46 protein-coding genes and 1 other annotated feature are annotated in these 50,730 nt (G+C 47.1%); of the genes, 11 read left to right on the top strand and 35 right to left on the bottom strand.

All coding sequences use genetic code 11. The features are described 5' to 3' along the window. Positions 1-465: 465 nt before the first annotated feature. The 11 genes from AB840_RS07595 to AB840_RS07545 form a co-directional block, all read right to left on the bottom strand. Positions 466-1,197, bottom strand: coding sequence for a LytR/AlgR family response regulator transcription factor (locus AB840_RS07595; protein WP_048514234.1), 732 nt, complete (start codon positions 1,195-1,197; stop codon positions 466-468). A 386-nt stretch (positions 1,198-1,583) separates the two neighbouring features. Next, positions 1,584-2,867, bottom strand: a complete 1,284-nt coding sequence (locus AB840_RS07590; RefSeq protein WP_048514233.1) for a DUF445 domain-containing protein — start codon at positions 2,865-2,867, stop codon at positions 1,584-1,586. Between the two features lie 2 nt (positions 2,868-2,869). Beyond that, the gene (locus tag AB840_RS07585; protein WP_048514232.1) at positions 2,870-4,144 is read right to left on the bottom strand and encodes a DUF445 family protein; all 1,275 of its coding nucleotides are present in this window, start codon (positions 4,142-4,144) and stop codon (positions 2,870-2,872) included. Between the two features lie 45 nt (positions 4,145-4,189). Next, positions 4,190-4,891, bottom strand: a complete 702-nt coding sequence (locus AB840_RS07580; RefSeq protein ID WP_048514231.1) for an MBL fold metallo-hydrolase — start codon at positions 4,889-4,891, stop codon at positions 4,190-4,192. Between the two features lie 172 nt (positions 4,892-5,063). After that, positions 5,064-5,348 (bottom strand): 4Fe-4S dicluster domain-containing protein, encoded by a 285-nt coding sequence (locus AB840_RS07575; protein WP_048514230.1) that lies wholly within the window; start codon positions 5,346-5,348, stop codon positions 5,064-5,066. A 1-nt stretch (position 5,349) separates the two neighbouring features. Then, complete coding sequence (locus AB840_RS07570; RefSeq protein WP_048514229.1) at positions 5,350-6,645, bottom strand: FAD-dependent oxidoreductase; 1,296 nt, start codon at positions 6,643-6,645, stop codon at positions 5,350-5,352. A gap of 77 nt (positions 6,646-6,722) precedes the next feature. Next, positions 6,723-7,460: a ubiquinone/menaquinone biosynthesis methyltransferase gene (locus AB840_RS07565; RefSeq protein ID WP_048514228.1), complete on the bottom strand. Its 738-nt coding sequence runs from the start codon at positions 7,458-7,460 to the stop codon at positions 6,723-6,725. Next, entirely contained in the window at positions 7,453-8,382 is a 930-nt protein-coding gene (locus AB840_RS07560) for a prenyltransferase (protein WP_048514227.1), read from the bottom strand. Before AB840_RS07560 ends, AB840_RS07565 begins: the two co-directional genes overlap by 8 nt. Position 8,383: 1 nt before the next feature. After that, positions 8,384-9,367 (bottom strand): polyprenyl synthetase family protein, encoded by a 984-nt coding sequence (locus AB840_RS07555; protein ID WP_072061794.1) that lies wholly within the window; start codon positions 9,365-9,367, stop codon positions 8,384-8,386. A gap of 82 nt (positions 9,368-9,449) precedes the next feature. Continuing rightward, on the bottom strand, positions 9,450-11,624 hold the full coding sequence (gene ldhH / locus AB840_RS07550; protein ID WP_048514225.1) for an L-lactate dehydrogenase (quinone) large subunit LdhH: 2,175 nt from the start codon (positions 11,622-11,624) through the stop codon (positions 9,450-9,452). A gap of 15 nt (positions 11,625-11,639) precedes the next feature. Further along, on the bottom strand, positions 11,640-12,185 hold the full coding sequence (locus AB840_RS07545) for a LutC/YkgG family protein (protein ID WP_048514224.1): 546 nt from the start codon (positions 12,183-12,185) through the stop codon (positions 11,640-11,642). A gap of 568 nt (positions 12,186-12,753) precedes the next feature. On the opposite strand from AB840_RS07545, the gene AB840_RS07540 reads away from it, so the two are divergent. From AB840_RS07540 to cysK, 3 genes are all read left to right on the top strand, one after another. Next, positions 12,754-14,007 carry an ISLre2 family transposase gene (locus tag AB840_RS07540; RefSeq protein ID WP_160300563.1) on the top strand — a complete coding sequence of 418 codons (1,254 nt, stop codon included), beginning with the start codon at positions 12,754-12,756 and terminating at the stop codon, positions 14,005-14,007. A gap of 205 nt (positions 14,008-14,212) precedes the next feature. Further along, positions 14,213-14,442: a binding site (T-box leader), on the top strand. A 64-nt stretch (positions 14,443-14,506) separates the two neighbouring features. Beyond that, a complete protein-coding gene (gene cysE / locus AB840_RS07535) occupies positions 14,507-15,208 on the top strand; it encodes a serine O-acetyltransferase (RefSeq protein WP_048514222.1) in 702 nt (233 codons plus the stop codon). A 204-nt stretch (positions 15,209-15,412) separates the two neighbouring features. Then, complete coding sequence (gene cysK, locus AB840_RS07530) at positions 15,413-16,354, top strand: cysteine synthase A (protein WP_048514221.1); 942 nt, start codon at positions 15,413-15,415, stop codon at positions 16,352-16,354. Between the two features lie 134 nt (positions 16,355-16,488). Here cysK and AB840_RS07525 read toward each other — a convergent pair whose 3' ends face one another. The 5 genes from AB840_RS07525 to glpK form a co-directional block, all read right to left on the bottom strand. Then, on the bottom strand, positions 16,489-16,863 hold the full coding sequence (locus AB840_RS07525) for a DUF1667 domain-containing protein (protein ID WP_048514220.1): 375 nt from the start codon (positions 16,861-16,863) through the stop codon (positions 16,489-16,491). 1 nt (position 16,864) lies between these two features. Beyond that, positions 16,865-18,136 carry an NAD(P)/FAD-dependent oxidoreductase gene (locus AB840_RS07520; protein WP_048514219.1) on the bottom strand — a complete coding sequence of 424 codons (1,272 nt, stop codon included), beginning with the start codon at positions 18,134-18,136 and terminating at the stop codon, positions 16,865-16,867. Then, entirely contained in the window at positions 18,136-19,602 is a 1,467-nt protein-coding gene (locus tag AB840_RS07515; protein WP_048514218.1) for an NAD(P)/FAD-dependent oxidoreductase, read from the bottom strand. The genes AB840_RS07520 and AB840_RS07515 overlap by 1 nt, the downstream gene beginning before the upstream one ends. A gap of 341 nt (positions 19,603-19,943) precedes the next feature. Continuing rightward, positions 19,944-20,669 carry an MIP/aquaporin family protein gene (locus AB840_RS07510; protein WP_048514217.1) on the bottom strand — a complete coding sequence of 242 codons (726 nt, stop codon included), beginning with the start codon at positions 20,667-20,669 and terminating at the stop codon, positions 19,944-19,946. 37 nt (positions 20,670-20,706) lie between these two features. After that, positions 20,707-22,209: a glycerol kinase GlpK gene (gene glpK / locus AB840_RS07505; protein WP_048514216.1), complete on the bottom strand. Its 1,503-nt coding sequence runs from the start codon at positions 22,207-22,209 to the stop codon at positions 20,707-20,709. 333 nt (positions 22,210-22,542) lie between these two features. Between glpK and AB840_RS07500 the strand changes: the two genes are divergently transcribed. After that, the gene (locus AB840_RS07500) at positions 22,543-23,481 is read left to right on the top strand and encodes a sugar-binding transcriptional regulator (RefSeq protein ID WP_048514215.1); all 939 of its coding nucleotides are present in this window, start codon (positions 22,543-22,545) and stop codon (positions 23,479-23,481) included. 37 nt (positions 23,482-23,518) lie between these two features. Here AB840_RS07500 and AB840_RS07495 read toward each other — a convergent pair whose 3' ends face one another. The 4 genes from AB840_RS07495 to AB840_RS07480 form a co-directional block, all read right to left on the bottom strand. Then, on the bottom strand, positions 23,519-24,937 hold the full coding sequence (locus AB840_RS07495; protein WP_234984893.1) for a GDSL-type esterase/lipase family protein: 1,419 nt from the start codon (positions 24,935-24,937) through the stop codon (positions 23,519-23,521). A gap of 193 nt (positions 24,938-25,130) precedes the next feature. After that, positions 25,131-26,411: a M48 family metallopeptidase gene (locus AB840_RS07490; protein WP_048514213.1), complete on the bottom strand. Its 1,281-nt coding sequence runs from the start codon at positions 26,409-26,411 to the stop codon at positions 25,131-25,133. Position 26,412: 1 nt separating this feature from the next. Further along, on the bottom strand, positions 26,413-26,703 hold the full coding sequence (locus tag AB840_RS07485) for a GIY-YIG nuclease family protein (protein ID WP_048514212.1): 291 nt from the start codon (positions 26,701-26,703) through the stop codon (positions 26,413-26,415). A 2-nt stretch (positions 26,704-26,705) separates the two neighbouring features. Beyond that, the gene (locus AB840_RS07480; protein ID WP_048514211.1) at positions 26,706-27,185 is read right to left on the bottom strand and encodes a peptidylprolyl isomerase; all 480 of its coding nucleotides are present in this window, start codon (positions 27,183-27,185) and stop codon (positions 26,706-26,708) included. 258 nt (positions 27,186-27,443) lie between these two features. Between AB840_RS07480 and AB840_RS07475 the strand changes: the two genes are divergently transcribed. Next, the gene (locus tag AB840_RS07475; protein ID WP_048514210.1) at positions 27,444-28,646 is read left to right on the top strand and encodes an MFS transporter; all 1,203 of its coding nucleotides are present in this window, start codon (positions 27,444-27,446) and stop codon (positions 28,644-28,646) included. 8 nt (positions 28,647-28,654) lie between these two features. Next, positions 28,655-29,104, top strand: coding sequence for a MarR family winged helix-turn-helix transcriptional regulator (locus tag AB840_RS07470; protein WP_048514209.1), 450 nt, complete (start codon positions 28,655-28,657; stop codon positions 29,102-29,104). Here AB840_RS07470 and AB840_RS07465 read toward each other — a convergent pair whose 3' ends face one another. Then, complete coding sequence (locus tag AB840_RS07465; protein ID WP_048514236.1) at positions 29,105-30,010, bottom strand: ROK family protein; 906 nt, start codon at positions 30,008-30,010, stop codon at positions 29,105-29,107. It abuts the gene before it with no gap. 252 nt (positions 30,011-30,262) lie between these two features. Here AB840_RS07465 and hcp point away from each other — a divergent pair, with 252 nt between their 5' ends. Next, positions 30,263-31,828 carry a hydroxylamine reductase gene (gene hcp, locus AB840_RS07460; RefSeq protein ID WP_048514208.1) on the top strand — a complete coding sequence of 522 codons (1,566 nt, stop codon included), beginning with the start codon at positions 30,263-30,265 and terminating at the stop codon, positions 31,826-31,828. A gap of 86 nt (positions 31,829-31,914) precedes the next feature. On the opposite strand, the gene AB840_RS18080 is transcribed toward hcp, so the two are convergent. The 7 genes from AB840_RS18080 to AB840_RS07430 all read right to left on the bottom strand — a co-directional run bounded on the left by AB840_RS18080 (position 31,915) and on the right by AB840_RS07430 (position 38,958). After that, a complete protein-coding gene (locus AB840_RS18080; protein ID WP_159445808.1) occupies positions 31,915-32,667 on the bottom strand; it encodes a M20 metallopeptidase family protein in 753 nt (250 codons plus the stop codon). Then, entirely contained in the window at positions 32,660-33,106 is a 447-nt protein-coding gene (locus tag AB840_RS18075; RefSeq protein ID WP_078791736.1) for a M20 metallopeptidase family protein, read from the bottom strand. Before AB840_RS18075 ends, AB840_RS18080 begins: the two co-directional genes overlap by 8 nt. A 115-nt stretch (positions 33,107-33,221) precedes the next feature. Continuing rightward, complete coding sequence (locus AB840_RS07450) at positions 33,222-34,181, bottom strand: ABC transporter ATP-binding protein (RefSeq protein WP_048514207.1); 960 nt, start codon at positions 34,179-34,181, stop codon at positions 33,222-33,224. A gap of 32 nt (positions 34,182-34,213) precedes the next feature. Further along, complete coding sequence (locus tag AB840_RS07445) at positions 34,214-35,266, bottom strand: ABC transporter ATP-binding protein (RefSeq protein WP_048514206.1); 1,053 nt, start codon at positions 35,264-35,266, stop codon at positions 34,214-34,216. An 81-nt stretch (positions 35,267-35,347) separates the two neighbouring features. Further along, positions 35,348-36,973, bottom strand: a complete 1,626-nt coding sequence (locus AB840_RS07440; protein ID WP_048514205.1) for an ABC transporter substrate-binding protein — start codon at positions 36,971-36,973, stop codon at positions 35,348-35,350. 68 nt (positions 36,974-37,041) lie between these two features. Continuing rightward, positions 37,042-37,986, bottom strand: a complete 945-nt coding sequence (locus AB840_RS07435; RefSeq protein ID WP_053078147.1) for an ABC transporter permease — start codon at positions 37,984-37,986, stop codon at positions 37,042-37,044. 18 nt (positions 37,987-38,004) lie between these two features. Further along, a complete protein-coding gene (locus tag AB840_RS07430; protein ID WP_048514204.1) occupies positions 38,005-38,958 on the bottom strand; it encodes an ABC transporter permease in 954 nt (317 codons plus the stop codon). A gap of 223 nt (positions 38,959-39,181) precedes the next feature. Between AB840_RS07430 and AB840_RS07425 the strand changes: the two genes are divergently transcribed. Then, positions 39,182-40,306, top strand: coding sequence for a M20/M25/M40 family metallo-hydrolase (locus tag AB840_RS07425; protein WP_048514203.1), 1,125 nt, complete (start codon positions 39,182-39,184; stop codon positions 40,304-40,306). A gap of 40 nt (positions 40,307-40,346) precedes the next feature. Beyond that, positions 40,347-41,465 (top strand): M20/M25/M40 family metallo-hydrolase, encoded by a 1,119-nt coding sequence (locus AB840_RS07420; RefSeq protein ID WP_048514202.1) that lies wholly within the window; start codon positions 40,347-40,349, stop codon positions 41,463-41,465. A 90-nt stretch (positions 41,466-41,555) separates the two neighbouring features. Here AB840_RS07420 and AB840_RS07415 read toward each other — a convergent pair whose 3' ends face one another. The 5 genes from AB840_RS07415 to queC form a co-directional block, all read right to left on the bottom strand. Then, positions 41,556-43,172 carry an ABC transporter substrate-binding protein gene (locus tag AB840_RS07415; RefSeq protein WP_048514201.1) on the bottom strand — a complete coding sequence of 539 codons (1,617 nt, stop codon included), beginning with the start codon at positions 43,170-43,172 and terminating at the stop codon, positions 41,556-41,558. Between the two features lie 246 nt (positions 43,173-43,418). After that, positions 43,419-45,167 carry a pyruvate kinase gene (gene pyk / locus AB840_RS07410; RefSeq protein WP_048514200.1) on the bottom strand — a complete coding sequence of 583 codons (1,749 nt, stop codon included), beginning with the start codon at positions 45,165-45,167 and terminating at the stop codon, positions 43,419-43,421. Between the two features lie 27 nt (positions 45,168-45,194). Next, positions 45,195-45,587 carry a methylglyoxal synthase gene (gene mgsA, locus AB840_RS07405; protein WP_048514199.1) on the bottom strand — a complete coding sequence of 131 codons (393 nt, stop codon included), beginning with the start codon at positions 45,585-45,587 and terminating at the stop codon, positions 45,195-45,197. Between the two features lie 209 nt (positions 45,588-45,796). After that, positions 45,797-47,794: a M13 family metallopeptidase gene (locus AB840_RS07400; RefSeq protein ID WP_048514198.1), complete on the bottom strand. Its 1,998-nt coding sequence runs from the start codon at positions 47,792-47,794 to the stop codon at positions 45,797-45,799. A 32-nt stretch (positions 47,795-47,826) separates the two neighbouring features. Beyond that, complete coding sequence (gene queC / locus AB840_RS07395) at positions 47,827-48,507, bottom strand: 7-cyano-7-deazaguanine synthase QueC (RefSeq protein WP_048514197.1); 681 nt, start codon at positions 48,505-48,507, stop codon at positions 47,827-47,829. 159 nt (positions 48,508-48,666) lie between these two features. On the opposite strand from queC, the gene AB840_RS07390 reads away from it, so the two are divergent. Then, positions 48,667-49,539 carry a DMT family transporter gene (locus tag AB840_RS07390; RefSeq protein ID WP_048514196.1) on the top strand — a complete coding sequence of 291 codons (873 nt, stop codon included), beginning with the start codon at positions 48,667-48,669 and terminating at the stop codon, positions 49,537-49,539. 102 nt (positions 49,540-49,641) lie between these two features. Here the strand turns inward: AB840_RS07390 and AB840_RS07385 are convergent, their stop codons facing one another. Both AB840_RS07385 and AB840_RS07380 read right to left on the bottom strand, forming a co-directional pair. Beyond that, the gene (locus AB840_RS07385) at positions 49,642-50,205 is read right to left on the bottom strand and encodes a sugar phosphate isomerase/epimerase family protein (protein WP_048514195.1); all 564 of its coding nucleotides are present in this window, start codon (positions 50,203-50,205) and stop codon (positions 49,642-49,644) included. After that, on the bottom strand, positions 50,202-50,408 hold the full coding sequence (locus AB840_RS07380; protein WP_048514194.1) for a hypothetical protein: 207 nt from the start codon (positions 50,406-50,408) through the stop codon (positions 50,202-50,204). The genes AB840_RS07385 and AB840_RS07380 overlap by 4 nt, the downstream gene beginning before the upstream one ends. A 164-nt stretch (positions 50,409-50,572) precedes the next feature. On the opposite strand from AB840_RS07380, the gene AB840_RS18265 reads away from it, so the two are divergent. After that, positions 50,573-50,730: transposase (locus AB840_RS18265; RefSeq protein WP_048514193.1), on the top strand; the 158-nt coding region annotated here is incomplete at its 3' end.

Here is a 50,730-nt window from a genome sequence, read left to right as displayed (position 1 = left end):
TGAAGTGAAAACACATCAGCACAAACGGGCACTCGCGCTCACCGCTCGTAAGTTAGTCAGACTGATATTTGGATTGCTGGCCAAGCATCAGCTCTACTCTTCCAACAGAGTAGACCAAGCTTAATACGAAGCGAACATACTTTCTCTTTTTTTGAGATTGAGGGAAAGGTTTGTTAAGTGTACCCTTTTTTCTGGATTTCTTCTTCAAATCTTTCTTTTAAGGTCTTGACATATTACCAGATAGCTTTTGTACGCACACGTGATTAAATATATATATATTTAATACAAATATATATTCATTATTCTTTTCTTTTAACAAATATATATTTATATGCGCTGAATTATTATTCATATTTTGTCATATTTATTCTTTGTTTCCATTTTATTTTTCATTTTTTAGCCAATTTCAGCCATTCTTTCGTACAAAAAAACATACATACACAATATTCCTATTGAAGGATAATTTTATGCATTTCTCATAAATATAAATTTAAAGTAGTTTTCTTGAAATTCCCGATATTTTCGTTTAGCCAAGGGAATGCATTTTCCTTGTACCTCAATATAATCACTTTTGATGATATGAATAGCTTCCTGATTGACGATATATCCTTTTGCCGGCGATACAAACTGTCCCGGCGCCTTTTTGTCCAACGCTTCCATCAGATGGGTCAGCGTCTGCCTGACTTCTAATATAGTGCCATCGACAAGATGTATCTGTAAAATATGTCCTTTACTTTCCACATACATAATGTGATCAAGTTCTTCAGTCTGAACACCGCACCCCACAAGCTTAAATATAATTTTTTCGCTATGATATCGTGTCAGCCGTTCCATCGCCCGGTTCATGGCCGCGTTGAAGTCTGCCTGCGAAAAAGGCTTGAGCAGGTAATGTACGGCTTTGAGGGAGAATGCCTCTATGGCAAATTCATCGCTGGTCGTAATAAAGATGATTTCAGCCCGGCACTTACGGCGCCGCATCTCCATGGCTACATCTGTCCCCAAAATACCGGGCATGCAAATATCCAGCAGGGCGATATCAAAATCGCCTTTTTGTTCTATATCATCCAGCAGTTTAAAGGCATTGTCATATGCGCAGCACTCTACCTTTTCATGCCGTTTTGAAAAATAGCCTTCTGCTGCCTGATGTATCGTATGAAGCTGAAGCCGCACATCATCACAAATCGCAACCCATATCATATCTTCTCCCCTTCACTGCTGCGCCGACGCCGTCCGGACATCTGCACACCGTTCTATTTCTATTGGCATATCTTACTCCTATCACTCATATTCCCTATTTGCAGTATTTGAAAAGACCCTATCCCCCCTTTGTAGGTATTATTGTATTTTTGTGACGTACTATCTTCTTACAAAGATAGTATCCAGCAATCACTACCTGGTTATATTATAATGGAAAGAAAGCATTTTTTAAAGTATACGAAAGTATACTCTTAAAAATACCATGTCATTTATTGTATGTTTTATGCTTTTTTTTGTATGTTTTATGCCATTTATCAATATTCGACAAAAAAAAGACGCCGCAGCGTCTAAAAAAACAATCAGTATATTATATTTTTACAGTTTTTTTACAAAAATAATTGACGAATAAAAGGAACCACCGCCGGTTCATACAGAAATTTAAGAAATGAAAACACAATAAGCCCTAACGTACCGCCGACAATGGCTCCGTTGATGCGAATCCAGGCAAGGTCTTCCCCAACCTTGCGTTCCAGAAATTCATTGAATTTCCGTTTATCAAAGCCCGACAAGACATCCCGTACAGCAACGGCAATGAGAGAATGTTCGTGCTCCAGGATGACGGTGCAGGCACGCCGAATCTGTTCATCCAGCCAATCCTTGATTTCCGGATAGGTTCGGCAATACTCCAGATAATGCAAAAATTGTTCTTCCAATAAATCTTTAAGCTTTTCTTTACCGCCTTCTCCCGACATGAAATAGTCCTGACCGGCATGTTGGGTTGCGCTGAGCCACCGTTCGATAGGTAATGAATCTACAAACTGATCCTGCCAGTTTTGCACGGCATAGGCCAGCTGCCCATTCATGGAATAAAGGAACAGTTCCAATTTACGGCACAGCCATTCCCGTTGTTCTCCTTCGGCATGCTCCCATTGATCAAGCCAGGCAAGGATGCCGATTTTGATATCCTTGGCGATTTTATGTGTGTCTACCAGACCTGTAAATTTATTGAGTGTGACAAGAAGTCCCGGACCATTTTTTGATTCTTCCATCCAATCCCGAATGATTTGCTCCAGCATGACGTCAAAGTCATCACTGTTGACCAGTTCTTTGCCCAAACCGACAGCATCATTGAACATATGACTATTCGGGTCTTCCAGCAGAGAAATCAGCCGGTCCTGAAAAAATCCCACCAATGGCTGCCGTTTTAAATAGTCTCGTATATGTGCTGCAATCATATCCTGTGTGCCACCCTGCTGCGCATATCGATAAAACCGCTGCGCCACTTCATACAGCAGGGTCCGAAATTTTTCATTGCCGCCGGGGCTTTTCAGCCAGGTGGTCACTTTATCCATAAATGATATTTGATACAGCTTATCCTGCCACATATTAGGCTGAAGCAGTTTTTCCGAAACAATTTTAGTCATGCCGTCTATGATCTGATGACGATGGCTGTAGAGAAGCTCCGTATGGTACGGGAAGCCCAATGGCCTTTCAAACAACGCGGTCACGGCAAACCAGTCGGCAATACTGCCGATGAGAGCCGATTGAATGACAAAGAAAAGCAATTCCTCCGCTAAACTTACTTCATGCGTATCCCACCACCAAAAAATCAGGCAGAAACAGAAAAAGGACAGGGCCAGAATGCCGTTTGCCCGCTGACGATATGTCATCGCTACATGCCCCCCTTCACATTGTACATAACCAGATAAATAACGGCACCAAGAACAGCTCCGACCAGTGAACCGTTGACACGAATCATCTGCAGATCATACCAAACGCTGTTTTCCAGCTGTTCTGCCAGCTGCTGGCTGTCATACTGCATAATTTCTTTTTCCGCCGTTGTGCCGAACCACACCTGCAGCCGTTTCAGTTCCCGCGCTGCCAGGGCTAGCGCTACGCGATTCATTTGCTCTACCTGAGTCGTGCTCTGCTGCCACGTTTCCAGTTTGCTGACAGCATATCCGGCTGCAATATGGCAAATCCGTTTTTGCCGTTCCGGGTCCTGGACATATCGCTGCCAGGCTTCCCTCATATCCGGGCGGGTCACGAGACTTTTATACATGCGCATCTTATAGCTTTCAATGCGTTCCTTCCATTCCGCATTGAATTCTATTTTTTCAGCCTGTGCCCACAAATATCGCAAGGCTTTTTCCCGCTGCAGCGAGTTTGTTTTTTTGGCTTCAGCTAATATAGATAATGCCTTGGCCTGGAGCTTGAGTGCTACATGGTCTGGACTGAACAGGTCGCTGGCCAGAGCCGCCTTGATAGCCCAGGCAAAAAAGAAATTGCGTTTTTCATATTGATGCAGCGATTCCCGGTAAATTTCACCGATATATTTTTTCATGGCATCACTTTTTACCATAATTTCCAGATGAAGTATCATAAAGTCGAGAAAATCTTTTCCCGACTCACCTTGCAGGCCAATTTTGATGGCCTTGCTCATCATAGGCGCAATATCAATTTTTTCAATTGCCTTTTCTCCCATACCGGAAAAAGCTTTGACTACAGTCTGCATATCAACGGTATACAAGAAGGTATTGAGGATCTGTCCCAATACACGTTCCGCTGATTGGAATCCCTTTTCCGAGTATAGGTACTCCAGTGTCGTTTCCAATATAGGATGGTGTTTCAGCACATTATACATATTGGGAACCGTCAGGATTTCACTTTCAATCATATGCCGCGCCATTTCGGCAATCCGTTCCTTACTGTTGGGAATCAGCCCTGTCTTGAAGGAAATTCCCAACGGTTTTCGAAACAATGCGGTAACAGCATACCAATCCGCCAAGCCGCCAATGAGGGCCGCCCCGGCTAAATGTGTCCACAGCCCGCCCCAAAAAAAGTCCTGAAACGGGTACGCCAGCAGCAGGATCACTGCCGCAATGCCCAAAATGTAATTGGCTATGCGGCTGCGTCTATACTGTGTTGTCGTCTCTAATCCAGTCATTCTATTCCTCCTCCGGCCCGCAAGCCAGTGCAATCAATACCTGATTTATACATGAATTACCGTCGTATCACCTTTCTGTATCGGAATCCACAAGGGTACCTGTCCATATGTATCCATAAATGCCTGTGACGGTATCCACGGCGTACCAAAATAGTGCATAGGGACAAGGAGCCTTCGCACCTGCACGACGTCTAAAAAGCGTTTGACACCCCATTCACGGGCTTCCTCCAATCGGGCATCTACGGGAAAAAAGGCAACATCTACATCCAGCCCGGCAAGCTTTTTCATTTCCCGGTCAAAGTTGGCCTTTGCCTCTGCATTATTTTCGTCCGTATCTCCCAGCCAATGCCACCAGTTCAGATCCCCGGCATGGAAAATCGTGCAGCCATCCGTTTCCACAAGAAACGAACCACCGGCATCAGTCGAGCCGTATTGTGTAATCGTTGTATCTTCTATATGTATTGTATCATATATATTCATGGATTGCATTTTTTTCGCCGCCGGGCCGTGAAAGGGAACTTCCGCATTAAAAATATAGTGAGCCGTACTCCGCTCAAAGCCGGCAATAGCCGGATTAAAATGATCTTCATGCCAATGACTGACAAAAAACCATAAAGGCTTTTTGCCGCCGGCATAGGATCGGACAGCACCGGCCGGGTCCTTATAGTAGTCAAACACCAATACTTTTGTTTTTGTTTCTGCGGCAAAACCGCTGTGAGCCAAAAAGGTCAGTTGTACATCTGTCATATGTATGCCTCCTTATGCGGGGTTCCTGTATGCGTAGTGATATATTGCATTTTATTATTATACCATCAATACGGCCTGCTCTTGAACCCCCCATATCAAACTCATGGTTCCGCAAAAAAAAGAACAGCAGCACGCTTACTTATGTGCCGCCGTTCCTTCCTGCATCTGCAAGTTATCCTTGATGATATTCAACACCCATAGCACCTTTCGGGTGCTTCCAGCTTTTAACGCCCTTGCCGCCGGAAATGACACGGCAAGTGCCGCATTCCAGACAGCCTTCATGATTGAAAATCAGTTTACCATCTGTATATTTGTACAATTCTGCCGGACAGGCCATCACCAGACGATGAATTTCTGCTTCGTCATGATAGTCTTCATTGATTTCAATATGAGATTCGTGTTCGTCCGTCATAAATTTGATAACACCGAGTTTATCGTCTACACTCATTTTAGCCATTTTACATCGCCTCCCAAGCTTTCTTACCAAGACCAAACAGGCCATTTAAACCCCCGTTATTCGCAAGAACAGTCAAGGCGATCATCGGCAGCGCAACAGGAGCGCCGCCTTCTACTTTATAGACCATACCGGCAAATTCATCGGCCATTTTCGGAAAATCATTGAAGATGATATGATCTTCCAGCAATCCCGGCAGATTCTGATATTGCTTCATGAGCTTCATGATAAAGCTTTCATCCAGTAATTTTTTATAATATGCCAGGCTTTCTGCCGAGAAATCATCAACTGCCTTAGCTTTGATAACAGCTTCGCCGGCAAGACGTCCTGATTCGACAGCCAAATCCATGCCGCGGACAGTATAGCCCAGATTGACAACCATCGCAGCCGCATCACCGGCCAGAATCACACCGTCACGAACGAGTTCCGGCATCATTTTCAGACCGCCTTCCGTAACGAGATGGGCCGAGTATTCTGACAGTTTCCCGCCTTTAATAAACGGCGCGATAGACGGATGCGCTTTCATGCGTTCCACCATATCAGGGATACTGACATCAACACGTCCAATATCATTGATCGTGGTAACGATCCCCAGTGAAAGGCTATCCTTATTGGTGTAGATAAAGCCGCCGCCTAAGTTGCCGCCGGTCGGATCGCCGGCTATCATCCATGCGGCGCCTTCCCCATTTTCCAGGCCAAACCGTTCGTTGATGACATCTTCACCGAGTTCGATGACTTCCTTGACACCTACAGCTACATCTTTAGGATCCAATTCCTGCTTCATGCCCAGCTGCTGTGCCAACAGGGAGTTTACCCCATCGGCCAAAATCACTACATCAGCATCTACTTCTTCACCGCCGCAGTTGATACCGATGACCTTGCCGTCTTCAATAACCAGATTGTCTACCAGCAGGCCCGTCGCTACCATCACACCGGCTTCTTCCGCCTTTTCAGCCAGCCATTTGTCAAACTTAGACCGCAGCACCGAGTATGAGGGATGCTTCAGTGCTTGCAGCTTATCCGAGCCATATTGAAAGCTCAAAGCACCGCCTTCGGTCATCAGGGAAAGCCGCTCCTGCGTAATCTTACGCTCGATGGGGGCTTCTTCTGCAAAGTTTGGAATGAGCTTTTCCAGGCTATGTCCATAGATACGTCCGCCGCTGGAGTTTTTAGAACCGCAGAATTTACCGCGCTCCACCAACATGACATCCAACCCTGCCTGCGCCATTGTCAGCGCCGCAGCAGAACCAGCCAGGCCGCCGCCAACTACTATGGCATCAAATTTTTCTTCACTACTCATGTTCTTACCCTCCTTAACCATACGGTTTATATTCTGAATCCGTTCCAGTAACCGTCAGTTTTTATATTAAACGTATGTTAATTTGTCTTCATTTTTCTTTTATTTCTAGTGCTGATCCGTTTCTGCCCCTTGTGCAGCACGCAGGTCCCAAACAAATGACCTTCCATCCGCGCATGTGCCAGGCCGACTTCCCTGAAAAGAGCCAGCAACTGCCGCTTCCTCAAAAACTCCCGCGTCGACTGCCACAGCCACAGGTATTCCTGGCGATGCCGGATGCCACCACCGAGAAATGGCATGATACCCCGGAAGTACAAGGCATAAAAAGGACGGATCAAGGGAGAATCGGGGACAAAGGAATCCAGGCAGTAGACCCAGCCTCCCGGCCGGACGACACGCGTCATTTCGCATAATACCTGCCGATAGTCAGAAGTGTTGCGCAGTCCGAATGAAATACAGGCGGATGCAAAGGTGTTGTCTGGAAAGGGAAGCGTCATGGCATCCCCTTCGTACCAGCTGACATTATCCAGCCGCCGGCTCTTCTGCCGGGCAGTCTGCAGCATAGCCGGAGAAAAATCCAGCCCTGTAACTGTCAGATCTGGTCGGACAGCAGCAATCGCAATGGCAATATCACCGGTACCACAGCACACATCCAGAACCTGTCCGTTTGGTTCAGCCCGTTTGGTTATTGCATCAATGAGCTGCTGTTTCCAACGTCCTTCCATTCCCAGGCTGATACGCTCATTAGCCTCATCATAGGAAGAAGAAATGTGCTGAAAAACTTGATATACTTTTTCTCGTTTCGACGGTTCAGCCATGAAGCATACCTCCGATCCACATACCTGTCATCATGAGCAAATATGTGCCGTTTCCCAGCAAATTCCCCTTCAAAATCCCTTTCATCTGCCTGATCCGGTTATTCGGCACCAAGGGTGAACGCAGCAGAAAAGCAAATGCGCCGCGGGAGACCAGCACGACCAGTACTGGCGTAATCAGGCCCCACAAACCGGCATAGACCACCGGCACAACACACAGCAGCAACATCCACAGCACCACCGCAGCCCGATAACACCGCACGGCCTTCTGCCGTCCCAGCAGGACCGGCAGGGTACAGCGCCGTACCCGTCGGTCTTTTTCAATATCACAGATATTATTGGTCATCATAATCAGGCCGATTCCCATGATAAACGGCAGCGCCGCCGCCATAACGGCAGCGTCCAGTGTACCGCGTACAGCCGCCACGATTCCCAAGGGTATCAACCCACCCATGACCACGCCGGAAACCAGTTCACCTACAGGCAGGTAGGAAATAGATACTGCGCCGCCGGAATAGGCCAGTACGGCAGCTGCTCCGATCACACCGACAAGAAACGGCGCCGGTCCGGCAGAAAGGATAACGGGCAGTGCCAGCAGCACCGCGGCCGCTAAATACCCAATTCCCAGCGCTAAGGCCTGTTTGGGCGCAATATGCTCATAGACAAGTACGGCATCGCTGACTTCCACACAATCGTCTGCGCTGTCTGCCCCTTTCACAAAATCAAAGTAATCGTTGAGTGTATTGACTGTAGACTGCATAAGTACACAGGCCCCCAGCAAGGCCGCACCGGTCCCAAGGGACAGTACATCTCCCGCAAGCAGGCAGTATAATTCCCCGAATAAAGCAGGATATATCGCAGCAAGCCAGGAATGAGGCGCCGCCAGCCGAAACGCCAACTTAGGCGTTAGACATTGTTCTTTCATGCTATACAGCCCCCAGTTTCCGAACCAGCTTCAGCAGCAGCTGAGCCACTTCACAGGAAGGCAGCAGCCGGATCAATTCTTCCGCATGCTGCTGATAACCATGAATCAGATTCCAGGACTTTTCCATCCCGCCCAGTTCCGTTACCAGCTGTTCCATACGGCAAATGTCTTCCGCTGACAGTATCCTGCCTGCGTTACGCTGCATAAAAGGCGTTAGCGCTTCACGTCCGCCAGGCTGTTCCAACGCCAGCAGCACCGGCAGAGTATATATCCCCTCCTGAAAGTCCTGATGCGCATTTTTTCCAATTTGTGTGTGGTCCGTCGTAAAATCCAGCAGATCATCTCTCATTTGAAACATATACCCCAAGCATTCTCCCAAGGCTTCCAACAGCTGCGCAACCTTTTCACTGCAGCCGCTTTCCCTCGCACCAATACGGCAGCAAGCCATAAACAAGGCTACTGTTTTCCCGTGAATATTACGCAGATATTCCTCCATGGTAACATTCTCTTTATACCGGCACGCCGCTTGACCGATCTCTCCGACACACATTGCCTCCACAGTCTTTGACAGCACCATACCGGAATGATTTAGTCCCTCCCGCATTAAATGATAGCTGATACGGCTCATAAGGAAATCACCGGCGTAAACGGCTGCATTTTTCCCATACTTGCTTTGTACAGACGGCTTGCCGCGGCGAAGCGGTGCATCATCAATGATGTCGTCATGAATAAGCGAGGCGAGATGAGTCATTTCCACGATAGCAGCAAGCTTGTACAGCCGGTCTCCAGCCTCTCTGCAGGCAGAGCCAAATTCCGATGCCATCACCAGCAGACGCGGCCGTATCATTTTCCCTTGCGAGGAGGCGGCATCATCCAATACCGCGCCGATCGCTGTTCCAGAAAACGGATGTCCCATGAACAAATCCATATATTCCCTGATCTTCTGTATCTGCTCGTCACTGACTCTGGTAAAATATTTCGGCATGCATCTCCGAGCGCTGTTCTCTATAAGTCTCTGTTTTATCATCAATGCTCAAATACACCTTTCCGCTCGCCTAAACGGCTGCTTATTTTTCCCGTTTTTCCACTAGAATTTGTGCCGTATGCTTAACTTGAATATTGTTCAGGCCGCGGGCATCCAAACCACCCTTGATCTGAAGCAGGCATCCCGGACAGTCGACCGCTACGACATCAGCACCGGTAGCTACGATATTATCGATTTTTTCCTCCAATATAGGCGCAGACATTTCCGGAAATTTAACGGAGTATGAACCACCGAAGCCGCAGCATTTATCACAATTGTTCATTTCCGTAATTTCCACGCCGCTGGTCTGTTCAAGCAACTCGCGCTGTTCTTCAAATACACCCATATACCGTTTCAGATGACAGGAATCATGATACGTGACCTTCATGGGTACGCCATCAGCATTATCCGGCAGTCCTCCCAGCATAGAAAGAAGCTTGGAAAAGTCATACGATTTAGCCCCCAGCTCTGTCGCTTTTTTGTACATGTCCGGATCGTCTTTGAACATGTCCTTGTAATCCCGGAGAGCATGGGTACAAGTAGGACAGGCTGAAACGATGAAATCATAGTGCTCGGCATCCATCGCGTTGATATTCATTTCAGCTGCCTTTTTAGCATTTTCTACATCTCCCATATACGTCGCCGGAGCTCCGCAGCACGATTGATCCAACGGCATTTCCACAATATACCCGGCCATATTAAGCGCTTTGACAACAGCTGTTGCGATATCAACATATACAAAGTCCAGCAGACAACCGGCAAAAATGGCAATTTTCCCTTTCGGATTAGGCACATCTTGCTTGATGGCCGGCAGGACATCCCGGAACGGCTGCGGCGCTACCGTTGGCAGACTACGTCCGGCCGTGAGGCCTGACAGGAACATGGGCATGTGCCGCAGCATTGGCTGGCCCTGCGTAAGCGTCCCCTGCGCAAGCGTCCCCTGCGCAACCGATGCGATACGCAGCATAGAGTGAAACAAATGCCGGTCACTGACCGTATCCAAACAGAATTTATGGATCGGATTCAAGCCGTCTTCCTGCGCGTATTTAGTACGCAGCTTGAGGATCATGCCGGCCACATCGAGTTTGCCGCCGCAAACCGTATTGCAGGTGCCGCACTGCAGACAGATATTCTGAATATCCTTGCCGCGTTCCCGGCTGTTGAGGAAGGAGGTAAGCAGCGTACCGATACCGCCGGTATAAATACTGCCGCCATATACATGCCCGCCTACAAGGCGAAAAGCCGGACAGACATTCAGACAAGCTGCACAGCGAATACAGCAGAAAATATCCTGATAATCCGGATCCTGCATAATTTGACGGCGTTCCGGTGTATCCAAAATAATGATATTAAATTGTTTAGGTTCTTTCGTATCATTTTCAGGATCCGTTACCACATTCGTAGCACCCGTATAGAAAGACAGATACGTCGTGATGTTCTGGGCAGTGCCGTTACGGGGCAAGACCTTGAAAATATACCGGATATCACTCATTTTAGCAACAAATTTTTCAATGCCGAAAATATACAAGTGCATGTTCGGCATTGTCCCGACCATACGTCCGTTCCCTTCGTTAGTCATCGTAATGACCGTACCCGTTTCAGCAACAGCGGCATTAGCACCGGAAACCCCCATTTCAGCCTGAAAAAACTTGGGACGCATAACACGGCGCGAGGTTTTGACTTCTTCCGTAATAATAGGTGCCTCGGGAGCTTTTGTATACGATGAAAACAGCCCGGCAACGTCTTCCTTCGAGTAGTGGATGGCCGGCATAACCATATGTGACGGCGAATCCCCGGCAATGGCGTTGATAAACTCACCCAGATCTGTTTCCTGCGCGTGAATACCCGCCGCTTCAAAGCCTTGATTGAAATGCATTTCTTCCGAAGCCATAGATTTTGATTTGACTACCAGCTTGACATTATTTTCTTTTGCCAGCTTTAAAGCATAATCAAATGCTTCCTGCGGAGTATGTGCCCGAAATACGTGCGCACCATTAGCGGTCGCGTTCTTTTCAAATTCATCCAATAGCTCATCAATATGGTCCCGCGCATAGGATTTGACTTCATGTACCTTTTCACGCAATGCCTCAAAATCATAGCCTTTATATACATTAGCGCGGTTTCCCGGATATGCTGTCGTAAAGTTCTTCAACGCCCGCTGCAGCGGCGCGTTATCCATGGCACGCTCAATTTCCTGCTTCAATAATTCATTAGACATTTAACATTCCCTCCCTTACGCATCTTTTACTACAACAACCGAATATTGGCGCGGACCATGCACTCCTACCGTACCTACGCATTCGATATCGGCAGTACGACTCGGACCGGTAATAATACCGGCAAATTTCGGAAAGGGTTTGGTTTCTGCCATAATGTCAATCATGGTATCAAAAGTATCAACGATTTTGGATAATTTGACTATACCAACATATACATCCGCTACCGTTTCCACAATACGGTCATCGACGTTATCCTTCATCTGTACCAGCGACCCCAAATTAGCAATACCGTAATCGGCCTCCGTCACACCGCCCTTATCATCCGGAGCGTTTTTACGAATATAATCCGTATCGGTTTTGATACCTGCCGCTTTCAGCGCGCTGACAACCCCAGTGTCCTTCAACAAAGGAGATTCTACAATAGCCACCTCCTGCGTATCTTTCTTTCGGAAAATTTCGACGAGTACTGCTGCCAAATCAGCTTTTGACGCCAGACAGCATTCACCGGCAACGCTGGCTAATCCTTTCTGAAACATTTCATACAACTCTGCTTTTTCCATTTTTCACACCCCTTTACATTTAGAATAAAATTTAAACGAAATAATAAATATACTTAAAAGGACTTATTATAAGTATATCAATTTATACACTAAACACAAGGAGGAAGTCGTTAACATTCATTGCTTTTTATGAAATAGATTTATCATATCTATGCAAATAAATCATATGTAAAGATATTCAAAAAACCAAGAAGTTTATCTATTATGCAAATTATATATACATAAACTCAGAGAAGTCAATCATTAACTACATTTTTTATTCTATTTATTTTATAAATGATATTAAATCATTGTTGTTTTGTTTTTTTATGTATATTTAAAATGCATATCAATATCAATATTTACAATGCATATTTACCATGTTAATACATTATTTTCAGCTGCGCCAGCTGTAAGCCCCGATCGGTTCTTTTATGTATATTTATTAACCAACATTAATTTTTATAATATATTATATATCAGCACAACTACTAACGATTTGTTTTTCTGAAATGTTTCGAGACACTGTTCTATATTTTTTTGTTTGCTGCACCTATTTTTATTCTTAGTGTAAATACGAGAAATGAGATTGCTTCAGTTGTTTATCCGTATTTTCACACAGGCGTTGGGTATCGCACTAGAAACCATCGATACAGAATTGACGGCAGAATACACGAAACAAGGATATCAGATGAAACGACGGGATTTCCGTACGATTCAAGGACTGTTAGGCACGATCACCTTTGAGCGGCGGCGGATACAGAAACAGGGTCCGCGAGCCAAAGGATTCTATCCCTTGGATAACCAGCTGGGATTGCGGAAATACCAACGGTATACGGCATTATATATGAAACGGGTTACGGAAGAAGCCGCGACAAGCGTATATCGTACCACGGCCGATGTCATGAACCGTCTGACATTGACTACCATCAGTCATCAGACCGTGGGGAACAGCATCAAACAGGTGGGAAACTATGAAAAATGGGAGCAGCAAGAAATCGGCAGAGCCGTGCTCCCGACAGTGGAACAGCACCGGCCTGCGATGCTCTGTATCGAAGGGGACAGGCTGATCATCAAAGGTCAGGGAGAAAAACGACAGGAAATCCACCGGGTACAAGTGAGTGAAGGTCAGCAACAGCATGGATGGCAAAGTGTATTGGTTCATGCCCATTATTTTGCAGGGTTGAACCACAAGGCGCTGATCCAGCAAGTGACGGCCTATCTGCAACGGGAATACGACCTGGGCAAACTGACAGTGGTCAGCAACAGCGATGGAGGCAGCGGCTATGGGAAAGATATATTCGAAAGCATGGTCATCGGCTGTCGCCAACATGAGCATGTGCTAGACCGGTATCCTGTAAACCGGAAGCTGAAAGAACGGCTGTATTTTGTGGAACCGGCTTTACAGGAGGAAATACGCAAGGCCTTGCGGGAGTACAAGGCAGACACAATGCGGGTGTTACTGGATACGGCCGAATCACAGGCAGCAACGACGGAGGAAGCCGCTCACATAGAGAAGCTTCGGAAATATATAGTAAGGAATTGGGAATCGCTGAAACCCATAACGATGAGAACCCCGCAGGTACAGCCCGCAGGAATCGGAGCGTGCGAGAACAATCACCGCCTTTATAGCTATAGAATGAAGAAACAGGGGCGTCATTGGAGCAAGGCAGGAGGAACCGCCATGGTCAAGGTGATTACGGCCATACGAAACAAAGAGCTGGACAACGCCTTCACCATCTGGGAAAAAGGCTTTACAGCACCGATAAGCCGCACATGTAAAGGAACAATGAGACGGATAATGAAGAAGATACCGATACAGCCCCATGTGGGAATTCATTGAGGAAGCATACGCAATCAGGGGCATGTCAGCAGTGCCATAGGAAAGTTATCCAAAAGCTTTTCTACACCTGTATTTTTCTAACATAACGAAGCCCGCAAAGCTCGCTATTATCAAGGTCAAAAAATTTACCGAGAAACTATTGACACATACTTTTTTATTTTTCCTATTGACAAAATCCTCCCAAAAGAGGTATCATATGCGTAATAAAAATGTGATGAACAAAACAAGTACACGTACGAAAGCCATACAGAGAGTGTAAGTCACCGGCTGAAAGCTTACACCGCCGCTGGGGTACGATGGAATGCCTTTGGGAGCAGGATAATCGAAAAGAGAGTAGATTATTTCGGAAAACCACCGTTATCGGTTTTGAGTGATAATATCAGTCAGTTTTATGATATTGTAATCAGAGTGGAACCACGGACCACCGTCTCTGTATGAGCGGGTGGTCTTTTTGTATTTCAGTATATACTGTTTCATTATCCAGGGAGGACTGGCAGCTATGTTTAACTCACTTCACAACGACATTCGCGTGATCAGAGACCGCGATCCTGCAGCAAAAAACACACTGGAAATCCTCTTATGCTACTCTGGCCTCCATGCCATCTGGGCCTATCGCATAGCTCATATCTGCTATCGTCATGGCTGGTTTGTCACCGCTCGTATCATATCAACAGCCGCTCGATTTCTTACAGGCATTGAAATTCATCCCGGCGCACAGATTGGTACTGGATTATTTATTGATCATGGCATGGGCATTGTTATAGGAGAAACAACCATTATCGGTAACGACGTATCTCTATATCAGGGTGTCACCTTAGGCGGTACGGGAAAAGAAAAAGGAAAGCGCCACCCTACTATAGGCGATTATGTTGTCGTTGCCTGCGGTGCCAAGGTATTGGGATCCTTTACGGTCGGCAAAGGTGCCAAAATCGGAGCCGGTTCCGTCGTTTTGAAGGAAGTACCGCCGTATTCAACGGTCGTCGGCATTCCCGGACGAGTGGTAGCTCAAAAAGGACGCAGTCTTAAGGCCAGTCATACAGAGCAGGACATTGATTTGAATCATAATCGTCTGCCCGACCCTATTGAAGACCAAATTATCGCCCTGCAGCGGCAGGTAGCCATACTGCAAAACCGTGTGGAAGAACTGGATACTATGCATGACGTGCGTATTCACAGCGTAGGCTGTCCGCGCCATTCATAAGGCTCACTCAGCTGACAGGGAATCACGCAGGCCTATAGACGTACATTAAAACAGCACTTTTTTAGTATACTTTTTTTATATTTCAGCAGGGAGATGGCTTTACATGTATCAGGATATCTTTTCCTACCAGGTCCTTTTTCGATGTAGCAGACCTGTTTATTTTTAAATTATTATATTATTTTATTGTAAAAAGGAGAGATTCTCATGAGTAAAATTTATACAAGTATGTTAGATTTAGTAGGCAATACTCCATTATTAAACCCGATTCGCTTCAATAACGCCGCCGGCGTGACAGGCACTACACTGCTGGTCAAGCTGGATGCCTTCAATCCAGCCGGCTCTTCCAAAGACCGTATTGCCAAAGCCATGATTGAAGATGCCGAAAAAAAGGGTATTTTAAAAAAAGGTTCCGTCATTATTGAACCAACGAGCGGCAATACGGGAATTGGCCTTGCTGCCGTAGCTGCGGCTAAAGGATATCGTGCAATCTTCACAATGCCGGAAACAATGTCTATCGAACGTCGTAACCTTATTGCTGCGTACGGTGCCGAAATCGTCCTGACAGAAGGAAAAAAGGGGATGCAGGGTGCTGTAGATAAAGCCAGCGATTTGGCCAAGGAAATCCCTGACTCTTTTATTCCGGGACAATTTACAAACCCTGTCAATCCAGAAGCACACCGCTTGACCACCGGCCCGGAAGTTTACAACGAAACAGACGGCGCAATTGATATATTTTTGGCTGGCGTCGGCACTGGCGGCACCCTGACCGGAGTCGGTCAGTATTTAAAAGAACAAAAACCTGCCGTCAAAATTATAGCGATTGAACCGGCTGATTCACCGCTGCTCTCAGAAGGCCATGCGGGACCGCATAAACTGCAAGGTATTGGCGCAAACTTTATTCCCGAAACATTGGACACCAAAATTTATGATGAAATAGTTACCGTCACAACAGATCAGGCATATGAAACAGCACAGGAATTCACGAAAAACGAAGGACTTCTCATCGGGATTTCCGGGGGAGCCGCTTTATATGCCGCTGTCCAGGTTGCTAAACGACCGGAAAATGCCGGCAAAACGATCGTCTCCTTTTTACCGGATAACGGCGACCGTTATTTGACGACACCGGGCTTTATCAAACAACAGTAAACAACAGCGTCATCGCTGATATATACATAAAAAATGCTAAGGGGCTGTCATGGATTTTCATGACAGCCCCTGATAGCATTAGCCGGTTGATTTCAACTGGTACAACTGATATTGACTCACTTACCACTACTTGCCTATAATATCTTATCCATATCCCGGCTGGCCAGAATGTCCACGCCCAATCCCAGAAGGTTCGCGGCAACCACGTCGCCGGCTTTGACCGGCGCCATTACAGTTACACCGCGCAAAGCTACGGCACAATCAAGAATACGACCTTTCGGCAGCGTCGTTTTTGATACGACGGGCAGAAGAGGCAGCGAACCGCCTTCAATACGGATTGTCGAGGTCAGCATACGCTGCGGATCGGTTAATTCCTGGCGGGCATACACTTCACCGCGTGGACATGTGTTCCCCGTAACTCGCGTAACCTTGCCATCCGTTACTTCCACTGTCAATAAACACCCCATGGGGCAGCTGATGCAATTTAATTGTTTCGTTTCTACACTCATTTTATGCTTCCTCCTCTGTAACGGAAACAGTCCAATCCGCATGATGGCCTTTGGCTTTATCTGCCGGTACGTTGACAGCAATCATTTCACTCGGTTTAGCAACCGGGAGAACTTTGCTAAGCAGCGTATCTGCGCCGCTTTTGACTGTCAGGCGTACATGTTTCATAGGCTTGCGGACGCGCATAAACAAGCGGATCGTTTCACCGTTTTCCCCAGCACGAACATGCTGGGGCACACAGGTGCGAACTTCGCCGGCAGCTTCAACCGCTACATCAGCTACATTGTCTTCCATCTTTCCCATCGCTTTAAGAGCGGCATACTTCCCTGCGATTTCAGCTTCTTCTGATACAAAATCAACAAGGTCATGAACATGCACAACATTGCCGGCCGCAAAAATACCGGTAATACTTGTTTCACGATGCTGATCGACAATCGGCCCACTCGTAAGGGGATGCATATCCAGACCCAGGCCCCGTGACAATTCATTTTCCGGAATCAGGCCGACGGACAACAGCAGCGTATCGCAATCGATATCGAATTCCGTTCCCGGAATAGGCTTCATATGCTCGTCTACTTTAGCTGCCGTAATGCCAGTGACACGATCCTTGCCATGGATAGCGGTAATGGTGTGCGATAAGTGCAAGGGAATATCATAGTCGTACAGACACTGCACCATATTACGAGTCAGTCCGTTAGAAAAGGGGCAGATTTCCAGCACTGCCTGTACCTTGCAGCCTTCCAGCGACATACGCCGGGCCATGATCAGGCCAATATCGCCGCTGCCGAGGATCACGATCTTTTTACCTGGCAGATACCCTTCCATGTTGACCATACGTTGTGCCGCTCCGGCTGTAAATACGCCGGCAGGCCGGTAACCCGGTATACGGATAGCGCCGCGGGTACGTTCGCGGCATCCCATCGTAAGAATGATCGTTTTGCCCTGCACTTTGATCAGTCCGTGCTTCGGGCTGACTGCCGTAACAAGTTTATCGTCATTAATATTGAGAACCATCGTATCAACAAGAATTTCGATTTCTTCTTTGTCTTTTACCAAATCATAACAGCGCTGTGCATATCCCGGGCCTGTCAGCTCTTCTTTAAAATGATGCAGCCCAAACCCATTGTGAATACACTGCTGGAGAATCCCGCCGGCCTCACGGTCCCGTTCGAGGACAAGAATTTTTTTAGCGCCGTTCTGCCATGCGCTGTATGCTGCGGATAAGCCTGCCGGGCCGCCGCCGATAATAATAACATCATACAGTTGTTCACCCATTATGCCTTACCTCCGCTCTGTGTTTCTTTATCATAAAACATATATGACTTGCTCATTTCTTTCCGAACTTCCGTAATAGGTATATTCAATTCACGAGCCAGAATCTGTGTAACACGAGGTCCGCAGAAACCTCCTTGACAGCGTCCCATACCGGCGCGAGTACGGCGCTTGACACCATCGACCGTGCGAGCCCCGACAGGCCGGTGGATCGCATCGAGGATTTCCCCTTCCGTAATTGTTTCACAGCGACAGATAACGCGGCCATACCGGGCATCTCTGGCAATCAGCGCCTTCTGATCCGCATTCGTCAGCATACGGAAGCAGGGCTGTGCCGGGCGTCCCTTTTTATAATCGGCTTTGCGGGCTGCACTCATTTCCGACGCAATCCCGTCAACCAGGTATTTGGCAATGGCCGGAGCCGAAGTCAGTCCAGGCGACTGGATACCGGCAGCCTGTATAAGCCCTCTCGTTATTGCGGAAGGACCTAAAACAAAATCCCCAGTACTGGAAACGGCACGTACGCCAGCAAATTCCGTAATAGTAGCACCTACAGGAATATTGGGCACCAGACGGCGAGCTTTTTCCAACGTTTCGTCCATCCCCGGGATGGTCACAGCCGTATTCTCTTTTTCATCATCACTCATATCCTGCGCATTAGGGCCTACGAACACATTGCCGTGCGTCGTCGCACAAACAAGAATCCCTTTGCCCATCTTGGTAGGCGTAGGGAAAACGGGGCAGTATACCAGATCCTTCTGCGCCGTCTTATCAAATAAAATATATTCGCCTTTGCGCGGATGAATATAGAAGGAATCATCACCGGCCAGCCGGCTGATTTCATCGGCATGAATACCGGCAGCATTGATGACGTATTTTGTTTCAATAGTACCTTGATTGGTTTCAACTGCCGTAACGGAGTGATTTTTCACAGTAATGCCCGTGACCGTACATTCCCGCAGAATTTCTGCCCCGTTGATAACCGCGTTTTCAGCAAATGCCAGCGCCAAGCCAAAAGGCCAACATATACCAGCCGTCGGAGCCCATAGCGCACCCTTGACATCCTTGCTGACATTGGGCTCCGATTCCCGGACGGTATTGCCATCCCAGATCTCCAATCCCGGCACATCATTATCTTTCCCGCGTTTGAGCAAATCCTTCAAAACAGCCATCTGTTCGTCATCTACAGCAGCAACGAGAGATCCGGACCAACGAATTTCCAAATTTAACTCATCCTTTAAATCATGGTACATCTTATTGCCTTCTACGTTCATGCGGGCTTTCATGCTTCCCTCCGGTGCATCAAATCCGGCATGAAGAATCGCACTGTTCGCCTTCGTCGTACCAGCAGCCAGTTCTGGTTCCCGCTCCACTAAGATCGCGCGAAGGTTATATTTTGCCAATTCGTGCAGAATGGCCGTGCCCGTAATCCCGCCGCCAATAACGACGACATCTGCTTGTTTTGTCATTTTCACAACCTCTTTCTTCTCGAAATACTAGTCATAAACCATTTATTACGCTTATTATATCTGCTATTGAACATATTTGCAATATTAAATTAACAAAATTTCTCTTTGGAATATTATACATTTTCAGCATAATTAAGCTATGTAATATATCTTTTTATCAATATAGAAATTTCGTTCATATTTTTTTAATCATAATTTCTACATTGATACATAAAGAAAGGCCGCCAATATGAAACCGGGCGCCGCAGGGGTGCAGCGTAAACCGGGCAACATACCGCGCCCTTTCCTTATAGAGAAATCCCGCAGAAAAACTGCCGCTTTCTCTTTATATTATTCTTTGATTAAAAAGCATGTATCACAACAGATACTACATACGCTGCACAAGCACCGACCAACGGTGCGGCAACAGGAATCCACGCATAACTCCAATCTGAGCCGCCCTTGCCAGCAATCGGCAGGATCGCGTGAGCAATACGCGGTCCGAGATCACGGGCAGGATTCATAGCGTATCCCGTAGGGCCGCCCAGACTGAGACCAAGAGCCCAAATTAGAACCCCGACAATATACGGACCCATGCCAACGGGAATCACGCCGACCTGCTTGGAAAAAATCATCCAAATAGCAAACATCAGGAAAAATGTCGCAATGACTTCGCAGAGAAAATTGAGCGGGTAGTTGCGGATCGCCGGTGCCGTGCAAAATATACCCAGTTTCGCGGCCTGATCCTCTGTCTCTGCCCAATGCGGCAAATAGGCCAGCCATACGACAGCCGCCCCGCATATACCACCCAGAATCTGAACAGCGGCCGTAGCCAAAAACTGTGGAATCGTATAAATTCCAATCAGGGTTTTACCCAGCGTAACGGCTGGATTAAGGTCTCCCTGCGGAGCTCCCAGCGTCGTAGCCGTAAATACGCCTAGCATAACAGCAAATCCCCATGCAGTGGTAATACAAATCCAGCCGCCGTTCTGCCCTTTTGATTTCGCCAGCGTATTGCAGGCGCAGACACCGCACCCAAAAACCATCAGTACCATCGTGCCAAAAAATTCACCCAGTAAATTATCCATATTGATCCCTTCCTTTATTCGGACCGCACGCAGAGGCTTATTCGTCGTCAGACAGCCAGTTCATGGCATGCTTAACGGCTTTGCGCCATCCTTTATAGTAACTGGCAGCTTGTTTGGGATCCATTTGCGGTTCAAACCGGTTCTGCAGCTTCCAGCTGTCCTTCAATTCATCCTTGGAGTGCCAAACACCGACAGCAAGGCCGGCCAGATAAGCTGCGCCGAGAGCTGTCGTTTCAATAACCTGCGGACGATCTACCGGTACATCAAGGATATCTGCCTGAAATTGCATGAGCATATTGTTGGCTACGGCACCGCCGTCTACCTTGAGTGCTGCCAGCTTGATACCCGAATCAGCTTCCATTGCGCCGAGAACATCTTTGGTCTGATAGGCCATAGAATCAAGAGTAGCGCGGACAATATGAGATTTTTTCGTTCCTCTGGTAATGCCGATAATCATGCCGCGGGCATTCATATCCCAATAAGGAGCCCCGAGACCAACAAACGCGGGCACAACATAGACGCCATCCGAATCAGGAACTCGTTTGGCCACCCATTCCGAGTCCGGCGCCGTATCAATAATGCGAATACCATCACGCAGCCATTGAATTGCAGAGCCAGCGACAAAGATAGACCCTTCCAGAGCATACTCAACTTTTCCGTCGAGTCCCCAGGCAATCGTCGTGACCAAGCCATTTTTCGATGCGATAGGTTCTGTACCCGTATTCATGAGCATAAAGCAACCCGTTCCGTATGTATTTTTAGCCATGCCCGGTTCAAAGCACGTTTGCCCAAACAAGGCTGCCTGCTGGTCACCGGCAGCACCGGCGATTTTGATAGACGCGCCTAATATCGACGGCGACATCGTTCCATACACTTCGCTGGACGGACGAACTTCCGGAAGCATATTCTTAGGCACCGTCAAATATTCCAACAGTTGATCATCCCATTTTAATTCCTTAATATTAAACATCAAGGTCCGGGATGCGTTGGAATAATCCGTTACATGGACCTGCCCTTCAGTAAGCTTCCAAATAAGCCAGCAGTCGATCGTACCGAACAGAAGATCCCCTTTTTCTGCTTTTTCTCTGGCACCGGGCACAGTGTCCAGAATCCATTTTACTTTTGTACCAGAAAAATAGGCATCAATCACCAGACCGGTTTTATCTTTGAATTCATTGACCAGCCCCTGCCGTTTCAAATCTTCACAAATATCCGCGGTCTGGCGGGATTGCCAAACAATGGCGTTATATACGGGGCAACCTGTCTTTTTATCCCAAACGACGGTTGTTTCGCGCTGATTAGTAATACCAATAGCCGCAATATCAGCTGCAATAAGGCCGGCCTGCTCCAATGCTCCCTGCATGACATCCATCATAGTTTTCAAAATTTCATTGGCATCATGTTCCACCCAGCCCGGTTTAGGAAAATACTGCGTAAATTCCTTCTGACTTACCCCTATAATGTGGGAGTCCTGATCAAAAATAATTGCGCGATTACTTGTAGTCCCCGCATCGAGCGCCATAATGTACTTTTTTTGCATAATAAAGTTCTCCTTTCACCATATTCTCTTTTCTCTTTTCGTATCTGTAATAACAGATATGCCTTGAATTGATTATACTGGCAAGTGAACATATTTGCAATATACAATTAACATAATTTCATATATGATATAATGTTGCAGCGTCTTATTCTTTTTGCTCAATATACCGAGTCCGCATATCTTTTTACTTTATCAAAGAAAGAAACTTCCATCTTAAAAGGATTTTTACTTTCTCCTCTTGCTTTTCCAGCTTCTTCAATGAGATAATAAAGTATATGTACATGGCGTGCATATACTTCGTTATTGAAAATTTAAACGTTAGGATTTGGTGCCATGCTGAGTGATAAAAACAAAACGGCTATCAATGCAGCAAAATTATACTATCAGTCTGGATACAGCCAACATGATATTGCCAAAGAATTAGGAATTTCCCGGCCATCCGTATCCCGTCTGCTCCAATATGCAAAAGACATGGGTTTTGTCCGCATCGAAATTTTTGACCCCATTGAAGATCAAAGCCATTTGGCGCAAAAGGTAGCCGCCCGGTACCGACTCAAGGAAGTCCGCATCGCGAATGCCCCTATTGCCGATGAGCATGAAATCAAAAAATACATCGGCCAGACCGGGGCACATTATTTAGAAGATATCGTCCAGGACGGTGATATTATCGGTGTCGGCTGGGGTACAACAATGCATGCCCTTTCTCATGCTTTGACGCCGCATCCTCTTCGGGGCGCGCAAATCGTGCAGCTCGAAGGCGGCATCACATTATCGACAGGTGAAACCTATGCCAACGAAATTTTAGAGCGTTTTGCCAAAAACTACGAAACGATTGCACAGTATCTGCCGCTGCCCGTATTATTTGATTCCAAAGAAGTAAAAGACATGGTCTACAAGGACCGCCATGTTAAACGTGTCTTAGAGCTTGGCCGCAATGCCAATATTTTGCTGTTCAGCGTAGGCACAGTCCGCGATAATGCTTTATTTTTCCGGCTTGGTTATGCAGATACCCGGGAAAAGGAATTTCTCAAAGCGCATGCTGTCGGTGATATTTGTTCTCGTTTTTTTGATAAAGACGGCAAAATATCCAGTGATGATCTGAATGACCGTACTGTCGGCATTGACCTCGATTGTCTCTGCCATAAAGAATACAGCATTCTTTTATCCGGCGGCGAAGGCAAAATAGACAGCATCCGAGCAGCGCTTACAGGCGGCTATGCAAATGTGCTGATAACCGATCAGTTTACTGCGGCAAGGCTGTTGGAAGAATAAAAAATGACATCAATGAAGTTCATTGATGTCATTTTTTTTATTCTTCCCAGGCGCTGTCAGGAAGCGCCGTGATTTCCGGCCATGCTGCATTGATCGCATCGGCCATCATCTTTTTACCGGGCGGATCCATATGTAACCCATCCAACGCCAAGTCCGTACGAAGCTCCCCATTTTCATCTGCCATGTCCGATGTAATGTCAATATGCACCTGTGATCGTATATAACTGTTCACCTGATCGAACTGCGATTGCCAGTTCCACACGGTATCCTGATCAAACGCTTTTTTAATGTTATCAGGATTAACCGGCGGTACGGTCAGAAAAACCGGATGTATACCATTTTCCTGACATTTTGCCTTTACACTTTTCATATCGGCAATAACATTCGCCGCAGGCACACCTTCCCGCAGGCTGTTCGACCCCATGAGGATAAGCACATATTTCGGATGAAAAGGAACAACATCCCGTTCAAATCGTTCGCTGGACATGGCACTGGTATCTCCGCTTTGAGATAAATTTACAGTGGGGAAATACAAATACGAACCATAACTAAATTCCCAGTCTGTCGGTGAATAGGATATACTACCGCCACCATGACTAATGCTGTCACCAAAAATAGCCACGCCGTAGTTTGCTGCCGGATCTGTTAGGTAAGGCTGCGCATCTGAATATACTCCAATTGGCCCACCCGTACTATCGACAGCCCGCACGCGCCAGTAAAAAGGACGATCTGCCATGCGTGATTTTTGGTCATACTGCTGTGCATACCGTGGGGCGTAGGAATCAATACGATGCGCCGATGGTGCAATATCATTGGGATTTTCCGGCTTATCGTCTAGCACCTCTACTTCATAATGATCAGCCCCAGGTATAGCGATCCAATCATATACCGGATACAGCAACACAGTTCCATTCCCTTTATTATAGCGGGATAAGGTCGTCGGTTTTTCTGTAGCCGGCAGCGTCCGGTCTATATAGACCTGCGCCAAATTAGAAAATTCGCTGACTGGCCGGCCGTCCAGTGCCAGCGCCCGAACACGCCAATAAAATGTATTGCCCGTAAAATTCTCCGGCAGTGCCAGTTGGCACCCCGTAGTATACGTACGCTGCAGCGGCATAAGCGGTTCATAATACACATTTTGTGCCGTCCCGTCTTCATGCTCTTCTTCATGCCTGGTCAAAATCTGTACGTCGTACATGACTGCCCCATCAATACGGCTCCAGCGCAGAACCGGATGAACTGCCGCCGGATGGTCTGCCGGATACTGCTGGGTAATGACAGGCTTAGCCGCAACCGTATCGTCATCATCAGCACCGATATAAATCTGGCTGGCCTGTTCCATGGGCAGATCTACAATGCGCTGCTGTATTGCATTCTGTCTGGCTGTCGCCAACAGTCCCGTTCCCAGGGTCAGACCGAGCAGTACGGTCACGAATAATACACTTCCATTGCGCACGGTCATTCGCCTCCTCAACTGATAATCCATTTCATTCTCGTAGTATTGTACTGCATTTGCATATATTTTACAACTTAAACCTGACTCAAAGTCAAATTAATTTCTGCAAATATTGTACTTCTTTCTAAAAAGCCGCCAGAACGGAAACGCAGTGGTTTCTCTTTGCTCTGACGGCGTTTAACTGCCTTAACGGTCAGACAGTCTTTTTTGTTTCAGATTGATCTTTTTTCTTTTCCTTATATCCATGCTTCTGAATCCATTCTGTATTCAGCTTTTTGATTTGTTTTTCCGAGACCATTACCGGTTTTGAATACAAAGCCGTTTGCAGATTTTTTATAATGGCCTCACCGTCATCTCCGGCAGCGCAGGTCATGATCCGCAGACCATTGACAGAAATATCAGTGCCGTCACTTCGAACCTGCCAGAGATCTGCGTCAGCCGGTCGTGAAAGATCCGGTATAGTCCCGTCATGACCGGCAAGAGGCTTCTTTTCCGGCATAGCTTCTGCCGGTTCCTTCAGCACCATATCCTTCTTTTGCGCCTCTCCGTACACAGCATGTGTCACACGGGCCAGATTTCCTGCGACAAGGAAAGCCCTGCGACACGTGGAATACGAGCCTGACGCTGCCGGCGCCACAACAGCCAGGCCATTGACATATACCATATCCCCACCTACTTGCACATGATTTCCCGACCATAAGGTCATGCGTTCAGACAATTTTTGAATACGTGAAGACATTTGCGGATGATTATTCGGACTCACAATTCTCTTAAAGCCTTCCTGATAAAGCTCACCATACGTTTCATACACAAACTGCATGGAAGCCGGTGCTCCGCCGATATTATACGACGTATTTTTTAATACGGCAAATCCTTCAGCATCTGCCTCTTTTTCCTGGTCCATGGTAACCACTTCATTATCAATATAATTGACAGCCACCCCGCCAAGAAGCACATCCATCAGCTCCGCATTACCCCCCATGGCAATATCGACCAAAGTGGCAATACCGATTCCCTTTAAGATACCATTAACAGCATGACGGTTTTCACCATGCTGCATTTCATGGCACAACGTAAAAGCCAGTTCATCATCAGAGAGGGCATCCAACATGCCCTGATTGACAGAAATAACGCCGCCGATCGTCTCAAAAGCGTTTAACTCCTTTGAAGGATTGGCATATACATCATAATTTCGCTTAATCATACCGGTGTTGACAATATTCCGCTGAATCATCTCCAGCCGTTCATTATAAGCTTCATTTTCCACTACCCCGGTTTTAGCTTTTGTATCAGCCAGCATCTGTTTCTGCTTCGTATTGTCCATATTTGTCAATTGTTTTTTGACCAGTGCAATGGCCGCCGTGCCATATAATAACGTTTCCACAGCAGATGCCGCACAAACCATCCCGACCGGCGCCGTACCCAGAGACACACTGAGAAAGGCTGCCGTCAGCCATGTTTTCCATCGTTTCACGTCAAACCATCTCCTCATGCAGCGCAATTCCGCCTGACGGCACCCGCGCTTGTCGTCTGCACAGGGTTTCCTTTTTGGCCCGCGTCCATTTTTTAATCTGCCATTCCCAATGCATCGCATCATGCTTGGTGGAAAAAGCCTGACTCCAGGCCAGTGTCACCGGCCGGCGCGTCCTCGTATATTTGGCGCCGCTGCCGCTGTTATGCGCAGCTACCCGCTTGGAAACGTCCTGCGTCCATCCCGTATACAGTGTATTATCCGCACATCTCACTATATAGGTATAATATTCCACGATTAAAGTGCCGACGTAATTTTAACTGCTTCCAGCACGACATCCGAAAGAGGCTTATCGGACCGATTTGTTTTTACCTTGCTGATAGCCGCAACGGTATCATAATTTTCGACAACCTTGCCAAAAACGGAGTGGTGATTCTGCAGCCACGGTGTCGGTACTACGGTGATAAAAAATTGAGAACTGCCCGTATTGGGGCCGGCGTTGGCCATTGCCAGAATCCCCGGTTCATCAAAGGTAAGGTCCCGGTCAAACTCATCAGGAATCATTTCATCGGAACCACCAAAACCAGTTCCCTGAGGATCGCCGCCTTGAATCATAAATTCGGGAATAATACGGTGAAAAATAGTTCCGTCATAAAAACCCGACTCAGCCAGTTTTTTAAAGTTTTCTACAGTAACAGGCACCTTATCCGGGAACAGCTCAACCGTAAAGTCACCATTATTCGTTTTAAAAATTGCATATGTTTTATTTTCTGCCATGAGTATCTTCCTCCTATTGATTATATTCTTCCTTAATAGTACCGTAGAAAACCATTCTCCGCAAGAGCCCGTTATGCGAATATCTGGCATACTGCATATTGACAATATCGAAAAATACAGGTATGCTAGTTTGGTATCCCAAATACTTAACTAGTTAATTATCTGGGTTTTATTTTTTTATAATGCTTAACTAGTTACGTATTATTTAATAGCACTTTATTTAATAGCACTACCCATGGAAAGGATTGAGTATATCTGATGAATAAACCTGAGTTATGGACTAATCATTTTTTTGCTATTATAACCGCTAACGGCCTGTTGTTCGCTAGTTTTCACTGTCTGCTTCCGACGCTTCCCCTGTATATTGCGTCGCTGGGAGCTTCAGGTACGGAAATAGGCCTGATTGCCGGTATCTTCGGAATTTCGGCGATTTTTATCCGTTTCTTTACAAACGATTTAGTCACCCTTCTTGGAAAAAAGAAATGCCTGTATATCGGCATTTTTCTTTCTCTTATCGCGACAATCAGCTATGCTTTTTTTACATCGATTCAAATGCTAATGACAGCCCGCATTGTGCAGGGACTGGGCTTTGGTTTAGGCACAACCTTTGCCGCAGCACTAGCCATTGACATTATTCCCGCCTCACGACGCGGCGAAGGCGTCGGATACTTTGGCTTGGGAAACACTATCTCCATGGGAATTGCACCTGCTTTTGGCGTTATCCTGCTAACCGGATTCTCAGCCGGCTTTCTGTTTGCTTTTTCTGCGGCAGCCGCCGCACTGGCCATAATCAGCACGCGGTTTTGCGGCACCACAGCAGCTGACAAACCGCATTCTATCTCACCACAGCTACATAAGTCAATCCCCTTTCGCAGCCGTTTTTTTGAGACCGGAACTGGCTTCCCTTCCTTTTTCACTATGCTATTCGGCATCGCTTACGGGAGTGTCAATACCTTCATCGCTCTCATGGCACAAGAAGCCCATATTGGCAATGCCGGTCTGTTTTTTGTTACCGGCACAATTTTCATTTTCCTTTCCCGTACCTTCGGCGGCCGTCTATATGATGCAAAGGGTCCTTTTTGGGTCATGCTGCCGGGCATTGTATCCTACACGTTAGCACTGGGCCTCATCATTTTGTCTGCTTCTCTGACCAGTCTGCTTATTGCGTCCGTATTTTACGGCCTCGGTGCCGGACTTATTATGCCGGCACTGATGACCTGGCTTTTTAGTTCTGTCCCTGCGGAACGGCGCAGCAGCGCCAGTGCCACCTACTACAATATGCTGGACGTCGGAACCAGCGGTGGCATTATCATCTTTGGCAGCGTTGCCGGCCTGACCGGCTATATCCACATGTATGACTACGTGCTGGCCATCATGTTTTTATTTCTGGCTGTTTTTCTATTCCAGCACTTTTTCAAACCGGCAGACCCACGCCGGTCCGTCTGCAGCGGAAAGGAATAGGTATTGCCATGATCGCAAAAGATACGCCCTATACAGATGATTTGCTGATTCACCAAATATATAAAACCATGCGGATGTTTACGAATACACTGAACGAAATGCTCCGTACCTACGGTCTCTACAGTGCCGAATGGACTGTACTGAATTTTTTAAAAAAGCACGACGGGAGTCTTCAATCTGATATTGCGGCTGCCTTGCAGATTGAAGCTGCCGCCATTTCTAAAACATTGGGAAAAATGGAAAAAAAACACCTGATTACCCGTACTGTCCGCAAGGATAAACGGGAAAAATACATTTTTCTGACACCTAATGCCAAAAACATATTTCCCGCTTTATCACAAGCCGTCACTCTGCACCGCAACCAAGCGCTGTCCGACCTGTCAGAAGACGACCGTAAAAAAATGCTGAGTTTTATAGTCTCCATGTCGCAGCAGCTGACCGGATCCGAGTCTCACTAATCACCTTACGCTCCTGCCGGCCTGTATCATCTGCTGCTGCAGATGATACAGCGCTCCCAGCATGCCGGCATCATTGCGCAGCGCCGCAAACGCAATTTTCGTGTGCTGATACACGTCAGGTATCAGCCGTTCCCGCAGGGCCTTTTCCAACAAGGGCCGCAGCAACCGCTCCTGCGCCATGATACCGCCGCCGAGAATAACGGCCTGCGGATTCAATACGGCAATTACATTGCTAATGCCATCTGCCAAATGCTCCGTTAACGTACAAAGTGCCTGCTGCGCAGCGGCATCGCCCTTGGCAGCCCATTCAAAAACAGTGGGCCCATCAAGGTTCTCCTCCCGCATTCCCCGGGCTTGTGCGACATCTCGTATCAACCGTGCCGCCGACACCAGTTCATGCATACGTCCGCCTGGAATACGCATATAGGCAATTTCTCCGGCGCTATCAGCGGCGCCGCGGATAATTCTGCCGTTATACACAGCACAACCACCAATACTGGTCCCGACAGTCATACAAAATAACGAGGTGCAGCCACGACCAGCTCCCAGCCACATTTCTCCGAGAGCAGCACAATTGACGTCATTTTCCACAGCGCAGGGCAAATGAAATTCTCTGGTAAGCCGTTCTCTCCAAGCCGTTCCCGTGTACGCAGGAATTGATTCCGCCATAGCATACCGAACCCGTCCTTCCTCAGCATCTACAATACCGGCAGTCGAAATGGCAATGCCCTCCAATGTTTCCGAAACGGCCGCTGCCGCAATGATATGACGTACCTTCCGCACAATCCCGGGCCCGCCATACCGTTTAGCCTCCGAGGGAATGCTGCCTCTGGAAGTAAACCCTCCTGTTCCGTCAACAAGTCCGTATTTTATCGCTGTGCCGCCTACATCCACACAAATATACATATCTTTCAATTCCCTTCTCCACGTGTCCTGTCCGTCAAAAGTCGGCTTACTGCTGGTTTCTTTTTTATTATACACTATATTAATTCGCGCTCGCCCTTTTTCCTGCCTTCTTTCTTAAATTTCATATTGTTTTGTTGTAAATCCAACAGACACAGGCAAAATATTTTGTTATACTGTAATTGCAACTGAAGGTTCTCTATCTGAGAATTTACTTATAACTGCGTATTTTATATCTTACAGGAGGTAATTGCAATGGAAAAAAACATGTTTTGCTTTCAATGTGAACAAACAGCCGGCGGCACCGGCTGTACAGGTTGTGCCGGTGTATGCGGTAAATCCGCAGGAGCCGCCGGTCTGCAGGATGAATTGACGGGCGCACTGATCGGTCTGGCACAGGCTTGTCAAACCGGCATGCCAACCGCTCAAACCTACACGTTGATTCTCGAAGGACTTTTTACAACCATTACCAATGTAAACTTTGATACTGTTACAATCCAGGCCATGACCGATAAGGTTCATGCGGAAAAGGCAAGACTTTCTGCCGGTACAACTCCCGATTACGACGTACAGAAAATCTGGAATGCCAATGAAGATATTCGCTCCTTAAAGTCACTGATTCTTTTCGGACTGCGCGGTATGGCAGCGTATGCATACCATGCGCTGATGCTCAACAAAACAGACGACGAAGTAAGCAAATTTTTCGTCAAAGGCCTGGCGGCTCTCGGCAGTGAACATACGATGGACGAACTTCTTCCCATCGTCATGGAAACAGGTAAAGCCAACCTGGCCTGCATGGCTATGCTCGACGCCGCTAATACGACGGCCTATGGCGTACCCACCCCTACAGCCGTGCCGCTGACAATCGAAAAAGGACCTTTTATCGTCATTACAGGCCATGATTTAAAGGATCTGGAACTACTTTTAAAACAAACGGAAGGCAAGGGCATCAACATTTACACGCACGGAGAAATGCTGCCGGCCCATGGATATCCGCTCCTCAAAAAATATCCCCATCTAAAAGGCAACTTCGGCACGGCATGGCAAAATCAACAAAAAGAATTCGCCAGTATTCCGGCGCCTGTTCTTTTCACGACAAATTGTCTTATGCCGCCACGGTCAAGCTATGCTGACCGCGTCTTTACGACAGAAGTCGTCTCATATCCGGAAATATCTCATATCGGCGATGACAAGGATTTTACCCCAGTCATTGAAAAAGCGCTGGCACTGGGCGGCTACACAGAAGACCAGCACCTCACAGGCATCAATGGCGGCACAACTGTCATGACCGGTTTCAGTCACGGGGCCGTCCTTTCTGTTGCTGATACCGTTATTAACGCAGTTAAAAAGGGAGCCATCAGCCGCTTCTTCCTTGTCGGCGGCTGCGACGGCGCGCGTCCGGGCCGGAACTATTATACGGAATTTGTCCAGAAAGCACCGTCCGACTCAGTCATCCTGACACTGGCCTGCGGTAAATACCGTTTTAACGACCTTGATTTAGGTACTATCGGCGGACTGCCCCGCATTATGGATATGGGCCAGTGTAATGATGCTTACAGCGCTATCAAGGTTGCCATTGCGTTGTCCGAAGCATTTAAATGCGGTGTCAACGATCTGCCTCTTACGCTGGTATTGTCCTGGTATGAACAAAAAGCGGTCTGCATTCTTCTGACTCTCCTGTATCTTGGCATCCAGAATATCTATCTGGGACCGACATTACCGGCCTTTGTTTCACCGAATGTCCTGAATTATCTGGTAGAACAATTCCACATTCATCCCATTAGTACTCCCGAAGAAGATCTGAAAAAAATTCTCGGATAAATTGATTTAAAACAACATTAGAATTATATAAAAATACTGCAGCAAGCGAAGTATCTCTTCGCGGCTGCAGTATTTTTATATAATCCTTACTTTTTTTCTTGTTCGATAATTTGCTGGAAACGAACAGCACTATGCACCATGACACTCAAGGCCGGTTCAAAGGATCTTTCGTCAATGCGGAAATGTGCGTTGTGATTAGGATACGTACTTTTGGCCTCTTCGCTTTTAATGCCAAAATAATAGAAACACCCCGGCACCTTCTGAAGGTAATAGCCAAAATCCTCACCACCCATACGGGCCTGCGCCAATTCTACTGCTTCCGGACCATACAGCTCCCGAGCTACCTCCAGCAGCGCATTAGCAAATACAGGTGTATTGCAGGTGCTGTCATAGCCGCGTCGATAAACACATTCGGCGGTCATACCGGCGCACAAGGCATAGCGCTCCGAAATTTCTTTAATGGATTGTTCAATAAGATTCCGCGTTGCCGCCTTGTACGTCCGTACCGTCCCGGATAGTTCCGCCGTATCGGCAATGACATTATCAACCGTGCCGCAGTGAAACGTGGTAATGCTCAGTACGGCCTGATCATTAGGCGATACGCGGCGGGATATAACCTGCTGCAGAGCAGTCACAATCTGTGCTCCTACGGGCAGTGGATCCAGACATTGCTGCGGGGCTGAAGCATGACCGCCCCGGCCATGTATCGTAAGGGTAAATACATCTGAATTAGCCGATATAGGTCCTGGTTTGGTCGCAATGTGTCCCGTCGGAAAATCCGATCCTGTATGCTGGCCGATAATGGCATCCACACCGTCAAGTGCGCCCTTTTCAATCAACGCCCGGGGCACCACCGGGAAACTTTTCTTCTGCAGGCTGGAATAAAAAGACGAAGGATCCTTTCAAATTGCTGCGGCTTTCATACAGCACATACAAAGCCCCGAGAAGCAGGGCTGCATGCGAATCGTGACCGCAGGCATGCATGACGCCATCACAGGCAGAGGTAAAAGACACACCGCTCTCTTCTTGTACCGGCAAGGCATCAATATCCCCACGCATGGCAATCACCGGGCCCGGACGGTCACAGGAAAAACGAGCCACCACGCCCGTCTCTGTCAGCCGTTCCCAGGTCACACCGGGAAGCTGTTTAATCTGATCAATAATATACTTGGTTGTCTTGAACTCCTGAAAGGACAATTCCGGATACGTATGCAAATGCCGTCTCCATTCCGTTACTTTAGAAAGTGTCCTATCTATACTTTCCTGAAACATATCCATATCTCGAACCTCCTGTGGTTTAGCGATACAGCAAAACACCCTTGCCCGCTGACGCAATGGACTCAAGACAAGAGTGTTCGGCTGTTTTTACATGGAAATACTCCCATTTCATATGTTAAGCAAGCTGCTGCTTGTATTTGCTGACTTCTTCCTCCAGACAATATACAAAATGCCCCGGGGCAATTTCATGCATTTTAGGATCTGTTCCTTCCGGATATTGATGATATGCCGGATCATAATCAATCCGCTGCCGCTGCCGTTCTGCAATAAGATCTGTCAACGGTGATGCCGACAGCAGCGAAATCGTATACGGGTGGAGCGGATGACTGTACAATTCATTAGCCGGTGCCATTTCCAGAATTTTCCCATCCTTCATGACGCCGATGCGATCACTGATATACTTGACCATGGCCAGATCATGGGCAATAAACAAATACGTCATACCCTGTTCCTTTTGCAGCTGAATAAGCAGATTGACAATCTGAGCCTGAATGGAGACATCCAATGCGGACAAGCATTCATCAGCAATAATGAAATCCGGATTCACGCAGAGCGCCCGGGCGATGCCGATACGCTGGCATTGTCCGCCGGAAAACTCTGTCGGATACCGATTGACATATGCCCGATTAATGCCTACCGTATCCAGAAGTTCAAAGACCCGCTTGCTGACTTCCTGCTCCGTCTTGCAAATGCCGTGAATACGCAGGGCATCTCCCAGTATCTTCTTGACGGGAATCCGTGGATTAAGCGACGCAAACGGATCCTGAAAAATCATCTGCATGGATTGCCGGAAGCTCAGCAGCTCCGACTTTTTCTTGATATGCGTAATATCTTCCCCTTTATAGATGACCGTACCTGAGGTAATATCATCTAATTTGATGACGACCCGCCCCGTCGTGGATTTTCCGCTGCCCGATTCCCCTACCAGGCCAAATGTTTCACCCTTATAAATCGTGAAGGAGACATCATCTACAGCTCTGACTTCACTTTTTTTACGTGCATTGAAAATTTTATGTAAATTGCGTACGGTCAGTATTTCTTCTTTTTTTGCAGCACCCTCTACTGCTCCTGCCATAAGCGATTCCCCCCTTTTTTCCTATCTGTCTCTTAAATCTGAAGCAAATAGGTATGTTTAAACACATCCTGCCGTTTGAGAATCTCAGCCGGCGGAACGACCTTTGGCGCTTCCGGTGCCAGCAGCCACGTCGCCGCATAGTGTGTAGCGCTGTTGCCTACCCGAAAAAACGGCGGCTGCTGTTCATAATCAATTTCCAGCGCATAAGCATTTCGCGGTGCAAAAGCATCACCTTGCGGCACATGGAGCAGATTAGGTGGTGATCCCGGAATACTATACAATGCGGCATCCTTCGTATCCAAAGACGGCATGGAGCAAATCAGCCCCCACGTATACGGATGCTGTGGATTATAAAAAATCTCCTCTGCCGTACCAATTTCGACAATGCGCCCGGCATACATGACAGCGACTTTATCGGCCACATGAGCAACAACGCCCAAATCATGAGTGATAAAAATAACCGACATATTCAGTTGTTTTTTCAAATCATCAATCAAATCCAATATCTGGGACTGAATCGTAACATCCAAAGCCGTCGTCGGTTCATCAGCAATGAGAATATCCGGCTTACAAGCCAGCGATAATGCGATCATAACACGCTGCCGCATGCCTCCTGAAAATTGGTGCGGATAATTTTTCCAGCTTTCCTGCGGATTCCGTATACCGACAAGACGCATCAATTCGACAGCCTGTTCAAGCGCTTCCTCCCTCGACATATCTTCATGAATCAAAATGGATTCAGCAATCTGCTTGCCCACACTCATTGTCGGATTCAACGATGTCATTGGGTCCTGGAAGATCATAGCGATTTTCCGACCCCGGATCTTTTCCATTGCCGATTCGGAAAGTTTCAGCAGATTCTGCCCTTCGTATATAATTTCACCCTGGTCATATAAGGTATTGCCCGGCAGAACACGATTAATGGCCTTCATCGAAACTGATTTTCCCGATCCCGATTCACCAACCAGTGCCAGCGTTTCGCCCCGCTTCAAATCAAAGGTTACGCCCCGGACCGCAGACACCTTCCCATCCAAGGTACGAAAGGATATATGTAAATCTTTAACGCTTAAAATGGTTTCTCCCATGGTCCCACCTTCTTTCTTATAGAAGTATCACACCACAGCAGTCAGTGTCTGCTGTGGTGTGACCATCCTTGTTATACAGGATTATTCAAAATGCCATTGATACAGGTCATCCAATGAACCTTCCCAGAAATCTTTAATACCACCCTTAAGATTTTTGCTTTGAGCCATAATCTGATCCTGTTCATACAAGGAAACAATAAACTGATTGTCTCTCATATATTTCTGAATTTCGCTGTATGCCGCCTTCCGTTCGTCTGCCGATGTCAGAAGTGCCGCATTAACCATCATTTCAGTCAATTTAGGATCATTTACGTGCGCAAAGTTATTGCCGCCGCCAGGAACGAAGTACGAACTATAATCCGGATCTGCCGTCAAAGCATATCCCAGAAGCATCATTTCATAATCACCCTTCTTAGCATTGGCCAAGGTAGTCGGGAAATCCAGCTTCTGCTGCTTAACTTTCAAGCCAAGCGCCTGCAGATCCTGCTGAATCAAGTCCGCAGATTGTTCGCGCAGTACATTGCCAATCGGAACCTGAAGTACGATCTCTTTTGATGTGTCAAAACCAGATGCCGCTAATTCCTGCTTTGCCTTTTCCAAATCATTCGGAAGCAGTTCCACGCTTGCATCATACACGGGGCTGACCTTTGTATATACAGTAGGCACCAGCTGCGCCGTTCCCTTATACAAATCATCAACAAGTTTCTTTCTATTGATAGCCATCGTAACCGCACGGCGGAACTGAACATTGAAGGCCGGATTGCTATTGTTTATTTCAAGATACTGCGTATTCAAGGACGGTGCCGTTGTGATCGTAAGCTTGCTGTCGTTTTTCAGAACATCCAAATCCTTGACAGGAATAACGCCAATACCGCCGGAAGCCGCAAGCTGTACATTGCCCGATTTCAATTCGGTTACCAGGTTGGTACCGTTCATGACACGGATAAAGATTTTTTTGAGCTTCGGTGCGCCCTTATAGTAATCGGCATTAGCCGCCAATTCCACATGATCGTTCGTCTTGTAATTAACAAATTTGAAAGCGCCGCTTGTAACTGTCGGTTTTGTTGCCGCATCGGAAGTGGCAATATCAGCCGGCTGAATTTTTTCAAAAACATGCTTCGGAATAATATATACTTCAAAGCCCAGCATGCTCTTGATATAATTCGGATCAACAGGCCGTTTAGTCTTGAGGACTACGGTATGTTCGTCTTTAGCTTCCAAACCCGGAATTTTATCGCCGCTTTCCAGCTTGCCTACATCATTGACACCTTCGAGCATGCTGATATAACTGCCCTTCGTCGATTCTACTTTAGGATTGGCAATCGTGTTCAACGTAAAGACCACGTCGTCTGCCGTTACAGGCTTGCCATCCGTCCATTTCGCTTTGGGGTTCAGCTTGATCGTAAAATTCTGCTTGTCCTGCGTTTCAAAGCTTTCCGCCAGCTGCGGTGTAAACTTATTCGGCTCAGGCATTCCCAGTAATGTGTCATACATAAAACGAATCGTAAACTGACCGGCAATTCCCGGATTAAACAGCGGATTAAAAGAATCCGGTGCATTCGTCATGCCTATGGTCAGATTCTCTTTAGCGCCTCCTCCGCCGCCTCCAGAACTGCTGCCGCAGCCGCTCAGCATCGTGATGCCCAGCAGCAGGGATATCCCTAAAACGAGATTTTTTCTTTTGCGAAACCAACTAAATACTCGCATATTCATTCCCCTCTCTCACTAATTAACTCTATACTATACATGCGTTACATAAATACCGAAACCAGTCTTTATTTAGAATCACCATTTATTGCTTCATTTAATCCGTCACCCAGGAAATTGATCGTAAGCACGGCAACTAAAATAGCCACGCCAGGTGGAATCCATCTCCACGGTTCTTCTGACAAAATCATAATAGACTGAGCGCTGGTCAGCATATTGCCCCAGCTGGAAGCCGGCGGCTGCACCCCCATACCCAAAAAGCTTAATGATGCTTCGATGAGGATAGCCTGGGCAATACCAAACGTGCAGTTAACCAAAATCGGCGACAACACATTCGGCAATATATGCTTAAACACAATCGACAATGGTGAATAGCCTGTAACAACAGCTGCCGCCACATAATCCAGTGATTTGACTCGCAGTACCTCGCCGCGAACCAGGCGGCAGATGGGCGGCCAGCCCATAAAGCCCATGACCAGCATAACGGTCATCATATTCGGCCCGATAAGACTGACAATGACCAAAATAATCATAAACTGCGGATAGGACATAAATACTTCTGTAATCCGCATAATCAAGCTATCAATAGCACCGCCAAAATACCCGGAAAGCAATCCCAGCGTAATACCGACCACCGCATAGATAACCACGGAGCCAACGCCTACAATAAGCGATACCTGCGATCCGTAAATAAGACGGCTCAGCACATCCCGCCCGACATCATCAGTCCCCAGCAGATGACCTGCCGACGGTGCTTCATCAAAAGCGCCGACGCTCTGCGCCGGATCAAATGGTGAAATCACCGGTGCCAAAATGGCAATACAGATAATAATCAAAAAAATTACCAAACTATATACAGCAGCTTTGTTTTGGCAAAAACGGCGCCACGTAATTTTCCCCCATGAATCGGCAGAGTCCACTTCTTTGTCTGCCGCAATTCCCGTCACAGCCGAAAGGCCTGATGAGCTTAACGTTCCATCATGATGAATTAACACAAATTTTTTCGGATCCATATAACTCCTCCCCCCTTCCTATTTTCCATACTTGATTCTGGGATCGATAAGGGCATACAGAATATCGATGACAAAATTAGCTATCAATACAGCCACTGCCGATAAAATAACAATAGCCATCAGGATCGGATAATCCCTGGAATTAATAGCCGCAACCGTCAGCGACCCAATACCGGGCCATTGAAAAATCTGTTCTGTAATAACGGCTCCGCCAATGATCTTCGGCAGGTCAGTCCCGATGACCGTGACAATAGGAATCAAGGAGTTACGCAGTACATGGTGCCATAATATCTGCCGCCGGTTCAGCCCCTTCGCCAAAGCGGTGCGGATATAATTCTGATGCATCACATCAATAACGCTGGCCCGTACATACCGGATCATGTTAGCTGAAAATTGCGATGCCATGACAATGACCGGCAGGATAAGGTGCATGATCAAGTCTTCGGCACCATTCTCCGCTCCCAGTACACTCATCCCCCCTGTAGGAAGAATGTCCAGCTTGACAGCAAAAATATAAATCAGTGCCAGCCCCAGAAAGAAAGGCGGAAAAGACACATTTAAAAATGTCCAGCCAATAATAAAGCGGTCTGTCAGCGTGTCCTTACGCAGCGCTGCAATAATCCCCAGCGGAATTGCGGTAAGATACGCTACTAACAGGCTCAAGCTCATAAGCAGCAGCGTAGGACTGAGACGTTGTCCAATAATATCCAGAACCGGCTGCCTGTTCCCAAAGGAAAACCCCAAATTTCCGGTCAGGAAGTTGCTGATCCAGTCAAAATACTGAATAAATAAAGGCCTATCCAATCCCAAGGATGCCCTGGTCAATTCAATTTGCGCCTGCGTCATATCCGGTGTAATATACATATCAGCGGGATCTCCCGGTGTCAGGTGTACCAACACAAAAGCCCCAACGGATATGAAGAAAAGAACCGGTATTGAAATTGCCAGTCTTTTTAATATATATGTTCCCATAATATGTTCTCCCCCCTCAAAATAACCCCTAAAACGTTCTCATCACACCCCTTTCAGCAGTTTATGTATTATTTATCTAAATAAAAAAATGCAATAGGGCTTATGATATGCCCCATTGCATGTCACAATAATACATTAATTTTTTAGAAAAGTCAAACGTTTATCAAAAATTTATTGTATAATAAATAGGTTCGATTATTAAAATTTCAGGAGATGATGCCGTATGAATAAAAATATCAAAAAAGAAATAATATGTTACGCCGAAAACCATAAAGATGATCTGATTCAGTTAATCTGCACTATCGCGTCGATTCCATCCCCTACTGGCAGGGAGCAGGAGAAGGCTAAATGGATCTTGCAATACCTCCATGATCTCGGGGCCCATGAAGCCTATATAGACGAGGCCGGCAACGTTTTATTTCCCTGGCATATAGATGCGTCCCGCCCAGTCCCATTGTATAATGCCCATATTGATACCGTATTTAACCAGCTTGATACGATTACTCCTGCTATTACAGGCAATATTCTTGCCGCTCCGTCGTGCGGCGACAACAGTTCCAGCGTAGCCGGTCTTCTGTTCTTTATCCGCATGATGCGCGAGCTCTCCATTGTGCTGCCTACAGGCATTTTGTTTGCCTTCAATGTAGGCGAGGAGGGTTTGGGTAACCTCAAAGGCATGCGCCACATCATGACAAAATGGCAGAACCGTATATCCGAAGTCATCGCGGTGGATTGCACCTTTGACACTTTTGTCAATGTTGCCGTCGGCTCCCGGCGATACGCCGTATCCGTTGAAGCGGAAGGCGGCCACAGCTGGATGCATTTCGGCAACGACAATGCCATTGCCATCGCCGCTTCCATAATTAGTCAGCTCTATGCTCTGACAGTACCCGCCCAGCCGAAAACAACGTATAATATCGGCACGATCAGCGGCGGTACGACAGTCAATTCTATTGCGGCCCATGCGGAATTCACTGTCGACCTTCGTTCAGAATCCATGACTGAACTGGAACAGCTCGACACCGCCTTTAAAGCAATACTGGCACAAGCCCAGACTCCTAAAATAAAAATAACACATACGATACTCGGGGAACGTCCCTGCAGCAACGGCGTACTAAACGCCGAAATATATGACCGCATTGCAAGCATACGCCGCCGCAAGAATTTGGAAACGGTATTTGTTTCAGCCAGCACGGATGCCAATATTCCCTTAAGTCAAGGTATTCCGGCTATATCCTTTGGCTTTTGCCGCAGTCATGGAGAGCACACGGTACACGAAACGCTGGAATTAGACACCTTGATGCCCGGCATTCTGCAAATGGCTGAATTTATGTTTTTCCACGACTGATTCGGCTGCCCTATCATAAAAGAAACAGGAGATGGTATACATGAACGAAGCACTCAAAAAAGAAACATTTTCTTATATCGAGAGGCACCAGGACAGGCTTGTAGATTTGATCTGCACGATTTCCTCCATTCCTTCTCCTACGGGCCAAGAACAGAAAAAGGCCGAATGGATACTCCAATATTTACACAATCTCGGCGCAGCTGAAGCCTACATTGACCGGGCCGGTAACGTTCTGTTCCCATGGCACGTGGATGCCTCCCGGCCCGTACTGATTTACAACGCTTATATTGACACGGTTTTCAATCAGGTTGATACGATTACCCCTACTATTACAGGCAATATTCTCGCCGCTCCGTCGTGTGGTGACAACAGTTCCTGCACCGCTGGTCTCTTATTTCTTATCGGCATGATTTTTGAGCTCCATATAGCCGCTCCGGCAGGTATTCTGTTTGCCTTCAATGTAGGCGAAGAGGGCTTAGGCAATCTTAAAGGTATGCGTCACATCATGGAAACCTGGAAAAATAAAGTGGCTTCTGTTATCGCCGTAGACGGCAAATCTGATGCTATCGTCAATGTAGCAGTCGGCTCCCGCCGGTATAAAGTCGCTGTTGAAGCCGAAGGCGGCCACAGCTGGATGCACTTCGGCAATGCCAACGCCATTGCCGTCGCCGCTGCTATGATCAATGAGCTATACGCACTGAAAGTTCCTTCTTATCCCAAAACGACCTATAACATCGGTACAATCAGCGGCGGCACAACAGTCAATTCCATTGCCGCATATGCAGAATTCACCATCGACCTTCGCTCCGAATCCAAAGAAGCGCTCCTCCAGCTGGATACAGCATGCAGTGCAATTATACAGCGTGCACAGACCGATACAATCAAAATCACAGCGACACTTCTCGGAGAACGCCCCTGCAGCAGCGTCATGAAGGCCGAAATCTATGACCGCATTCTCGATATTCGCCGCAAACACGGACAGGATACAGTATTTATAGCTTCCAGCACCGATGCCAACATCGCGCTAAGTCAAGGTATTCCCGCTATGTCCTTTGGTATTTGCCGCGGCAAGGGCGCCCATACCGTACAGGAAACACTGGAACTGGATTCTCTCGTACCCGGAATGCAGCAGCTGACGGAGTTCATATTCCACGAATAGCGGTATAAAAGCATACAGTAAAACAAAAAACAATTCCGGCAGGAACTATCTTTTCCTGCCGGAATTGTTTTTGTCATGAGTCCGTCGTGCCTACTCAAAATGCCATTCATGGAGATCATGAAGTGACCCTTCCCAAAATTCTTTGATTCCTCCTTTGAGTTTTTTATCTTGAGCAATAATCTGATCCTGCTCATACAAGGATGTAATAAATTGGTTATCTCTCATATACCGCTGAATTTCACTATAAGCTGTTTTCCGTTCATCAGGGGATATCATCAGCTTGGCCTGATTCAGCATATCCGTCAGCTTGGGGTCATCCACGTGCGGGAAATTACTGCCGCCGCCGGGAACAAAATACATACTATAATCTGGATCAACACGCAGCGAATAGCCCATCAGCAGCAATTCATAATCCCCCTTCCGGGCATTAGCCAGCACCGACGGAAAATCAAGTTTCTGCTGCTTGACCTGAATGCCAAGAGCTTGTAAATCCTGCTGAATCAAATCTGCCGACTGCTCCCGGAGAACATTGCCAATCGGCACCTGCAAAGTAAGTTCTTTTGAGGTATCAAATCCAGATTGTGCCAATTCCCTTTTAGCACTTTCTAAATCATACGGCAACGGTTCCACACTCTTATCATAATATGAGCTTCCTGTCGTATATACGGTAGGAACGATTTTCGCCGTCCCCTTATACAAATCATCCACCAGCCTTTTTCTATTGATCGCCATAGTAACGGCACGCCGGAAGTGAACATTAAATTCTGGATTGGCATTATTAAATTCCAAGTACTGCCCGCCAAACTGTGGCGTGGTCTTGATCAACAGCCTGCTATCCTTTTTCAACACATCCAAATCTTTAATTGGTACAATTCCTATACCGTCAGCCGCCGCCATCTGCACATTGCCCGACTTCAATTCCGTAACCAGATTCGTACCGTTCATAATGCGCAGAAAAATTTTTTTCAACTTAGGCTCGCCTCTATAATAATCCATATTAGCCGCCAATTCCACATGATCATTTGTTTTATAATTCACAAATTTAAACGGTCCGCTTGTAACTGTCGGCTTGGTAACGGCATCAGAATTAGAAATATCAGCTGGATGTATCGTTTCAAACACATGCTTGGGAATAATGTACACCTCAAAGCCAAGCATGCATTTAATATAATTAGGATCTACAGGCCGTTTGGTTTTGAGAATCACTGTATGTTCATCGACTACACTGACTCCAGAAATAGTACTGCCATGTTCCAACTTTCCCATATCATTTAATCCTTCAAGCATATTAATGAAACTGCTTTTTGTCGTTTCCACCGCTGGATTCGCAATCGTATTCAACGTAAAGACAACATCATCAGCAGTTACCGGCTGCCCGTCTGTCCACTTGGCCTTGGGATTCAGTTTTACGGTAAAGTTCTGGCTATCCTGACTTTCAAAGCTGTCTGCCAGCTGCGGCTCAAATTTATTAGGCTCCGGCATTCCCAATAAGGTGTCATACATAAAACGAAGCGTAAATTGCCCTGCTGTTCCCGGATTGAACAAAGGATTTAATGAATCCGGCGCATTCGTCAAACCAATAGTCAAGGTATCTCTTGCCTTGCTTTCCGTACCGCTGCCGCAGCCGCTGAGCATGACAGCCCCCAACAGCACAGCAATCCCCAAAACAAGCGTTTTTTTCCTGCCAAACCAATTCCATACCCCCATATCCTCGCCCTCCCCTCCATATAAAAACAAGCAACGGCGCATTGCAGCGTCATTGCTTGTTACAAGGATATGTTATTTATTTTTAAAAGTCAACCATATTTTTCATTATATTTTTATTATTTTATAAAATATATAAGTATTTTTGTAAGTATTTTTTATTTTTTATATAAAACAGCATACTGATCAGACACTGCTTATCTGATCAGTATGCTGTTTTCAAACCGGTATCCTTTAAAGCATCAATCTCTATCTTGCATTCGCAGCGCCGCGGAAAATAGTACCGCGGCTGCTGTCTACAGTGACAATCTCGCCATTTTCCAGCGTATCAACAGCATGTTCCGTACCAACGACCGTAGGTATTCCCAGTGTAATGGCGACGATAGCCGATTCGCTTGTAAGACCCGCTTCTTCCGATACAATAGCGCTGGCCCGTTTCATATAATCCACCCATTCAGCAGCAGCCGCACGGACAACAAGAATACAGCCATCCTTAAAATTCTTCTTCAGCGATGCCGTATCCGTTGCCACACACACCGGACCAATAGCTGAATTCCGTCCGATGCCAGTACCCCGGAGTAATACATCTCCTACAACCTGCACCCGGATCATATTGGTAGAACCAGCCTTGGCAACCGGCACCCCTGCCGTAAGAACGACGAGATCACCGGCCTTGATAAGATCATTGTCGAGAGCGGCAAAAATAGCCGTATCCACAACTTCGTCCGTATCACTGGCCTCTTTGCCTACAATAGCCTGAACACCCCAATTCATTTGCAGTCGGCGCACAATATTTTCATGCGGTGATACTGCCACGACAGGGCATTCCGGACGGAATTTGGAAATCATCTGTGCCGTACCGCCTCGCTCTGTTGATGCGATAATAGCCGCCGCATGGAGATCTTCAGCAATTTTCACTGTAGCCTTACCTATAGACTCTGTCGTTGTAGCCGATTCAGCATGTTCGTTTTGATGCGCATCCGGCGTAAATTTGCTTTCCGTAAAGGTCGCTACGCGGGCCATTGTCTGAACCGCCTCTACCGGATAGGAGCCGCCGGCGGTTTCACCGCTGAGCATAACCGCGTCTGTACCGTCAAGAATGGCATTAGCCACATCTCCTGTTTCCGCACGAGTCGGACGTGGATTACTGCACATGGATTCCAGCATCTGCGTCGCCGTAATAACCGGTTTGCCTGCTGCCTGACATTTATGAATAAGCATTTTTTGCAGTGTAGGCACCTCTTCAGCCGGAACTTCCACGCCGAGATCACCGCGGGCTACCATAATACCATCGCTCATTTTAATGATTTCATCAATATTTTGTACAGCTGCCTGACATTCGATCTTGGAAATGATCTGCATATGATTATCATGCTTTTCCAAAATTTTACGTATGGTCACAACATCTCTGCCGCGCTGAATAAAGGAAGCGGCAATCCAATCCATATTCATGCGAATGCCAAATTCAATATCTGCCGCATCTGTTTCAGATACAGGAGGCAGATTGATCGTAATGCCAGGTACGGCCACGCGCTTGCGGTCACTCATTTTGCCGCTGTTAATGATGCGGGTATGAATATCCGCGCCATCTACATCGAGAACTTCCAAATTGACTAATCCGTCAGAAAGAAGAATATGATCACCGGTCTTGACATCCTGAGGCAATTCCTTATAGCTCACAGTAGAAATAGTTTCGTCTCCTTCGACATCACGCGCCGTAAGCGTAAACGTATTGCCCGCTTCCATCTCAATAGAACCATTTTTAAACATGCCCAAGCGTATCTCCGGCCCCTTTGTATCCAGCATAAGCGCTACCGGAACGTTTAATTTCTGAGATGCGGCCCGGACCATTTCAATCCTTTTTTTATGTTCCTCATGCGTGCCATGAGAAAAATTAAAGCGGGCTACGTTCATGCCAGCCTTTATCATCTTTTCAATAATTTCCGGAGTATTCGAGCTCGGTCCAAGCGTGCAGACAATCTTCGTTTTTTTCAACATGAGACAATCTCCTTTGCGTAATGATATTTATTTAACAAATAATTCCATATGATCCTGCAGCGAATCCAATAAAATACGGGCGCTGGTCACATTGGTAGCTACAGGAACAGCATGTACGTCGCACAAGCGAAGAAATGCCGATACATCCGGTTCATGGGGCTGTGCCGTCAAAGGATCCCTCAAGAAAACAACAGCAAGGATTTCATCAGAAGCAATCATGCCGCCGATCTGCTGGTCACCACCCAATGGACCGGGTTGCATCTGTTTGACCGTAAGACCAGTTTCGTCTTCAATACGTTTTCCTGTCTCGCCTGTTCCGACCAAAGGAAAACGGCTCAATACTTCTTTGAACTGTCCTGACAATTGTACCATGGCGTCCTTCTTGGCATCATGTGCAATAAGCGCAACATATTTATTCATTTTCTGCCCCCTTCTATAAGCATCGCAATCTGTAGCGTTTGTGTTCCAGCCGGTACATTTTTCGTCCCAGTTAGATACGTTTTAAACGTATTTCTAAAACAACAGAGAAACACAACTCTATCGCCTCTTGTGATTGTACCGTATCCCTCTCCATAATGCAAGAGGGATACCGTGTACAAATCTCATTAAACACTCAAAATCAACGCAAATCACCAAAGTTTTACTCTATCTTTAGGAAGAATATACATGCCGTCGCCCTGCCGAATATCATAGGCGGAATAAAAACCATCTGTCGCTGAAAGAGCGCCATTGACACGAGCCTCCCCAATGGGGTGCGGATCATTCTGCACCAGCTGCAGCAACAGCTGGTCTGTCATTTTTTCGGCAAAAATAGCGGCAAAGTTTCGGTACATATCCCTTAGTACGCTTTCCCTCCCGGCAGCGATTTCCGTAACAACAGACAATCCGCCGCAATCAGCTATTGCTTCATTCGTCACCAGCGCCCCGTTCTCATAAAGTCCGCTGCCGACAGCATATTTACTGTAGTACGGACCAAATTGGGCCGCCTTTTGCTGAAATGCCGTGTAATCCTTTTTCGTCCACCAATTCTTCATATTGCCTTCTTTATCATACCGGCTGCCATTCGGATCGAAAGCATGTGAAATTTCATGTCCTATAATAACGCCTATGCCTCCCAGATTCATTCCCAAGGTCGCATCGGGACTGTAAAAGGGCGGCTTGAGAATACCCGCTGGAATGGTAATGCTGTTATTTTCCGGTATATAAGCGGCATTGACATCTTGCGGCTGAAACGCATACCACTTATTCAGATCAAAATCAGTTCCCAGCAATTCATGCAGCTGCCGTTGCGTCAGCACGGCATTATGAATAATATTACCAAGCAAATCGCCACCTGCCGATTCAGGAATCACATCGGGCATAGACTCGATAACAGGCTTATCACCGGTGGCTGGGCCGCCTACAAAAACGCGCAGCGAATCCAGCTTGTCTATAGCACCAGCCTTTGTGCGGGGACTGAGCCAATCATTTTTTTCCAGCCGGCTGCGATAGATCGCGCGTATCTGACCAATCATAGTCTGAATATCCTTTACCATAGCTGGCGTACAGTTATCCTTCATATAAATCTGACCAAATTCATACGGCAGCAGTCCCTGTACCATCCGGTTTGCCGTTTCTCCATCGCTGCGGCTTTTCTGAATTCCAAAGCGTTTTTGAATATACTGGCGCTGCATATCACGCAGCTTTATGCCGGCATAGGGTGCATACCCGTTCATAATGCGAAACACGGCATAATTTTTGAGAACCTTGATATTGGCATCAGTATACTCCATATCTATATGACGAAGATAGTCCGCATCGGCAAGAAACACTTTCTTTTCTCCGCCAATGCCCCATGAATTCAGTATTTTTTTACCGTTCATATGAGGCATCATACTTTCTATTTCCTTGCGGGAATAAAGACGGTTCACAACGGCTACGTCATTTTTCTCTTCGCTGGTCAGCATATACGGAGCCCACCGCTGCTCCATAGCTAAAATAGCTGCCGCCCCCGTATCCGCCTCTGCCTTTGTCTGTCCGGCTTCCATCAATACACCGGCAATATATGCTTTATAGTCCTGCCAGGCTCCGGGGCTGGGTTCCTTTTCCAACTCATATTTACTCAGCAGCGTACCGGCAGGCACAATACGGGCAGCATATCGCAGACTATTTGGCATACGGTCTGCCGTATAATCCACAAATGCTCCGGTTCCATAATTTTTCTTCGTATCGCAGAGGGACTGGGTCAGCTCCTGTATCGTTGCGGCCGCCTGAATAGGTGCCAATACCTGATGGATATGTTCTCCGGCAACAGCATTCCGTCGTTCCGTATCCAGCGCGCATTGGTACAAATCAGCAATTTTCTGTTCCGGCGTGCCCTTGGCATAGGTACCCTGTTTAGCAGCAATCGTTTTCAGTTCCTTCTTCAGCATTTTCGTATTGTTCAGTGATTGCTCCGTAAACCAGGACCAAGCCGGTTCTGTTGGTTGAATCTGCTTGGTTTCCAGTGTTTTTTCATTGACAGACCGATAAAAATTATCCTTTTCTGAAACAGACCCGGCAGCCTGCACCACCGGCAAGGTACTGCCAGCAAAAAAAACAACAGTGGCAACCATCGCTGTCACCCATATTTTCACTTCTCTTTTCACGTGCCATCCTCTCCTTCGTCCAGCTCTTTCCCCTATAATGCGGGATCCTTCACGCCGTTGGCAGCAAAGGCCCTGGCTCTGTCGATACAGGTTCCGCAGGTCCCGCAGGGTTTTTCATTTCCTTCATAACAGCTCCAAGTCAGCTCATAAGGAGCATGAAGGCGCAAGCCTTCCTTGACAACGCCTGCTTTATTCCAGTGCAGAAGCGGCGCCTCTAAATGGCACAGACGGCCGGAACCTTCATAAACGGCCCGATTCATAGCCTCCTCAAATTCCGGTGTGCAATCCGGGTAGGCCCGTCCGGCAGCATCGTCAGCATGCGCTCCATAATAAATCACTTCCGCCTGCACACTGATCGCCACCGCCGCCGCATAGGATAGAAATAACCCGTTGCGAAAAGGTACATACGTACTGAGCGTCCCTTCTCCGCCAATCTTTTCGAGCTGTCTGGCATACGATTCGTGAGTAATCTCCTGACTGCTTCCCTGCAGCAGCGGACAATCGCTCAGCGAAAACGCCTGTGATAAATTGACCTCCTGATGCTGCACGCCATAATACGCCGCTACCTGCCGGGCCGCTTCCAATTCCTTGACATGCTTTTGTCCATAATACGCCGTCAGGGCCAGCACTTCTTCTTTTTTATATTTTGTCAGCCCTATGGCCAGACACGTCGTCGAGTCCACGCCGCCGCTGAGCAGCACTACACACTTCATACCACAGCACCTCTTCCTCCCAATAACTATAAAACAACATCTTTATTATAGCACAAAACTTGTATTGCATATCTCCAAATTCATGGTTCCTCCTTTTCATTTATGCACAAGTCTTTTATAATGATATTAATTGTATTCCTGAAAGGAGCTTCTCCCATTATGATAAAAGCACTGCTCATGCTATACGCCGTCTGGGGATTCAACTGGGTCGTTATGAAGGAAGCCTCACTATTCTTTCCACCCGTCACCTTTGCCTGCTACCGTTTTATATCCGGAGCCGCGGTCCTGCTTCTCATCAACATCTGGCTTCGCCTGCCCCTGCCGCCAAAGCGGTACTGGAAATGGATCATTATTACGGGCATATTGCAGATCGCCCTTAACAACGCTGCCGTCCAGATCGGCATGCAAACCCTCGATGCCGGGCTGGTTGCTGTTTTGAACTACAGTATGCCCGTGTGGGTAGCGATTCTCGCTCACTTCTTCCTTCACGAAACGCTGACCAGACGCAAGGCCGCCGGTATCATCCTCAGCATGGCGGGCATGTGTATTCTGATGAATATTGACACGCTGGGCAGTATGAGCGGCATTTTCTTCACTATCGGCGGTGCCGTCGCCTGGGCAGTTGCCAGCGTGATCATCAAATATCAGGACCGTACAATGAAGGCAAAGGACTGCACTATGATCCAATACACAACATGGCAAATGACCGTTGGCGCCCTGACCCTGCTGATATATACTACTATCTTTGACCAGGGCAGTTCCCACTGGACCTGGCTATCTATAAGCTGTCTCGCCTATAACGGCATTCTCGCCTCAGCCCTTGCCTTTTTCCTGTGGAACTTTATTCTGACCCGTATGGAGGCCGGCAAGGCTTCTATTGCCGTATTGGGAGTTCCCGTTGTCGGCGTCATCTGCGGTGTTTTATTTCTGGGAGAGGCGCTGCGTGGGAGTACGGCCCTTGGTATGCTCCTTATTCTAGGCGGCATTCTCCTTATCGTCATGCATCCCCCTACAAAGAAACTGACCCCCTGACCGTCTCGACCAGAGAAAAGCACCCTTGCTGTACAAAATCGTACAGCAAGGGTGCTTGGCATATCGGCCAGACAGGTCACTATATTTTATTATTTTAATGAATTATATTCCCAGTCGTTCCCTGACAATATCCAGATCCCGCACCAGATCATCCGCCTTTTCATAATTGCCGTTAGCATATTCAAAAACCAACGTCGCCTGCGGCGCGTATTGCTTGACAGCGGCTATAATCGCCGGCCAATCAACGGTACCGGCAAACAGAGGCAGATGTTCATCCGCTTCACCGCCGTTATCCTGCAGATGAAAGGCTTTGATGCGTCCATTGAGTGCTTCAATAACACGGCAGATATTCCACCCGTTGACATGAGCATGACCCACGTCAATAATCGCTCCGGCCGTTTGAAACTCATTAAACAAGGCGATGTATGCCTCTTCATCAAAGAGATTATTTTGCTTCAGCCCTACGTTTTCGATTACCATCTGCGCTCCATCAATATCCTCTGCCAGTCTTTCAATTTTATGCAGCCGCCGTATCACAAGCTGACGGCAAACGGCGGCATCGCCGTGCCAGCCTTCATTCGTATGAACAACGACATGACTGGCCCCGGCTTTTTTCGCATAGGCAAACGTTTTTTTATAGCGTTTCAAATATGCCGTATCCTTCATCTCCGCCAGATTGACGGTAACACACGGCCCGTGTGCAAGGACAACGGCCGCTTGGACGCCCCCATGCGCCGCAGCACGGCATTCCAGTAGCTGTTGCTGCCAAATTCATAAAAAATTTCGATGCCATATTCCTCCGGCAGCTTTTCCATTGCCGCCTTGTTGAATGCAGGAAACACGAGATCGCTGACTTCAAGTATTGCCATATTACATTTCCCCCTTTTTATGGACCTGCAGATTGCATCCCGTCGCGGTGTCAAAGAACCGGGCCGCCTCCCAGGTATAATGGTCTCATAAATTAAGACATTTTTTGAACACGTTTATAATGAACCTGATATACTGTAGATAACACTCGAAAGAAGGTTCATTTATGTCTCGAAAAAGAAGAAATTTTACAGCAAAATTAAAATCGGATCTTGTTCTTGAACTGCTAAAGGGCGAGAAAGATCTCAACTCGATAGCTACCGAAAATAGCATACAGCCAAATCTTTTGCGAAATTGGAAAAAGGAATTTCTCGATAAAGCCTC

It is taken from the genome of Megasphaera cerevisiae DSM 20462 (genome assembly GCF_001045675.1).
Taxonomy (GTDB): domain Bacteria; phylum Bacillota; class Negativicutes; order Veillonellales; family Megasphaeraceae; genus Megasphaera; species Megasphaera cerevisiae.
The sequence above is the reverse complement of the archived record's forward strand: the minus strand, read 5'-3'. Positions and strand labels throughout refer to the sequence as shown.

Excerpts from the sequence above, each read along its gene's own strand:
- AB840_RS07595 (WP_048514234.1), bottom strand. The coding sequence starts at position 1,197 with ATGATATGGGTTGCGATTTGTGATGATGTGCGGCTTCAGCTTCATACG.
- AB840_RS07590 (WP_048514233.1), bottom strand. The coding sequence starts at position 2,867 with ATGACATATCGTCAGCGGGCAAACGGCATTCTGGCCCTGTCCTTTTTC.
- AB840_RS07585 (WP_048514232.1), bottom strand. The coding sequence starts at position 4,144 with ATGACTGGATTAGAGACGACAACACAGTATAGACGCAGCCGCATAGCC.
- AB840_RS07580 (WP_048514231.1), bottom strand. The coding sequence starts at position 4,891 with ATGACAGATGTACAACTGACCTTTTTGGCTCACAGCGGTTTTGCCGCA.
- AB840_RS07575 (WP_048514230.1), bottom strand. The coding sequence starts at position 5,348 with ATGGCTAAAATGAGTGTAGACGATAAACTCGGTGTTATCAAATTTATG.
- AB840_RS07570 (WP_048514229.1), bottom strand. The coding sequence starts at position 6,645 with ATGAGTAGTGAAGAAAAATTTGATGCCATAGTAGTTGGCGGCGGCCTG.
- AB840_RS07565 (WP_048514228.1), bottom strand. The coding sequence starts at position 7,460 with ATGGCTGAACCGTCGAAACGAGAAAAAGTATATCAAGTTTTTCAGCAC.
- AB840_RS07560 (WP_048514227.1), bottom strand. The coding sequence starts at position 8,382 with ATGAAAGAACAATGTCTAACGCCTAAGTTGGCGTTTCGGCTGGCGGCG.
- AB840_RS07555 (WP_072061794.1), bottom strand. The coding sequence starts at position 9,367 with ATGCCGAAATATTTTACCAGAGTCAGTGACGAGCAGATACAGAAGATC.
- ldhH (WP_048514225.1), bottom strand. The coding sequence starts at position 11,624 with ATGTCTAATGAATTATTGAAGCAGGAAATTGAGCGTGCCATGGATAAC.
- AB840_RS07545 (WP_048514224.1), bottom strand. The coding sequence starts at position 12,185 with ATGGAAAAAGCAGAGTTGTATGAAATGTTTCAGAAAGGATTAGCCAGC.
- cysE (WP_048514222.1), top strand. The coding sequence starts at position 14,507 with ATGTTTAACTCACTTCACAACGACATTCGCGTGATCAGAGACCGCGAT.
- cysK (WP_048514221.1), top strand. The coding sequence starts at position 15,413 with ATGAGTAAAATTTATACAAGTATGTTAGATTTAGTAGGCAATACTCCA.
- AB840_RS07525 (WP_048514220.1), bottom strand. The coding sequence starts at position 16,863 with ATGAGTGTAGAAACGAAACAATTAAATTGCATCAGCTGCCCCATGGGG.
- AB840_RS07520 (WP_048514219.1), bottom strand. The coding sequence starts at position 18,136 with ATGGGTGAACAACTGTATGATGTTATTATTATCGGCGGCGGCCCGGCA.
- AB840_RS07515 (WP_048514218.1), bottom strand. The coding sequence starts at position 19,602 with ATGACAAAACAAGCAGATGTCGTCGTTATTGGCGGCGGGATTACGGGC.
- AB840_RS07510 (WP_048514217.1), bottom strand. The coding sequence starts at position 20,669 with ATGGATAATTTACTGGGTGAATTTTTTGGCACGATGGTACTGATGGTT.
- glpK (WP_048514216.1), bottom strand. The coding sequence starts at position 22,209 with ATGCAAAAAAAGTACATTATGGCGCTCGATGCGGGGACTACAAGTAAT.
- AB840_RS07500 (WP_048514215.1), top strand. The coding sequence starts at position 22,543 with ATGCTGAGTGATAAAAACAAAACGGCTATCAATGCAGCAAAATTATAC.
- AB840_RS07480 (WP_048514211.1), bottom strand. The coding sequence starts at position 27,185 with ATGGCAGAAAATAAAACATATGCAATTTTTAAAACGAATAATGGTGAC.
- AB840_RS07475 (WP_048514210.1), top strand. The coding sequence starts at position 27,444 with ATGAATAAACCTGAGTTATGGACTAATCATTTTTTTGCTATTATAACC.
- AB840_RS07470 (WP_048514209.1), top strand. The coding sequence starts at position 28,655 with ATGATCGCAAAAGATACGCCCTATACAGATGATTTGCTGATTCACCAA.
- AB840_RS07465 (WP_048514236.1), bottom strand. The coding sequence starts at position 30,010 with ATGTATATTTGTGTGGATGTAGGCGGCACAGCGATAAAATACGGACTT.
- hcp (WP_048514208.1), top strand. The coding sequence starts at position 30,263 with ATGGAAAAAAACATGTTTTGCTTTCAATGTGAACAAACAGCCGGCGGC.
- AB840_RS18075 (WP_078791736.1), bottom strand. The coding sequence starts at position 33,106 with ATGGATATGTTTCAGGAAAGTATAGATAGGACACTTTCTAAAGTAACG.
- AB840_RS07450 (WP_048514207.1), bottom strand. The coding sequence starts at position 34,181 with ATGGCAGGAGCAGTAGAGGGTGCTGCAAAAAAAGAAGAAATACTGACC.
- AB840_RS07445 (WP_048514206.1), bottom strand. The coding sequence starts at position 35,266 with ATGGGAGAAACCATTTTAAGCGTTAAAGATTTACATATATCCTTTCGT.
- AB840_RS07440 (WP_048514205.1), bottom strand. The coding sequence starts at position 36,973 with ATGCGAGTATTTAGTTGGTTTCGCAAAAGAAAAAATCTCGTTTTAGGG.
- AB840_RS07435 (WP_053078147.1), bottom strand. The coding sequence starts at position 37,986 with ATGGATCCGAAAAAATTTGTGTTAATTCATCATGATGGAACGTTAAGC.
- AB840_RS07430 (WP_048514204.1), bottom strand. The coding sequence starts at position 38,958 with ATGGGAACATATATATTAAAAAGACTGGCAATTTCAATACCGGTTCTT.
- AB840_RS07425 (WP_048514203.1), top strand. The coding sequence starts at position 39,182 with ATGAATAAAAATATCAAAAAAGAAATAATATGTTACGCCGAAAACCAT.
- AB840_RS07420 (WP_048514202.1), top strand. The coding sequence starts at position 40,347 with ATGAACGAAGCACTCAAAAAAGAAACATTTTCTTATATCGAGAGGCAC.
- AB840_RS07415 (WP_048514201.1), bottom strand. The coding sequence starts at position 43,172 with ATGGGGGTATGGAATTGGTTTGGCAGGAAAAAAACGCTTGTTTTGGGG.
- pyk (WP_048514200.1), bottom strand. The coding sequence starts at position 45,167 with ATGTTGAAAAAAACGAAGATTGTCTGCACGCTTGGACCGAGCTCGAAT.
- mgsA (WP_048514199.1), bottom strand. The coding sequence starts at position 45,587 with ATGAATAAATATGTTGCGCTTATTGCACATGATGCCAAGAAGGACGCC.
- queC (WP_048514197.1), bottom strand. The coding sequence starts at position 48,507 with ATGAAGTGTGTAGTGCTGCTCAGCGGCGGCGTGGACTCGACGACGTGT.
- AB840_RS07390 (WP_048514196.1), top strand. The coding sequence starts at position 48,667 with ATGATAAAAGCACTGCTCATGCTATACGCCGTCTGGGGATTCAACTGG.
- AB840_RS07385 (WP_048514195.1), bottom strand. The coding sequence starts at position 50,205 with ATGAAGGATACGGCATATTTGAAACGCTATAAAAAAACGTTTGCCTAT.
- AB840_RS07380 (WP_048514194.1), bottom strand. The coding sequence starts at position 50,408 with ATGGCAATACTTGAAGTCAGCGATCTCGTGTTTCCTGCATTCAACAAG.